This window comes from Phaeovulum sp. (assembly GCF_030684035.1).
In the GTDB taxonomy this organism is placed as follows: Bacteria; Pseudomonadota; Alphaproteobacteria; order Rhodobacterales; family Rhodobacteraceae; genus UBA6213.
On sequence record NZ_JAUXPI010000012.1, the window covers coordinates 1 to 55788 of the forward strand.

The window sequence follows — 55788 nt, forward strand, 5'->3', positions numbered from 1 at the left end:
CACAAGAATTACAAGCCAATGCTATTCCTGTTGGCGCACGACGGAATAGAGGGGGTGGCGAGCGCCAAAGAATCTTGGACGATGCGGCGAAATACATCTACGGCAAGACTCATCCGACCCTAACGTCGGAAATCTTCCGTCACCTAAGCACACTTTACAATATCCCTGGCAGCAAGCCAAAGAACAACCTCTCTGCGATGCTGTCAAACTCCGACAGGTTTGATTCGCATGGGCGTTCGGGCTGGACACTGCGGGATTCCGGAGAATCAGAGGCCTCAGAGTCGGCCAATAGTTCTTCAGGCTCTGAGGCCTCGTCACTAATGCGGGGCCGTGAAGCCGGCCCGGGAGGTGGCACATGAGGATATAGCAACACGCGTACCCGGAGCGGCGTCGGTTGCACCCGTCGCCGTTCCACCTTCATTATTCAATTTCGGGCCTATTTGCGCAAGCCAAATATGCTTGAGCCGTGGGCCGCGCGGGGCTAAGCGGGGGGCACGCCCCCAAGGAGTGCCCGCGATGAGCTTCAACACCTACGGCCAGATGTTCCGCGTCACCACCTGGGGCGAAAGCCATGGTCCGGCGCTGGGTGCCACCGTCGATGGCTGCCCGCCGGGGATCCCGCTTTCGGAAGCCGACATCCAGCCTTGGCTTGACCTGCGCCGACCGGGGTTGAACAAACTTACCACCCAGCGGCAGGAACCCGACAAGGTGCGCATTCTCTCGGGCGTGTTCGAGGGGCAGAGCACCGGCACGCCGATTCAGCTGATGATCGAAAACGCCGATCAGCAAAGCCGCGATTATGGCGCGATCGCGCAGACGTTCCGGCCCGGCCATGCCGACCTGACCTATCATCAGAAATACGGGCTGCGCGACCACCGGGGCGGCGGCCGCTCCAGCGCGCGCGAAACGGCGGCGCGGGTGGCGGCGGGGGGCGTGGCGCGGGCGGTGCTGGGGGTGCTCTGCCCCGGCCTGCGGATCACCGGCTACATGGTGCAGATGGGCACCAAGCACATTGACCGCGCCCGCTTTGACCGCGACGAGATCTTGCGCAACGATTTTTTCGTGCCAGATGCCGGGGTGGTGGCGGAATGGGAGGCCTATCTGAGGCACATCCGCAGCGACCAGCAGAATTCGGTTGGTGCGGTTGTCGAGGTGGTGGCCGAAGGCGTGCCCGCAGGCCTTGGCGCGCCGGTCTATGGCAAGCTTGATGCCGACCTTGCCGCCGCGATGATGTCGATCAACGCCGTGAAGGGCGTGGAGATCGGCGAGGGCATGGCCGCCGCCGCACTGACCGGCGTGGAAAACGCCGACGAGATGCGGATGGGGCCGGAGGGGATCGCGTTCCTCTCCAATCACGCCGGGGGCATTCTTGGCGGTATCTCGACAGGTCAGCCGGTGGTGGTGCGCTTTGCGGTCAAGCCGACCTCGTCGATCCTCACCCCGCGCCGTTCGGTGAATACCGCGGGTGAAGACGCGGATGTCATCACCAGGGGCCGCCACGACCCCTGCGTGGGCATCCGCGCCGTGCCGGTGGGCGAGGCGATGATGGCCTGCGTTCTCCTCGATCATGTGTTGCGAGACCGGGGCCAAACAGGCGGTGTGCGGGGGCTGATCGGTTAGGCGACACCTGCCGCCGCCAGCGCGGTGTCGAGAAGCGCCTTGATCTTGGTTTTCGAGGTGCCTGCCACGATCCGCCCAAGTTCCTGATCGCCCTTCAGCACCAGCAGGGTCGAGCGGCGCGGGATGTTGCGCGAGGTGGTCACCGGGTCGTTCCAGTAGGTATCCCAGTCCACCCGGATGAAGGTGATCTTTCGGGCATAGGCCGGGTTTTCGGCTTGCAGCGCGGTGATGGCGCGGTCCTGTGCGGCACAGGTGGTGCACCAGACGGCGTGATAATCGACCAGCAGCACCTCGCCCTTGGCAAGGCGCTGCTCGATCAGGCCGGGCACATAGGCGAGCATCTGCGAACTCGCGGCCCGCGCCTTTGCGGGCGCAAGCGCAAGCGGCGTGGCGAGCGAGACGGCGGCGGTAAGCGAAAGGAAATCACGGCGGTTCATGGCGGTCTCCGGGGTCAGATTGCTACGGAAAGGTCTTGCAGCCAGGATGGCAGCAGGTTCAGCACGGCACCTTCAAGGCGTTGCGCCGCGCCGCTAAGCAGCAGAAGCGCGACAAGCACGAAAACAATTCCCAGCGCGGGTTTGGCGGCTGCGGCAAAGCGGGCGGCGCGGGCGCGGTTGCGCATCAAAAGCCCGCGCGCGCCATAGGCAAGCGCCAGCAAGACCGAGGCCACGCCAAGGCTGAAGGCCGCCATGATCGCCCCGGCGCGCGCCAGGCTTTCGCCCTGACTGGCAAGCGCTATCGCACCGCCCAGCGTGGGGCCGATGCAGGGGCTCCACGCCGCACCCAAAAGCGCGCCGCCAAGCACCTGACCGGGCAGGCCAAGGCCTTCAGTTCGGTCGATGCCGGCATCGGCGCGGGCCGCCACGCCAGCGGTCGCGGTCTGAAAGCCGGAGGCAAGGCGTGGCACCAGCAGCACCAGGCCAAAGGCCAGCATCGCCACCGCGCCCGCCTGCACCAGCCGCTCTGGCCCAAGCCCCAGCGCTTGCCCGAAGGCCGTGACCGCAAGGCCGAAAGCGGTGAAGGAAACACTCATCCCCGCCGCCAGCGCCACCGGCCCCAGCGGATGCCGCCCGAGCGAGGTGGCAAGCACGATCGGCAGCACCGGCAACACGCAGGGGTTGATCAGCGTCAGCAGCCCCGCCGCATAGGCCAGAAGCAGTTCCATCATGTGATCCCGAGACTCCCGTTAGCGCCAACCATAGACGCGCCGCCTGCGCTTCGGGCAAATGACAATTTCGCGCGTCGGGCGTTACAGCGCCGCGCGAGAAAGTTGCACCGCAAGAATGCCACCCGCGATCACTGCCACGCCAAGCAGATCAAGCGGGCCGATGCGTTCATGCAGCAGCGCCGCCGCCACCGCGACGCCAAAGAACGGGTTGAGAAAATGGAAGGTCGAAGCCTTGACCGCGCCGATCCGCGCCACCAGCCAGAACCAGACCCAAGTCGCCAGCACGCCGGGCACCAGCGTGGTGTAGGCAAAGGCACCGATCAGCCGGGGCGACCAATGCACGGTGAAATCTTCAAACAAAAGCGCCGCTACGGTAAGGATCGCGGCACCAACGAACATCTGGAGGCCGACGATCATCATCACATTGCCGCCCGAAGCCGCGCCCTTGACCGAAAGCGTCGCCGCCGCCAGCGCCAGCGCCGCCACCAGGCACATTGCCACCCCCAGCGGGTCAACCCCGCCCGAAAGCCGCGCCCCCATGATCAACGCCACCCCGGCAACCCCGGCGAATAGCCCAAGCACCCCCAGCGGGCGCAGCCGCTGGCGCAGGAAAAGCCAGCCAAGCAGCGCTACCAGCAGCGGCATGGCCGAAGCGATGATCGCGGCAAGGCTGGCCTCGACCCATTGCATCGCAACGAAATTGAGCCCCAGATAGAGCGCGTTCTGGCTGATGCCGAAAATGAAGGTAGCGCGCCATTGCGCCCGGTTCAGCCGAAAGCTTTGCCCCAGTGCCAGCGCAATGCCGACACCGACCAGACCCGAGACCATGAACCGTGCCGCCAGCGCCGTCAGCGGTGGCGCATCAGCTACGATCATCCGCGCCGAGGTGAACGCCGAGGACCACATCAGCGCAAAGGCAAGCCCCATGAAAATCGCGCGAAAATCCATAGATTCCTCAGCAAAAAGGGCCACCCCCCGACGTGGAAGGGCGACCCTATCGGTTTTGCGGTGCCCCGCAAGGGGCGGCGCAAGATCAGCCGTTGACGCTGTCTTTCAGCGCCTTGGCGACCGCAACCTTGACCTGCTTGTCGGCGGCCTTGGTGATGGATTCGCCGGTGGCGGGGTTACGCACCTGGCGCTCGGGGCGAGCGCGGCACGAGATCTTGCCGACGCCCGGCAGATTCACGGCTCCGCCTGCGGCGATCTCTTTGGTGACCACGGCAGCAATCGCATCAAGCGCGGCGGCGGCGGTTTTCTTGTCCGACGCCATTTCGGTGGCCACTGCGGCCACAAGCTGCGTCTTGGTCAGTGGTTTCGACATGGATCTATCTCCTCGCTGGGCCCCGTTTGGCGGGGGTTATCAGGCCGTTTACACGGTTTGCGGGGCCTGTAACACACGTTTTTCGGAATCATGGCAAGCGAATTTCGCCATGAGACCAAGGATTCTGCGGCGTCACAGGAATGCTGTTTCCTCAAAACTGCGCAGTTTGCGGCTGTGGATGCGTTCCAGCGGCATTTCGCGCAGCTTTTCCATTGCCCGCACGCCGATTTGCAGATGGTTGGAAACCTGCGTCTTGTAGAAATCGGTGGCCATGCCGGGCAGCTTCAGCTCGCCATGCAGCGGCTTGTCGGACACACATAACAGCGTGCCGTACGGCACCCGAAAGCGAAAACCGTTTGCGGCAATGGTGGCGCTTTCCATATCAAGCGCGATGGCGCGGCTTTGGCTGAGGCGCTGCACCGGGCCGGACTGGTCGCGCAGTTCCCAGTTGCGGTTGTCGATGGTGGCGACGGTGCCGGTGCGCATGATCCGCTTCAGCTCGAACCCCTCAAGCTTGGTCACCTCGGCCACTGCCTCTTGCAAGGCGATCTGAATTTCGGCCAGCGCAGGGATCGGCACCCAGACCGGCAGGTCGTCATCAAGCACATGATCCTCGCGCAGATAGGCATGGGCGAGCACGAAATCGCCCAGCGACTGGCTGTTGCGCAACCCGGCGCAGTGGCCGACCATCAGCCAGGCATGCGGCCGCAGAACCGCGATATGGTCGGTTGCGGTTTTTGCATTCGAGGGGCCAACGCCGATATTGACCAGGGTAATGCCGTTGCCGTCAGCCCGCTTGAGATGATAGCTCGGCATCTGCGGCAGTTTCGCGGGCGATTGCAGCGGTTGATCGGGGCCGGTGATCTCGGCGTTGCCGGGGGCGACAAAGGCGGTGTAGCCGGCGGCAGGGTCGGCCAGGGCGCGGCGCGCCAGGCCCTCGAACTCGTCCACATAAAACTGGTAGTTGGTGAACAGCACAAAGTTCTGGAAATGCTCGGGCGCGGTCGCGGTATAATGCGAGAGGCGCGCCAGCGAATAATCGACCCGTTGCGCGGTAAACGGCGCGAGGTGGCCCGAGCCATCGGGGTTCGGTGCTGCGGTGCCATTGACGATGTCGTCATCCATGCTGGCAAGCGCTGGCACGTCGAACACGTCGCGCAGCGAAAAATCGAGCACACCTTCTTGCGGCACCGAGATCGTGGGCAATGCCGTGAGCGCAAAATGCACCGGCATCGGCGTATCAGAAAGCCCAACCTGCACCGCAACGCCGTGGTTGCGCATGATGAGCGCCAGTTGCTGGGTCAGATAATTGCGAAACAGGTCTGGCCGGGTGATCGTGGCGGCATAGGTGCCGGGATGCGAAACATAGCCCCAGGCGAGGCGACTGTCAGCCTTGGCGTGGCTGGGCGAGGTGATCCGCACCTCAGGGTAAAACGCGCGAAATCGCGCTTCAGGGCGCATTGCGGTCAGGGTTTCGCCGAATTTCTCCAGCAGAAAATCGGTGGCTTGCCGGTAAAGCTGCTCCAGCCGCGTTACCGCCTCGGCGGCATCGGTGAACAGCTCGGGCGGCACGGCATGGGGGCTGATGATGGGCAATTGGTCGTTCATGCGAACAGGTCCGTCAATTTGAAGGTGGTCACATCCACAAGGCCGAGGTCGGAGATTCTGAGTTCCGGGATCACCACGAGGGCCAGCAGGCTGTGCTGCATATAGGCATTGTTGAGCGTCGAGCCGCATTCGGCCATGGCCGCCACCATGCGCGACGCGGCGGCGGCAACCTCTGCCGCGGGGGCGTCGGACATCAGGCCAGCAATCGGCAGCGGCACATGGGCGATTTCTGCGCCATCCTTCCAAACCGTGATGCCGCCGCCGAGTTCGCCCAGCCGGTTCGCCGCAGCGGCCATCATTTCGCGGTCGGTGCCGACCACGATCATGTGGTGGCTGTCATGCGCGACGGTCGAGCCAAGCGCCATGCGGCCCTTGTAGCCGAAGCCCGACACAAACCCGTTGACCACGCCGCCGGTACCTCGGTGCCGCTCCACCAGGGCAATCTGCGCAACATCGCGCGAGGGGTCGGCGGGCACGATGGCATCGGCCACATCGAGTTCGGCGGTCAGCGCCTTGGTGGGGGCCTGATTTTCGACCACGCCAATGACGCGGGCGGTCACGCTGTTTGCCCCGGCGGGGGCGGCAATGGCAAAATCGGCGGCGCTGAGGCGCTTGCCAAGGTGCACAGTCTTACGCGCCGCATCGGGCCAAGGGTAGTGCGGACATTTCGCCAGCAAAACCCCATCTTTCGCCACCGTCACGCCACGCGCGATGACAAGCTCGACCGGCAGGGCGCGCAGGTCCGAGGTCAGGATCAGGTCGGCCCGCCGCCCCGGCGCGATGCTGCCCAGTTCACGTTCCAGCCCGAAATGCGTGGCGGTGTTGATCGTGCACATCTGCAAGGCCACCAGCGGCTCGGCCCCGCAGGCCACCGCGTGGCGATAGACGCGGTTCATGTGGCCCTCGTGCACCAATGTGCCTGAATGGCAATCATCGGTGCAAAGAATGAAGTTGCGCGGGTCGAGGCCCTTCTCGGTGACCGCGGTGATCTGGCTTTGCACATCATACCAGGCAGAGCCGAGCCGCATCATCGACCGCATTCCCTGCCGCACCCGCGCGATTGCATCGGCCTCGCAGGTGCCTTCGTGGTCATCCGCCGGCCCGCCCGCGGCATAGGCGGCAAAGGCGCGGCCAAGATCGGGGCTTGCATAGTGCCCGCCGACGGTCTTGCGCGCATTCTGGGTGGCGGCAATTTCGGCCAACATCTTGGCGTCGCCCGCCACAACACCGGGAAAGTTCATCATCTCGCCCAGCCCGATGATGCCAGGCCAACCCATTGCCTCGGCGACATCTTCGGGGGTGATCTCGAACCCGGTCGTTTCCAGCCCCGGTGCCGAAGGCGCGCAGGAAGGCATCTGGGTGAAAATGTTGATCGGCTGCATCAGCGCTTCGTCATGCATCATCCGCACGCCCTGAAGGCCAAGCACATTGGCAATTTCATGCGGATCGGTGAACATGCTGGTGGTGCCATGCGGGATCACCGCAGCCGCGAATTCGGCGGGAATCAGCATGCCGCTTTCGATGTGCATGTGTGCATCGCAAAGGCCGGGGATCATGTAGCGCCCGTGCGCCTCGATCACCTCTGTGTCGGGGCCTATCGCGTAGCTCAGATCGGGGCCGATGGCGGCAAAGCGACCCTCGGCAATGGCAATATCGTGGCCGGGTACTATCTCGCGGCTATGCACATTGACCCATTGGCCGCCGCGGATCACCAGATCGGCAGGCACGCGGCCCGCCGCAACCGCGATCAGGCGGGGCGCGACCTCGGGCCAGGATTTGACTGAAGCATGAATTTCCATGCCGAAATCTGCCACCGGGCGCAGCGGCTTGCAAGTGACCTTCTGATGACGGCTTGCACGAGGCCCGGGCGCGCCTGATATTCGGGCAATGAACACGCTTCTTTCCATCGGACACGGCTACACGGCGGCGGCGCTCGCGCGGGTATTGATGCCGCAGGGCTGGCACATCATCGGCACCACACAGGGGCATCAGGCAACGCTTCTTTCGGCCGGAATAGAGCCTGTTTCATGGCCCGGCAGCCCACTTGCGCCGCAGCTTGCGCGGGCCAGCCATGTGCTCGTTTCCATCGCGCCCGGCCTTTCCGGCGACCCGATACTGGCCCGCGAGGCGGAAGTGCTGGCCAAGGCCGCGCCGCATCTGGAATGGCTCGGCTACCTTTCCACAACCGGAGTTTACGGCGACCACGCGGGCGGTTGGGTGGATGAGACCACACTGCTTGCCCCAAGCACCGAGCGCGGCCACGCGCGGGTTGCCGCCGAAACCGCCTGGGCCGCGCTGGCGGCGCGCACCGGCCTGCCGCTGCATGTATTCCGGCTGGCGGGCATCTATGGTCCCGGTCGCGGGCCGTTCGAGAAGATCAGAAACGGCACTGCACGGCGGGTGGTGAAGCCCGGGCAGGTGTTTTCGCGCATCCATGTGGATGACATTGCAGCCACGCTCGCCGCTTCGATCGCGCGGCCGAACCCGGGCGCAATCTACAACGTCTGCGATAATGACCCCGCGCCGCCCGAAGATGTCATTGCCTGCGCCGCCGGACTGCTGGGCCTGCCGCCACCGCCCCTGGTGGCCTTCAGCGAAGCGGTCCTGCCGCCTATGGCGGCGAGCTTTTATGCGGAAAGCAAGCGGGTGAGGAACGACCGGATCAAGACTGAACTGGGCGTGCGGTTGCGATATCCGAGTTACCGCGAGGGGCTGGCGGCGGTGCTGGCGGCAGAGAATGCTGCGCAAGGGCGGTAGACCGGTTGCGACAGGAGAAACCTCCGCCCAGCGGCGCAGGATGGCGGTTTACCTGACCCTTCGCAGCCGCTAAGCAGCGGCACCGCCGGTTCGATTGAGGAGTGTGCCGATGCTTGCTGCCGCCCGCCGCCTTTCGATGCGCATGCGCGTTGCAATCATCATGACCGCATTGGCGCTGGTGATCGCGATTACCCCGCGCAATCCCGAGCGCTACGGCGACAATTTGCAGATCGCGCTGCCGGTGCTGGCAATCGGCTGCTCGGTGTTGAACGGCGATGTCGGCGAATATCTCGGGCGCTACGCGGTGATGTTCATTGGCCTGCATGGCACCAAACGCGCCTTGGGGGATCTCGAGATCAACCGCCGCCCGCATGGCGGGTTGCAGGGTTTTCCCTCGGGGCACACCGCCACCGCCGCCTTTGGCGCGAGCGCGCTGGTTCAAAGCTGCATAACCGGGCATCCGGTGGCCAAGACCGTGGTCATTCTCGCCGCTGCCTTCACCGGCGCGTCGCGCATTGAATCGCAGTCGCACAATATCTGGCAGGTTCTGGTCGGTGCGATCTGGGGCATCTTCTGCGACCGCTTCCTGCGCCCCGGCAGCCGTTGGCGCGCCCCGGTCGGGCGCGGGTTTGCGCGGCTCCGGCGCAAGCAGAGCAAGCCCGATCAGGCGTCGCCGCCGCTGTAATCGGTGTAATACCCGGCGTAGCGGTAGGATTTTGCGCTGCTCGGCTGGTGGTTCAGCGCCGCAATGACCTCGGCGTTGGGAGATTTGGATTCGTTCAGCATTGCCATGGCGCTGCGCACGTCGCTTTGGCTGGTAACGCCAAAACGCACCACCATCACCAGCGTATCGCCATAGCCCGCAAGGTAGCGCGCATCGACCACCGGCAACAGCGGCGGGGTATCGATGATGGTTATGTCAAAGGCACCCCGCGCCATCTGAAGCAGCGTGCCAAATGCCTCGCCGCCCAAAAGCTGGTCGGTTTCCGCATGCGCGCGGCCGGCACCAAGCGCGAGAGAAACGGTTGAAATCGAATCCTTCACGATCAGATCGCGGCCAAGCTCTTCGCTCGACGGTTCGTGCAGCCAATCGGCAAGCCCGTGCACCGCAGAAATGCCAAGGAGCTTGTGCATCGTCGGCTTGCGCAGATCCGCGTCGATCAGCAGCACACGCCGGTTGGCCTGCGCAAAGGCCCGCGCCAGCGCCAGCGCGGTGGTGCTTTTGCCTTCTGCCGGGATCGACGAGGTGACAACGATCACCCGGCCCTCATCGCCGCTGGCGGATGTGGCTTCCGCCCTGGACCCCTTGAATGAAAGGTCGATGGTTGCGCGAAGCCTGCGGATCGATTCGGAATAGGGCGAAAGCGGATCGGTTATCACCGAGTCGGCAATGCTCCGCTGCGTCTCACCTTTCAACGTAATGAGGGGAATCGCCGTTGCCACGCGCGCATGCAGCACATCACGCAACTGGTTCTCGGTAGTGATGCCGCCAATGTAATATTCGTTGAGGAACGCCAGCCCGACCCCGAGCCCCAGCCCCGCCACCAGCGCCAAAGCCAGCGCCATGCGCTTGTTTGGGTAGCTTGGCGAGTTAGGCGGCAGCGCGGGCGAAACCACGCGGCTGTCGGCAATCTGTACCGCCGCCTGGATCTCCAGCTCGCGCATCCGCGACAAGAGCAGGTTGTACTGGCTGCGGGCAATCGTCGCCTCTTGCTGAAGGCCGTAAAGCTCGGTCAGAACTTCCGACGGGATGGTGCCGCTCAGCAGTGTTTGCCGGATCTGACCGCGCAGATCCTGCGTGGACTGCGCAAGCGCCGCCGCTTCGCCTTCAACGCGCGAAATCGCCGCGGCGGCGCGCTCTTGCTGGCGGGCATCAAGCTGCGCAAGCGCGGCGCGCAGGTTCACATCGTCGGTCGAGCCGATCGGCACGCCATCAAGCTGGCGCTGAAGTGCTTCGCGCTGGCTTTGCAGCGCGGCAAGCGCGGCATCGCCCAGACCCGCTGTCAGCGTTGCCCAGTCGCCCGCCGCCAGCTTGGTCTGCAGATCCTGCACACGGACGTTTGCGGCCAGCCGCTTGTCGTCCGCGGCGGTAAGCGCCAGCCGCAATGCCTCGATATCGGATCGCCCGCTTTCGGCTTCGATCCGCGCCAGATTGGTATCAATGAAACCGTCAATCGCGCCTTCGCCTTGCGAAAGCGCGGCCTGCGCCGCCGCGATCTGGCTTTGCAACTTGTCGCGTGCCGCGAGTGTGGAGGAAATCTTGCTTTCCACCTGCGCCGAAATATAGGCCTGCGTCAGCGCGTTCGAAAGTTCCGCGGCCCTGTCTGGCGATTCGGATTTGACCGACACGGCAATCAGATAGGTAATGCCGCGGCGACGAACCTCGACCGCCTCCATGAATCGGACCAGCACCGCCTTGACCAGCGAATCGCCGCTCTGGTCTTGCGATGTCTCGAACCCGAGCGCTTGCCTGATCTTGTCGCCCAGACCGAGCTTCGGCCCGAATTCGGGGTCGGTGATAAGGCTCTGGTCGCGCACCACTGCCAGCGCCACGCTGGGCGTGCGCAGAATTTCAACTTCGCTGTCAACCCGCGCGTTTTCGCTGGCACCCGAAACGCTGGCGATTTCGGAATAGACCAGCGACTTGCTGTTGGGATCAACCAGAACCAGCGAGGTGGCGGTATAGATCGGCCGCGCCGTCACCAGATACGCAGCGGCGATTGCCAGAACCAGAAGCGTGCTCAGACCGATCAGCCAGACTTGGCGGCGCAAAAGCGCAACGATGGCCTTGACGTCGATCTCCTGCATCGGTTCCAGAGGTTGATTTGTCATTCCGCTTTGCCGCACTTTCTACAATGATATTCGCGTATAATCCGACCTTGGCATCTGCCGCAGGCCTAACAGCAGCATGCGTTCTTTTCCAGACTTTTTGCGCGGGCCAAAGCCCTCGGCGCTATTGCCCCACCGAAAGGAACACTGGCGCGAGGCCTGGTTGCAGCCGCACCGCGCTTAACCGCCCGGTCACATAGGCACCGGTATCGACATTGATGCGCCAGCCGCGCTGCGCTGCCGACTCGATCGGCAAATGACCCTGCACAACCAGTCCGGAAGGCCCAAGACCGGGGGGCGGCGCGGTTTCGGCATCAATGAACTGCCGCGACCAGAGCAAGGCGCGGCGGGTCTGCATTTCCAGCGGCAACGCTGCATCCACGCCTGCATGGCTCAGGAAATGCGGACCGGCGCGCAGGAACAGCGGCAGAGACTGAAGAAACTCGATGTGTTCCCCGGGAATATGCGCGGCGATTCGCATCGCAAGCGCCCGCCGCGAAAGCGCCCGCGCCGCTTCCACGCCGCGTGCGATCCCGTAGGATGCCAGCATTTCGGCACCGCCATGCACCAGCCACTCTGCCAGAGGATCGGGGTCGAGCAGAAATTGCAGCGCCATGTCTTCGTGGTTGCCGAGCAGGCAGATCCGACCGACACCGGCGGGCGGCGGTGCCAGCAGGTGGTCGATCATGCCCGCGCTGTCGGGCCCGCGATCGACAATATCGCCCAAGAGCACGATCAGCTTTTCGCCCGGGACCGGATCGGCGGCAATCCGCGCTTCGATCTGCCGGTAGAGGTCGATATGGCCATGCACGTCGCCGACTGCGTAAAGCGCGGCAGGCTCCGCATCAAGAACAAGGCCCGAGGCCGCTGGCTGAGGGGGGCCGGGTTGCGGTTTCCGGCGTGCCAGAATCCAGCGCAGAAGCGTGTTCATTCTGCTGCCCCGGGCGTTTCAGACGCTATCGGCGCGGTGCCATCTTCCAAATTATCGGTCATCCCGCGGCGCGCCACGCCAAGCGCGAGAACGGCGAGCAACAGGAACTGGTTGGCCTGCATTTCAAGGCTGAAATCGACCAGTGAATGAATGCCGGTGGTCAGCAGCGCCGCCAGCGCCGCCGCCACCAGAGCCACGTCGTGGTGCCTGCGCCGGAGCACTTGCACCAACCGCAGCGCCAGACCCGCCGCCGCGATCATCGGCAGGGTGCCAAATACCAGCCCAAGCTCTACCCAAAGCGCCAGATAGGTTGAATGGGTCTTGTCCCAGATCAACGCAGAGGAAACCGGCAGCCGATGATAAAGCTCAAATGCAGGTTGAAACGCATCAAGACCGAAACCGGTGAGCGGCCGGGTGGCGATCATGTCGATGACTTGCGCATAAAGCGCCGTCCGCACCGCCAAGTCACCTTCGGCACCGAAAAAGCGCGAGATGACCGCTTCGCCCTGAAAAGCCAGCAAGAACACGATCACCGCCACTGCGGCAACGCCGCCTGACCAGCGCAACATCTGCGCGCGTCGCCCCGAAGCCTGGGCGTTCGGCGAGGTCACCCATACCAACCCCAGACCGGCGACGGTGGAAACAAGGCCCATGCGCGACTGGGTGGCAACAAGTGCCACCATGACGATCAGCCAGACCACGTCAAGAAACAGCGTCGCGATGTTCTCGGCGCTTGTCAGCCGGTGGCCAGACGGGTGGCGCATCCGCGGCAGCCGTGCCCGTTCAAGCATGAGCGCCAGGCCCAGAACTGCGCCGATGCCAAGGAAGGTCGCGAAAGAGTTGCGGTTGACAAACGGGCCGGTTGCCGCGCCAAGCGAGCTTGTCTTGGTGCCCCAGAAGAAACTGTCGCCGAAAAAGCGAAGTGAAAGCAGGGACCAAAGCGCGTAAAACGCAACTCCGAAAAACAGCGTCCAGCCGATGGTTCGGGCCCGGCTGAGCCGCGCCGAAACTTCCATCATCAGAATGAAGAACAAAAGCACGGTGAACCCGCGCAAGACCGCCACGAAGGTCGCGCCCGGCGCGAGGCTGAGGCTGGCGGGGCGGGGTGCGCCGGTTTCTGGCAGTGCCGCGATCCAGCGCGGCATGAAACCCGCAACCGGCAGGTACTGCACCAGACCCCAGACGAGCGCCGCAGCCACCAGCCAGAGCCAGCGGCGCACCACCAGGGCGCGGAACGGCCGCACCGAGGGCAGCAGGGCGACAGCGGTAAAATAGAGCGCCGCGCCCATGCCAAGCACCATTGCCCAGAGCATCCAGGCAGCGCCCCGGTTCGACCCGACCGGAAGCGGCGCGATCAGCACGATCGCAACAAGACCAATCGCCAGCATCGTATTGAGGCGGCGGCGGCGTTGATTCGATTCGGTCAGGTGCAGCCGGGGCGGCGCGGCCGTGCGCTGTGCCGATACTGCGACATTTCCGCGCACCCCGCCAGCGCCCGCCTGCCGGGTCTTCGCTGCCGTCGGTGCGGGTTTCGCATTGCGGGTGTTCGGGTCCTGCATGCTCACCTGCCCGCCCCCCGCACGGCAGCAATGAACGCCTTTTGCGATTGTTCCGGGGCGCGTTCAATTGCCTCGGTCATCACCTCGCGCGCTCCCGGCAGCGCGAGGTACCTTTCCGCCACCAGAGACCGACCGGCGGGAAACTGAACCAGCAGCGTGATATCTGCGGTAAGCGCGGCAAGCGCCTCTGGCGCAAGTCGATCAATGCGGTCTGCGGCAAGCACAAACCGGCGCTGCGCCAGATCGCCTTCGAACGCGCCAGTTGCCTGCGAAACCGCCAGGGCGCGTGAGAATTCGGCGTCATTTGGGGCAGTTGAAGCAACCAGAAGTTGCGCCAGAGACGAGGTTGGGGCGCGTGCGCTGGCTGCATTGGCCAGACCTGCACAGTTGCCCCGAAGCGCCTCGCGCCGCGTTTGTGCCTGAAACAGCGCCAGAACACTGCGCATCGACGCTTCGCAGGCTTGCAGGACAATTCGCTCGGACCGAACCGAAGGCGGCAAGGAAATGCCGGTTTCCGTCAGGGCGGCGAATTGCTGGCTTTCCGTGAGCCGCGAAAACAGGACCGTCGCATACTCTTTCTGAAACTGCGGCACCGCTGCAACAGCAAGCGCCAGGCTGCCCGCCACCGCCAGAAATGTTCCCGCTTTCCGCACCATCCGCTACCCGCTGCCTCGCCAAAAGCTGATCACACCGCCCACTCAACCGGCGCGTTTGCGCCGTCACATGCAACGTCTGGCGCAACTGCGCAAGTTTCAATTGTTTTTGACCCCGCGCTTGGCCTATATTGCCCGCGTGTGCCGCATCCGGTTCGATTTGAGGTTATGAAATGAAGATTTCCAGATTTGCCCTGCTCGCGAGTATTGCAATCGGTGCCGCAGTGCCCGCGCACGCTCAGGTTCCTACGTTCGACACTGCCGCTGTAAGCGCCGGTTGTGCTGCCTCCGCGTGTTCTGCCGCCGCACATGCTGCAATTTCGCAGATTTTGGCCAGCGGATTGACCGGTAGCGCCTACAGCGCACAGATCGCGCTTCTCGCGTCGATGATCTACTCGATGGCGCAGAACGGTCAGATTTCGGGCGCCGAGGCTGCAGCGGCGCTGCGTACGGTTGCCGCAAATTCGACCGACGCGACCCAGAGCGCTGCCATTCTTGCCGGTGCCGCCAACCTCGAGAACGGCAATGCCGGCACCGGAACACCGCCTTCTTTCGAAGCTAGCCCGAACTAAACTCGGTTCCACAAGCCTTGATGAGGCCCGCTCCGAATAGGGCGGGCCTTTGGCTTGGCGCAGACTAAGCCATGCGCTATTTGCGCCGGGGTTGGTGATTTTTCTTGAAGCAGATCAATGGTGCCGCACGAGGGATTCGAACCCCCGACCCCATCATTACGAATGATGTGCTCTACCAACTGAGCTAGTGCGGCCCGGTGGCGCGCCGGATAGCATCGAACGGGGCCGATGGGTAGCCCTATTTTTTCGGTGCCATGCCGCGCGCCAGGGCAACCGCATCGGGCTCGGCCAAGGGGTCGCGGCGCAGGCGCTCGGTCAGGATTTCGGTTTCCGTCGGCATCGGCATCGGCGCGGCGGGAACGGGCACCGGAAGCGGATCAAGTGCCTCGGGCAGCGGCCGCGGCGTGCCGACGATCAGCGGCAGCATTTCGGCGCGATTGGCGAGCGGCACACCGCCGCCCGGCGGTTCGCGCCACGAAAGCGTATCGAAGCCGCCGCAGTTGTCGCAGACCGGGCCCCATTCGGCCTGAATGTTGTGGCAATTCTCGCACACCCATTGCGGGCCACGGCTTGCCCCAAGCGCGCGCGCCAGCCAGCCGCGCACCACCGCATCATCGGCCCCCTCGCCACGCTCGACCGCCGCCATCAGCGTCAGCGCCCTTGCGGTGGGGTGGGTTTCGGCAAGATCGCCCAGGGCGCGGCGGGCGGCGGGAAAATCTTCTGCCGCAATAGCCAGTTCGGCGCGCAAGAGCCGGGTTTCCTCGGCATCGGCGCGCAGCTTCAAAAGCGGCTCAAAGCGTTTGGCCCGCTCTGCCGCGGTCTCGTCGGGTGCTATTGCCGCGAAGGCCGCGGCAAGTTCAGGGTGCGGCTGCGCCTCCCATGCCTTCAAAAGCAGCCGTGTCGCGTGCTTTGTGTCACCCTTGGCGATGTAGGCCTCGGCCGCCATGACCGCTGCCGGTATCAGATCGGGCGAGGCCTTGTTGGCGGCAATCGCGGCCTCGCGCGCCTCGATGCTGGCACCCTCCGCAAGCACTCCCTTCGCCTCTTGCAAGGCCAGTAACGCATCGCGGCGGCGGTGCACATCGCGCGGCAGCAACCCTTGCTTGAGCTTGGTGCCAAGCACATCGCGGGCACCTTTCCAGTCGCCCTTTTCCGACTGCAGGCGCAAGAGCGTATCTTGCACGCCCTCATGCCGGGGTTTGAGCGCATAGGCCTTTTCGGCAAGCTTGAGCGCGGTAGCGGCGTCACCCTCGGCCAGTTTCTGCTTCATCAGCCCCTGCACGCCGACAAAGCGGGTGCGCTGGTCCGCCAGCAGGCGTCTGTAAACTTCGGTCGCCTTGCGTGTGTCGCCCGCCGCTTCGGCGGCCTGCGCAGAAAGCAGGTTGGTCAGTTCGGGCCGCCCGAGGTATTTCTCGGCCTTCGCCGCCTTGGCCAGCGCCACCCGGCCCTCGCCCGATGCAACCGCCATCATGCCTTCCGCCAGCGCCTCATAGCCCTTGCGTTCGCGGTTGCGGTCAAAATAGCGGCTGACAGCGGTTTCGTCGCCGTTGATGAAGTGCAGCACCGCCGAAAGCAGCCCCAGCACCCGCAACAGCAGCCAGACCAGCACAAACACCGAAAGCGCCGCAAGCGCCGTTTGCAGCGGGCCAAGGGTAAACTCCATTCCCGCAACCGCTATCCGGATTCCCTCACCATTTTCGACGAGGTAGGTTGCACCCAGTGTCAGCGCCGCAACCGCGACCAGAAACACCGCAATTTTCAGAAATGACCAGATCATCCCAGCCTCTTCAGTTCAGGCTCTGGGCCAGATTGGCCAGCGCACGGGTTGCGGCAAGGCGGCGCTCGGCGAGCGCCTGCCAGGTGGCCATTTCAGCTCGCGCGGCATCGGGCAGCGCCGAAACTTCTGCCAATGCGGCGGTCAGATCGCCCGCCGCCAGCGCCGCCTCGGCGCGCGAAAGCACCGCATCGGCATCTACCCCCTCGCGCGCGGTCAGCGACCGCGCACTGGTTTGGGCAAGCAACAGGGTGCCGAGCCGATCAAGCATTCCCGCGCCGGGTGCCTCTGCCCGCGCGGCGGCAAGCGCTGCCCGCGCGGCCGGCACAAAACCGTCGCGGAGCGCCGTAAGCGTTGGAACTTCGGCAGCAAGTTCGGGCGGAACATCAACGCCCGCCAGTCGAAGCTGCGCAACCGCTTCTGCAAGCGGTGCCCCGCTTTCGATGGCCGCGGCAAGTTGTGCCGCCGCCGCCCGTGCCAGCGCCCTTGACGCCGAGGCTTCGGCTTCGGCGCGCAGTGCGGCGGCATCGGCTTCGGCCCGCGCGCGCACGGCCGCAGCCTCGGTTTCCGCCGCGACAATCCTTGCCGAAGCCTCGGCGGCGGCGGCGGCGATTTCGGCCGAGGTCGTCTGCGGGCTGCCCGCGCCCGCAGCCAATTCGGCGCGCAGCGCCGCCAACTCGTCGCGCAATGCCTCAACGGCGGGTGTCGCGTCGGTCATCACTGGCGCGGGGCGTGCCTCAACTGCCGCCAGCCTTGCCTCGGCTTCGGCCAGTGCCGCTTGCAGCGGCCCGAGGTCTGGCGCTTGCGGAACGGCGGCGCGCAGCGCGGCAAGCTCTGCCCGGAGCGCGTCAAACCGCGCGGCCTGCTCAGCCGTGCTCGCGGCAAGCAACGCCGAAGCGGGTTGCCAGCGCGCCGGAAGCAAAGGCAGCAGATACATCGTCGCCCCGGCACCAAGTGCAGCCGCAACGACACCGCCCAGAAGCAGCGGCATGAACGTGCCGCGCCGCTTGCGCGCGGGCTCTGGCGCAACTTCGGTCGGCTCCGCCAAAGCGGCCATCTTCGGCTCGGGGATCAGCACCGGCTCGGCGGGCTCGTTTGTGGCCGCGGGCTCGGGGGTCTCACTTGCTTTTCTCGCCACTGCTCAATCCCCCGCAATATATTCCGTTTGCCAATCTAGGTGCGCGCGCGCGGCGTCTCAACCCGCCATAAGTCGCGCCAATGCATCTAGCATCGATTCCGCCTCTGGCTGCGCCGCAGTCTCAACCGTCGCTGGCCCAAGCTTTACGCAAACGCGCGCCGTTGCAGGCGAAATGGCGGCGATGCGCAGCGGTGCCCGGGTGTTCGCCGCCGCTTCGGCAAAAAGTCGTGCGGAACGGGGCGAGAAGAGCGGCACCAGCACCGGAGTCATTCCGGCAAGCAACGCCAGGCCTTCAGCAGAAAGCGGGCGCGCCTCTTGCGCATAGACTTGCGCCGAAAACGTCTCTATTCCTGCCGCATTGAGCTTTGCCGCAATGTCGAATGCCTGATGCGCGCCCCGCGCATGCAAAAGTGGGCCGGCGGGGCGCGCCGCGAGTATCGCCGCGGCCAATGCTGCCGCATCACCCGGCCCAGCCACGGGCGCGAACCCGGCCTCAGCCGCCGCCGCCGCCGTGCGCGCGCCCACGCACCACGCCCGCCGCCCCGCGGCAGGCGAAAGAGCTTGCAGTGGAGCCACCGCGTTCTCCGAGGTAAAGATCACCTCGCGCGCCTGCGGAACTGCGGGGGCAAGCGCCACGATCTGCTGCATCGGCGCGATCAGCACCGGCCAGTCTTCGCCGAACCGCGCCGCGAATGCCGCAGCGAAACGGCGCGATTGCGCGATCGGGCGGGTCAACAGCAGCGTCGGGCGGGAATCGGGCACGGGTCTTCCCCGGGATTGTGCGATCTCGCCCCCGGTGTTACCTGCCGGAGTGCAAACCCGCAACCGGCACACGATGACCAGAACCCTTACCTTTCTCGGCCTTGAAAGCAGTTGCGATGATACCGCAGCCGCAGTGGTGCGCCTTAGCGAAGGCCGCGCCGAGGTGCTTGCCTCGGTGGTTGCCGGGCAGACCGAGCTGCACGCGCCTTTTGGTGGTGTGGTTCCCGAGCTTGCGGCCCGCGCGCATGTCGAAAAGCTGGACCTTTGCGCCGAGGAGGCGCTGGCGCGCGCCGGGCTTGGTTTGGGTGATCTTGATGCAGTGGCCGTCACTGCCGGGCCGGGCCTCATCGGCGGCGTGATTTCGGGCGTGATGTGCGCCAAGGGTATTGCTGCGGGTGCCGGGTTGCCGCTGATCGGGGTCAACCACCTCGCCGGGCATGCACTGACGCCGCGGCTGACCCACGGGCTCGCTTTCCCCTACCTCATGCTGCTGGTTTCCGGGGGCCATTGCCAGTTTCTGATCGTGCGCGGTCCGGCAAGCTTCAGTCGCATCGGCGGCACCATTGACGATGCGCCCGGCGAAGCGTTTGACAAGACCGCCAAGCTTCTGGCGCTGCCTCAGCCTGGCGGCCCCTCGGTTGAAGCCGAGGCGGCGCGCGGTGATGCGAGACGGTTCAGCTTTCCTCGGCCGCTGCTCGACCGCCCCGGCTGCGACATGTCGTTTTCGGGCCTGAAAACCGCGCTGCTGCGGGCGCGTGATGCGGTGATGCAGGCGGGCACCCTGCGCGCTGGCGATCGCGCCGATCTCTGCGCGGGGTTTCAAGCAGCGGTCGCAGATGTGCTGGCCGAAAAATCGCGCCGCGCGCTTCTGGCCTATCTTGCCGAAAATCCGCCAACGCCTGCCTTCGCCGTCGCCGGGGGTGTCGCGGCGAACAGGGCAGTTCGGGCTGCGTTAGAGACTGTTTCGCTGGCGCATGGTGCGCTATTCGTCGCGCCGCCTCTTGCGCTCTGCACCGATAACGCGGCGATGATTGCCTGGGCGGGAATCGAACGGTTCCGCGCCGGTATAGACGACGCAACGACGCTTTCGGCACGCCCGCGCTGGCCGCTTGACGAAGCCGCCCCGGCCATGCTCGGTTCGGGCAAACGGGGGGCGAAAGCATGAGCATCGGGGTTTTGGGCGCTGGCGCTTTTGGCACCGCCCTTGCGGTGGCGCTGGCGCGAAACGGGGCTGTTACCCTTTGGGCGCGTGATGACGGCCATGTTGCGCAAATGCGCGCAACCCGCTGCAATGCACGCCGACTTGCTGGCGTGACCTTGCCGGAAAGCGTGTCTGTTACTGCGGAAATCGATGCGGCGGCGGCAAGTGACCTGTTGCTTCTGGCGCTGCCGATGCAGCAAATGGCCGGGTTTCTTGCAGCGCATTCCACCATTCTTTCAGGTCGCATTCTTGTCGCTTGCTCAAAAGGTATCGACCTTGCCAGCGGGCTTGGGCCTGTGGCGCTGATCGCGCGCGCATGCCCGGGTGCCACGCCCGCACTGCTGACCGGGCCGAGCTTTGCTGCCGACATCGCCCGCAGCCTGCCCACGGCGCTCACACTCGCCTGTGCAAATGACGAAATCGGCGAGGCATTGCAGGCGCGGCTTTCGACCTCGGTTCTGCGGCTTTACCGCACCACCGACCTGACCGGGGCGGAACTTGGCGGCGCGCTGAAAAACGTTGTTGCAATCGCGGCGGGCGTAGTGATCGGCGCGGGTTTGGGCGATTCAGCGCGCGCCGCGCTGATGACCCGCGGCTTTGCCGAAATGAGCCGCTTCGCAACGGCCTTGGGTGCCAGGCCAGAAACGCTTGCCGGGCTTTCGGGCCTTGGCGATCTGGTGCTTACCTGCACCTCGACACAGTCGCGCAATTTCCGTTTTGGCTATGCGCTTGGCGCGGGCGAAAGCTTTGATGCCAACACCACGGTTGAGGGTGCCGCGACCGCAAAAGCAGTGTCTGTTCTGGCCAAAAAGAGCAAGATACATCTGCCGATTGCAGATATGGTGGCGGCGCTGGTTGACCGAAAAATCACAGTAGCCGAGGCTGCCCGGGCGCTGCTGTCGCGCCCGTTGAAACAGGAGTGAACATGTTCTGCGCCGTCATCTGCCGCGACCGCCCCGGGGCCCTGCAAATCCGCCTGGACACCCGGGCCGCACACCTTGCCTATATCGAGGCAACCGGAATCGTTCGCATGGCTGGCCCATTCATCGAGGCAGGCCAGATGGTCGGCTCGCTTGTCATTCTGGAATGCGAGAACCTCGCTGAGGCGCAAAGCTGGGCGCAAGGCGACCCCTACAGAACGGCGGACCTGTTCGCTGCGGTCAGCGTCACCGAATGGAAAAAGGTCATCGGTTGATGGCGAAATGGCTGTTCAAATCCGAACCGAATGTCTGGGGCTGGACCGAGCAAATGGCCAAGGCACCCGCGGGCGAAGAGTGGCACGGCGTGCGCAACTACCTCGCGCGCAACAACATGCGGGCGATGCAACTGGGCGACCTCGGGTTTTTCTACCATTCCAACATCGGCAAGGAGATTGTCGGCATCGTCGAGGTTTGCGCGCTGGCGCACCACGACAGCACGACCGACGACCCGCGTTGGGATTGCGTCGATATTCGCGCGCTTCGCCCGATGGCGCGGTCGGTAAGCCTGGCGATGGTGAAGGCGGACCCCAGGCTTGCAAATATGGCTCTGGTTACCTGCGCGCGCCTGTCGGTGCAGCCGGTGACCGAGGAAGAGTGGCGGATTGTGTGCGAATTGGGCGGCGCAGGGCCTTGAAAAAGCAGGAGGGCCCCGGCACCCCTGCCCAGGACCCTCCACCACCCCACGTGCTCCCCTAGCACCACACGTGAAACTGAAAAGGTCCCGGTCCTACTGGTCCGTGCTGTGGTTCTAACCCGGGAATGCGATTCCGCGCAAGCACCGCATTTCGCAAAATATAGGCGAATCCAATGGTTAGCGGAAAGCTCGGGTTAACCGAGTTTGTGCGCTGCAAGCCGCTGGTAATAGGGCAGCGCGGCCTCGACGAGGCGCGCATAGTCGCCCGAAAGCTGTGGGGGCGGCCCTTCGGCGGTATCGAAACCGCTGGAACGGTGGGCCACACCATACCAGTGCGCCGCCCAGACCCCATCCGAGGGGTGCCCGCCCGGCGGCCAGTGCAGCATCGCGGGGGTGAATTCGAGACCTATTGCGGCGCACAGCTTTTGCAGCATTGGCGCGGGTGCGGCGCGGATATCGGTCGAGTCGATCACGATCGGGCGCGTACCCCAGCCGGCGATCTCGTCATATAGCTCTGCCTGCCGCTGAAACCCCAGATCGTCAAGCGTCGCGCCTTCGCGTTTTTTTGCATAGGAAGCAATCACCCTTGCCGGGTGGCGGATCAGGAACACGTTCACCGCTTCGCGCGCCCAACTGATCGGAAAGCTGGCGATCATGTGGTGCGTCATGTGCTTCATGTAAAAGTGGCTCTGTTCATGCGGAATTGGCCCATCGCACAACGCGGCAACTTGCAAGGGGTCGGTCGGCTGCGACACCAGAATCTCGGCTCGCATCGGGTGGTCCAGCCCGGTTGCCGCAAGGTAGGCGGCGTAAAACGGTTCGTCTGCCACCGCGCAATCACCGCGGGCCGCAAAGCTGTACATCAGCGCGGTCGAAAGGTTGCGCGGGCCAGACCACATGGCAATTTTCATGCCTGCACCAGCGCCTTGTAGAGTCCACGCAGGCGCTCGGTCATCGGCCCCATCTGCCCGCTTCCAATGACCCGGCCATCGATGCTGCCGACCGGTGTTTGCGCGCCAAAGGTGCCGGTCAGAAAGGCCTCATCGGCGGAATATGTCTCTAACAAACCGAAATTTCGCTCGAAAACCGGAATCCCGGCCTGTCGGCACAAATCCATGACCTTGCCCCGGGTGATGCCGTTCATGCAGTAATCGCCGGTCGAGGTCCAAACCTCGCCTTTGCGCACGATGAAGAAGTTGCAGGCGTTTGTGGTATTCACAAAGCCATGCACATCCAGCATCAGCGCCTCATCCGCGCCCGCCTTTTCGGCGGCGATGCAGGCGAGAATGCAGTTGAGCTTGCTGTGACTGTTCAGCTTCGGATCTTGACTCATCGGCAAGCCACGGATCTGCGGCACCGTCGCAAGCCGGATCGGGCGTGGAATTTTCGGGCGCGAATGCTCCATGATGATGACCATGGTCGGCCCCTGCCGCGACAAGGAAGGGTGCTGAAAAGGCCGGTGTTTCACCCCCCGCGTCACCATCAGCCGGGCGTGGCAATCGGTGACGAAGCCGTTGGCCCTTTGCGTTTCAGCCAGGGCAGAAATGACCTGATCGGGGGTCATTCCGATATCGAGGTCAATCGCTTTTGCGGCCTCGAACAGCCTCTCGATGTGTTCCTCCAGAAAGGCCCAGCGGCCGCCATAAAGCCGCAACCCCTCCCAAACCCCGTCACCGAGCAAAAAGCCCGAGTCATAGACCGAGACAGTGGCCTGCGCCTTGGGCACGATGCGCCCGTTCACATAAATCAGGATAGTGTCGTTGCGCGCATCTTCCTCGGCTTGGTGGGTGGTAACGTGATCGGTCATGATGCCTCCGCTTTGCATCACGCTATTCGGGCGGGCGCGCATTTGCCAGAGCCACAAAATGCCCTAGAAGTGGCAATCATGCCCGAAGCCATTCTCATCGCACATGGCGCCCCTGCCAACCCTGTCCCGCAAGAAACGCGGATGCGGGCGCTTGCGGCCGAGGTGGGCGCGCTGCTTCCGGGCTGGAAGGTGCGCGGCGCGACCCTCGCCGCCGAGGGCGCGCTGAAGTCGGCGCTGGCCGGGCTCGTATCACCGCTCGTTTACCCGTTCTTCATGGCGGACGGCTGGTTTACCCAATCCGCCTTGCCGCGCGCGCTTGCTTCGCTTGGCGCAACCCCGCGCAGGCTAGCGCCCTTCGGCGTTGACCCGGCGGTGGTCGATCTGGTGGCGCGTCATGTGCAAGAATCGGCAGTTTCAGCCGGAATAGAGCCTGAATCGGCCACATTGCTTTTGGTTGCCCACGGCTCCCAAGTTTCGCCGTCCTCGCGGTTGGGGGCTGAAAGGCAGATCGCCCGCCTGCGCCAGATCACCAGGTTTTCCGAAATCCGGCTTGGCCTGATCGAAGAGCCGCCCTTCCTCATCGATGTCGCGCGCCTGCGCGGCCCCGCACTTTGCCTGCCATTTTTCGCGCTCCGCGCCGGTCACGTTGACACGGATATTCCCGCAGCCCTGGCCGCCGCAGGTTTTCCCGGTCACCTGTTGCCACCCATCGGCGAGCACCCCGCAGTGCCGAAGCTGATTGCCGAAGCGCTCGCCAGTGCCTGACTACTCGGCCGCGCCGATCACGAGTCGTACCGGTGCCAGCCCCTCGATCTGCCCCTCAAGCACATCGCCCGCCCGCACCGCGCCCACGCCGGCAGGTGTGCCGGTATAGATCAGATCGCCCGGCCCGAGGTGGTAGAGCGTCGAGAGATGGCTGATGATGTCGGCAACGCTCCAGACCATGTCGGCCAGATGCGCCGCCTGGCGCTGCACCCCGTTCACCGCGCATGTTATCGCCTGCGGCCCGACGACACCGAAATCTTCCGCTTTGGTGATCGGTCCCAGCACCGCCGAATGCTCAAAGTCCTTGCCGGTATCCCATGGCCGCCGCTTTTCTTTCGCCGCCGCTTGCAGGTCGCGCCGGGTCATGTCGAGCCCGCTGGCGTAGCCGAACACCGCACCCGGTGCGGCTTCTTTCGTGATGCGGAAGGCGGGCGCGCCCAGCGCAACCACCAGCTCCATTTCGTGGTGAAAATCCGCAGTCCCCGGCGGGTAGGGCACCGTCGCCCCCGAGCGCGTCAGCGCCTCGGCGGATTTGGTAAAATAGAAGGGTGTTTCGCGGTCCACTTCACCGCCCATCTCGCGGGCATGCTCGGCATAGTTGCGGCCCACGCAAAAAATCCTGCGAACCGGATATTGCGCCGCCTCGCCCAATACCGCCGCCGCCCGCACAGGTTGCGGTTCGAAAAGATACTTCATCTGGCCCGCTCCGCCAAAAATGCATCGACTTCGGCGCGCGACGGAATTGCCTCCGCGGTTCCCGCGCGCGTCACCTTGAGCGCGGCTGCCGCGGCTGCCAGCCGCAAAGCCTCGCCGGGCGGCAGGCCGGAATCACGACCGGCCGCGAAATACCCCGCGAAAGTATCCCCCGCCCCTGTCGTATCAACCGCCTGAACCGGAAATGAGGGCTGCATCAGCCGCTCCCCGCCCGCCAGATCGTTCCACTCGGCTCCTTCGGAGCCTCGGGTAACGAGGATCTGCGGCACAAGAAGCCGGTCAAGACCCGTGCCGAGTGCCGCCGAAAGCTGCTCCGCCTCGACCGCGTTCAGCGCCAGAAGCGTGATATGCGGCAAGACCGCGCGCACCGCCTCGACCTCGAAAGGTGCCGCAGAATAGACCACCCGCATGCCTTTTGCCCGCGCCATCTGCGCGGCCTCGGTCTGGTGCGAGGTCTCGTTCTGCAACAGCAGGGTGTCGCCCGGCACCGCCTCTTTCAACGCTGCCGCAACCCCTTCCAGCCCAAAGCCGCGGTTCGCCCCGGCAAAAAGCACGATCGCATTTTCCCCTGCCCGATCCACATTGATGATCGCGTGTCCGGTCGCCACCTTGCAGCGCTCCACATGCGCGCAATCGACCCCATAGCCCCGCAGCCGCTCCAGCGCCCAGTCTTCAGGCCCGACTCCACCGATATGGCGCACCCGCGCGCCGGCGCGCGCCGCCGCCACCGACTGGTTGGCTCCTTTGCCGCCAAGCCCAACCGAATAGCTCTCGGCAGCCAGCGTTTCACCGGGCCGGGGCAGGTGCGGCAGCCGGTAGAAGTGGTCGATATTGATCGAACCGAGGTTCCAGATCGTCACAGGTTCCCCCCCCTCGTGTCTGCTTTAGTTCAAATATCCTCCGGGGGTCCGGGGGCGGAAAGCCCCCGGCTCCCTCAGCGGCCCTGACCGAGCTTGCAGGCAGCAATCGCCGCCATGTTCAGAATGTCGTTCACCGTCGAGACGGTCGAACAGATCTGGATAGGCTTTTCTACCCCGGTAAGGATCGGCCCGATCACCGTAGCGCCCGCCATTTCCTGCATCAGCTTTACCGAAATCGAGGCGGAGTGGCGCGCGGGAACCACCAGCACGTTTGCGGGGCCGGTAAGGCGGCAGAAGGGATAGTTGGCCATTTGCTCGACATTGAGCGCCACGTCCACCGTCATTTCGCCCTCATACTCGAAATTGACGCCGCGCTTGTCGAGCACCTTCGCGGCCTCGTACATCTTCGTCGCGCGTTCGCTGACCGGGTAGCCGAAGGTCGAAAACGAAAGGAAGGCAACCCGTGGCTCCAGCCCCAGGCCGCGCGCGACCAGCGCTCCGCGCTCGGCGATATCGGCAAGGTCGTTTTCATCAGGCCATTCGTGCACCAGCGTATCGCCGATCAGTACGATGCGGCCCCGGTGCAAGACCGCGGTAACGCCGACCGCCCCATCCGATGCCTTTGCGTCGAACACATGGTTGATCATCGCCAGCACATGCGCGCTCTTGCGGGTGACGCCGGTCACCATGCCGTCGCCATGCCCGTGCGCAAGCATAAGCGCGGCGAACACGTGGCGGTCGCGGTTGGCAAGCTTGTGCGCGTCTTCACGGTCAAAGCCTTGCCGCTGCAAGCGCCGGTAGATGAAATCGCGGTAGCTTTCGATATGGCGGCTGTTGACCGAGTTGACCACCGTCAATTCGCGCACCGCGTCGCCCAGACCGGCGGCTTCCAGCTTTGCCTTCACGTCGGATTCGCGCCCGACCACAAGCGATTTGCCCTGCCCCGAGCGTTGCCAGGCGACTGCGGCGCGCAGCACGCGCGGGTCGTCTCCTTCGGCAAAGATCATCCGGGCCTGCGCTGCGCGCGCCCGCGCGTGGATGCCTTGCAAGATTGTCGCAGTCGGGTCCATCCGCGCTTTCAGGCTCAGCACATAGGCCGCCATGTCGATGATAGGTCGGCGCGCAACGCCGGTTTCCATGCCCGCCTTGGCCACCGCCGGGGGGATCGTATAGATGAGCCGCGGGTCAAACGGCGTCGGGATGATGTAGTCGCGCCCGAAACTCAACTTGCGGCCATAGGCCAGGGCGACCTCGTCAGGCACATCTTCGCGCGCCAGCGCCGCAAGCGCACGCGCGCAGGCTAGCTTCATCTCGTCATTGATCGCACGGGCATGAATATCAAGCGCACCCCGGAAGAGGTAGGGAAAGCCCAGCACATTGTTGACCTGATTGGGGTAGTCGCTGCGCCCGGTAGCCACGATCGCGTCGTGACGAACCGCATGCGCTTCCTCGGGGGTAATTTCCGGGTCCGGGTTCGCCATGGCGAAGATCACCGGGTTTGGCCCCATGCTCGCCACCATCTCGGGCGTGACCGCGCCCTTTGCCGAGACGCCCAGAAACACGTCAGCGCCCTGCATCGCGTCCGCCAGGGTGCGGGCGTCGGTGCGGGCGGCATGGGCAGATTTCCACTGGTTCATGCCCTCGGTGCGACCCTGAAAGATCACGCCCTTGGTGTCGCACATGATGCAATTGTCATGCTGCGCCCCCATGGTCTTGATAAGCTCCAGGCAGGCGATACCCGCCGCACCCGCTCCGTTCAGTACGATCTTGCAATCTTCGATGCGCTTGCCGCTGATCTCCAGCGCGTTCATCAGCCCTGCCGCACAGATCACCGCCGTGCCGTGCTGATCATCATGGAACACCGGAATGTCCATCATCTCTTTCAGCCGCTGCTCGATGATGAAGCACTCGGGGGCCTTGATGTCTTCAAGGTTGATGCCGCCGAAGGTCGGGCCCATCAGGCTTACCGCCTTGATGATTTCCTCGGGGTCTTCGGTGGCGAGCTCGATGTCGATCGCGTTCACATCGGCAAAGCGCTTGAACAGCACCGCCTTGCCTTCCATCACCGGTTTCGAGGCAAGCGCGCCCAGATTGCCCATACCCAGAATTGCGGTACCGTTGGTGATGATCGCCACCATGTTGCCCTTGACCGTATAGTCGTAAACGGTTTCCGGGTTGTCGGCGATTGCCTGCACCGGCACCGCGACGCCGGGGCTATAGGCAAGGCTGAGGTCGCGCTGGGTGGTCATCGGCTTGGTTGCCGTGATCTCGTACTTGCCGGGGCGCGGATCCGAGTGGTAGGCGAGCGCTTCTTCCGGAGTGGTGCGGTGTTTCGTGGACATGCGCGAATCCTCATGGGGTAGAAGCTGCATACATCCGCCGCGAGCACGCCTCAACCTTGCTGCGCAAATCCCGCCGCAAGTTTGCGCCAGGATAGCCATGCAACCAGCGCCATGATCGCTGCGGCAAGCCAGAATGGCAGCAAGAGCGCTGTTTCGCGGCTGAAACCCGCCTCGCTGGCGCGAATTGTCAGGCCGGAAAGGAGCATGCCCAGCGGCATCATGCCCCAGGCCAGCATTCGGTAAAGGCTGTTGACGCGGCCACGCAGGGCATCAGGCACCGCGCGCTGGCGGTAGGAAACCGAGACGGTGTTCCACACCAGCCCCCAGAACTCCGAAGCCGCCAGCACCAGCGTCAACGTTACCGCGCCCGGCGCGAGCGCAAGGCCAAGGTAGAATGGCGCGGTCAGCGCCAGCGTCCATTGCATGGCGCGCGCCGAACCGATGCGGCGCAAAATGCGCTCTGCCGATATGCTTCCCAGTATTCCCCCGACCGCGCCGCCCGCCAGAACCAGACCATAGCCAAGCGCATTCAGGCCCAGATGTTCCTGCGCATGCAGGAGCATCGCGATCATCGTCATCTCGAAGGTCAGGTTCCAGAAGCCGGTGACCCAAGCCAGCAATCGCAAGGTTTTCGACCCGCGCAGAAACCCGAATCCTGCATCAAGCTCGGCTTTCCAATGCTCGCGCTTTCCTGCCGGGCGGGCCCGAAACTGCCCCGCGACCCCCGACAGCAGCCATAATGCCAAAGCAATAGCGGTGGCATTCACCGCAAAAGGCGCGGCGACATACCAGCCGATCAGCAGCGCCGCAACGGCCGGGCCAAGCAGCGCGTTGCCGATCATCTCGACCGCCCAGAGCCGCCCGTTTGCCCGCTCCAGCAGCACATGCGGCACCAGCGACGGCAACAGGGTCTGCGCGGCGGTATCGCGGAACACTTCGGCGACCCCCACAACCAGCGCCGCGCCCATCAGCGCCGCAAAAAGCCCAGGCTGCGCCAGACCGCGCGGTGCAGCGGGCGGCAGCGGCAATGCCTGCCACAGCACCAGGGTTACAAGCGCAAATGCCACCACGCGCACCGTATCGGCCGCAAATATCAGCCGCCGCCGGTCCACCCGATCCGTCACGATTCCGGCCGGAATGGCGAAAAGGAGCCATGGCGAACGCAGCGCGATCGGCACCAGCGCGATCCAGAGCGCGTCACGGGTAATCAGGGATGCAACCCACGCCCAGGCGAGCACGGCGATGCCATCGGCCAGGTTCGTCAGCCCGCTTGCGGCAATGAACCGAGCCAGCCTGCGGCTATCATAGGGGGTATTTTGCATGGTCGCGCGCGGATCGGTTTGCTTTCGCCTCGTGCGCCACTAGAAAGAACGGGCACGGGGAAGACAAGGCCGAAGATGAGCACCGATGCGGTCACGCCAATGATGGCGCAATACCTTGAAATCAGGGCGGCAAACCCGGGTGCCTTGCTGTTTTACCGGATGGGCGATTTCTATGAGATGTTTTTCGAGGACGCCGTGGCAGCCTCTGCCGCGCTCGACATTGCGCTGACCAAACGCGGTTTTCACCTTGGGCAGGACATTCCGATGTGCGGGGTGCCGGTGCATGCCGCCGAAGGTTACCTTCTCACGCTGATCCGAAAAGGCTTTCGCGTGGCAATTGCCGAACAGATGGAAGACCCGGCAGAGGCAAGAAAGCGCGGTTACAAGGCGGTGGTCGCGCGGCAGGTGGTGCGGCTGGTCACGCCGGGCACGCTGACAGAAGAAAGCCTGCTTGACGCGCGGCGGAACAACTTTCTCGCCGCTTGGGCCGAGGTGCGGGGCGAGGCGGCGCTGGCATGGGTTGATATCTCGACGGGCGAGTTTCATGTGACCGATTGCCCGCTGGTGCGTCTGGCACCCGAGCTTGCGCGGCTTGAGCCCCGCGAAGTGCTGGTAAGCGAGGCGCGAGAGGCGGATTTGGCCAAGATAGTGTCTGAATCGCGCGCCGCAGTGACTGCCCTTGCCCGCGCGAGTTTTGATAGCCAGGGCGCTGAAAAACGCCTCTGCGTGCTTTTTGGCGTCGGCACGCTTGAGGCATTTGGCAGCTTTTCGCGTGCAGAAATGTCGGCGATCGGCGCGGTCGCGGATTACCTTGATGTTACCCAGCGCGGCAAGCTTCCGCTGCTGCGGCCACCACAGCGCGAATCGCTTGGCGGGGCGATGCTGATAGACGCCGCCACCCGCCGCAACCTGGAATTGACCCGGGCGCTTTCCGGCGGCCGCGATGGTTCACTGCTGGCGGTGATTGACCGGAGCGTGACCGCCGCAGGCGGGCGCTTGCTGGAGCGTCGCATTTCCGCGCCCTCGCGCAACCTTGCCGAAATCGCCAGCCGCCATGCTTCGGTGCGTTTTCTGCTGGAACAGAGCCGCGTTCGGGAGGACCTCCGCTCCGAATTGCGGCGCTGCCCTGACCTTGACCGCGCGGTTTCGCGGCTTGCGCTCGACCGCGGCGGCCCGCGCGACATGGCCGCAATTCGGAGCGGTCTGCAACAGGCAGGCAGGATCGCCGGGCAGCTTCGCGCCTCGGACGCGCCGCCTCTTCTGACGGAGGCAGCGACCGCGCTTCGGGGCCACGAAGCCCTTGCGGCCCTGCTGGAAGCCGCGCTGGTGGCCGAGCCGCCGATGCTTGCACGCGATGGCGGCTTTGTGGCACCGGGATGGGACGCGGAGCTTGACCAGACCCGGCGCCTGCGCGACGAGGGCCGGGGCGTGATCGCCGGCATGCAGGCCGATTTCGTGGCTCAGACCGGGATCGCCAGCCTCAAGATCAAGCATAACAACGTGCTCGGCTACTTCATCGAAACCAGCACGACACATGGCGAGCGGATGCGCGCGCCGCCGCTGAACGAGACCTTCATTCACCGCCAGACGACCGCCGGGCAGGTTCGCTTTACGACTGTTGAACTGAGCGCGCTTGAAACCCGCATTCTGAATGCCGGAAACCAAGCGCTGGAGATCGAAAAGCGGGTCTATGCAGGCCTGAGTGAGCAGATTCTGGCCCAGTCGGCCGCGATCGGCACGGCAGCGCGGGCGTTGGCCGAAATTGATCTTGCCTGCGCCTTCGCTGATCTGGCTGCCGCCGAAGACTGGGTGCAGCCCGTGCTTGACGAGAGCCGCGCCTTCGAGGTGGAGGGGGGGCGGCATCCGGTGGTAGAGGATGCGCTTCGGCGCACGGCGGAGGCGTTCGTTGCCAACGATTGTGCGCTGACGGCGGGAGAAACGCCCGCGATCTGGCTGCTGACCGGCCCCAACATGGCTGGCAAATCGACCTTTCTGCGGCAGAACGCGCTGATTGCGCTTCTCGCGCAAGCGGGCTGCTTTGTGCCGGCGCGCCGCGCGCATCTGGGCCTGGTCAGTCAGCTGTTCAGCCGCGTCGGGGCTGCGGATGACCTTGCGCGCGGCCGCTCGACCTTCATGGTGGAAATGGTCGAGACGGCAGCGATCTTGAATCAGGCAGACGACCGGGCGCTGGTGATTCTTGACGAGATCGGGCGTGGCACTGCGACCTATGACGGGCTTTCGATCGCCTGGGCGGTGCTGGAACACCTGCACGACGTGAACCGCTGCCGCGCGCTTTTCGCCACGCATTACCATGAGTTGACCGCGCTTTCCGCAAAGCTTTCGGGAGTGGAAAACGCCAATGTCACCGCACGGGAATGGCAGGGCGATCTGGTCTTTCTGCACGAGGTGAAACGCGGTTCCGCCGACCGCAGCTACGGCGTTCAGGTGGCACGGCTGGCAGGTCTTCCGCCTGCGGTAATCGAGCGCGCCAAGGTCGTGCTGGAGGCGCTCGAATCGGGCGAACGTGAAGGCGCTGCCCGCCAGCGGGCAATGATTGATGACCTGCCGCTGTTTCGCGCGGCACCGCCCCCACCAGCGCCGAAGCGCAGCACGAAGCTGGAGGAGCGGCTGAAAGCGCTGCACCCGGACGAGCTTTCGCCACGCGAGGCGCTCGCGCTACTCTACGAGCTCAAGACGATTTCGCAGGAATAGCTCTGCGCGTTACGACCTTGGCATAGAGGAAACGCCAACCTGCGCCGGGCGCAGCAAGCGATCATGCAACAAGAAGCCCTCGGTCATCACCTGAATGATGTCGCCAGCCTTGGTGCCGGGAACAGGCGCCTCGAACATCGCCTGATGCTGCGCCGGGTCGAAGGCGTCGCCCGGCTGCGGCACGATCGGCTCCATGCCGTGTTTGCCGAATACGTTGATCAGCTCGCGCAGCGTAAGCTCGACGCCCTCGATCAGCGCAGACGCTGCGGCGCGCTGTTCATCGGTCACCACTTCGAGCGCGCGGCGCAGGGCATCGTACACCGGCAAAAGGTCGCGCGCGAGTTTGGTGCCGCCGTATTGCTCGGCCTCGCGGCGGTCACGCTCGGCGCGTTTGCGCATGTTTTCGGCATCGGCCAGCGCCCTGATGAAGCGGTCGCGCATGTCATCACGCTCGCTGCGGAGCGCCTCGATCTCGCCGAAATCATCATCAAAATCGTCAATCTGCGCCTGGTCTTCGGCAATCTCGTCTTTTTTCATGTCGCTCATGCTCTACCCCTTGCCCCGGTCAGAAAGCATCCGCCCGACCAGTTGCGCCGTATAATCCACAATCGGCACGATCCGCGCGTAGTTGAGCCGCGTCGGCCCGATCACGCCCACCGCTCCGATGATCTTTCGATCAGCGTTCATATAGGGAGACACCACCAGAGCGGAACCGGAAAGTGAAAAAAGCTTGTTCTCCGATCCGATAAAAATGCGCACCCCCGCGCCACCCTCGGCAAGCTCAAGAAAATTCGCGATGTCACGCTTGCGCTCCAGATCGTCAAACAGGCTGCGCACCCGGTCAAGGTCGGCGGCCTCGCTGTCGATCAGATTGGCGCGACCGCGCACGATCAGCCGCTCTTGCGCTTCGCCTGCGTTTTCCCAAAGCGCGAGCCCGCTTTCGACCATTTCGCGGGCGAGGCCATCAAGCTCTTGCCGCCGCGCCGCGATTTCCTGCACCATGTGGCTGCGCAGCTCCGAAAGTGTGCGGCCCTCGGCAAGCGCATTCAGAAAATTTGCCGCTTCGCGCATGGATGACGGCGTTTGCCCGCGTGGCGGGGTAAAAACACGATTTTCCACCTGCCCGTCAGCAAAAACCAGCACCACCAGCGCGCGGTCTGCGGCGAGACTGACAAATTCGATATGGCGGATTGGCGCTTCATGCTTTGGTGTCAGCACCAGGCTGGCACCGCGCGTAATGGCCGAAAGCACCGCGCCGACACGATCAAGCTGCGCGCCAACCTCGGGTCCACTTGAGCCCATCGTCGCATCGATCTTTTCGCGGTCAGAAGCCGCGACCTGCGCCACCTCCATCAACCCGTCAACGAAAATGCGCAGCCCCGCCTGGGTTGGAATCCGACCGGCCGAGACATGCGGACTGTCGAGCAGGCCCATGTATTCGAGATCCTGCATCACATTGCGCACGGTGGCCGCCGAGACCTTTTCGCTCAGGCTTCGGGTGAGGGTGCGTGAGCCGACGGGGTCGCCGGTGTCGAGATAGCCTTCGACGACGCGGCGGAACACCTCGCGGGAACGCTCGTTCATCTCGGAAAGCAGACGGGTCGCGTCGGACATCTCATTGCTCCTTGAAACCGAGGTATGTGCAGCGCGGCGGCGCGTCAATCGGGGTTGCATCAATGTGTTGCGGGCCTGTAATTGGCCGGGCAACAGGAAAGGACCCCCCATGCGCCCCTCTGGCCGGAATCTGAACGAAATGCGCCCGATCGAGATCGAGCCCGGCGTGATGCGCCACGCCGAGGGGTCGTGCCTGATCAGGGCCGGCGGCACGCATGTGCTTTGCTCGGCCACGATCGAGGACAAGGCGCCGTCGTTTCTGAAAGGATCAGGCCTTGGTTGGGTGACCGCGGAATATGGCATGCTGCCGCGCGCCACCAATACGCGCAACCGGCGTGAGGCGGCGGCGGGCAAGCAGACTGGAAGAACACAGGAAATTCAAAGGCTTATAGGGCGCGCGCTGCGCGCTGGGGTAGATCGGGCGGCGCTGGGCGAAAGGCAGATCGTGGTCGACTGCGATGTGATTCAGGCGGACGGCGGCACCCGCTGTGCTTCGATCACCGGCGGCTGGGTAGCGCTGCGGATGGCGGTGAACAAGCTTTTGAAGGCAGGTGCCATTACCTCGGACCCGCTGGTGGATCATGTTGTGGCAGTTTCCTGCGGCATTTACGCGGGGCAGCCGCTGCTTGATCTTGACTACGCGGAGGATAGCGAAGCGGGTACCGATGGCAACTTCATACTCACCGGCCGCGGGCGACTGGTCGAGGTGCAGATGTCGGCCGAGGGTGCCACCTTTTCGCGTGACGAGATGAGCAAGCTCCTGGATCTGGCCGAGGCGGGCGCAACGGAACTGGTCGCGGCGCAAAGGGCAGCGCTGGCATGAGGCAGTTTTCAGGCAAGCGGCTGCTGGTTGCCACGCATAACGCAGGCAAGCTTGACGAGATGCGCGCACTTCTCGCGCCGCTCGGCATTACCTGCGTTGGGGCGGCGGAACTGGACCTGCCCGAGCCTGAGGAAACCGAGACCACCTTTGTCGGCAATGCCCGCATCAAGGCACACGCTGCGGCGCGGGCGACCGGGCTTCCGGCGCTCGCCGATGATAGCGGCATCGAAGTGGATGGGCTTGGTGGTGCGCCGGGGGTCTACACCGCCGATTGGGCACAAACACCGTCAGGGCGCGATTTCGTGCAGGCAATGACCCGAACCTGGGACGAGTTAGAGGCAGTTTCGGCCCCGTTTCCGCGCAGGGCCAGGTTTCGCAGCACGCTTGTGCTGGCCTGGCCCGATGGGCACGATGAGGTCTTCGAGGGCAAATGCGAGGGTCAACTCGTCTGGCCCATGCGTGGTGCGCAGGGCCATGGCTATGACCCCATGTTCCTGCCCGAAGGGCACGGGGCCACCTTTGCGGAAATGGACCGGGTGCTGAAGAACCAAATCAGCCATCGCGCGGATGCCTTTGCCAAACTGATGCAATCTCTGGGGGACTGAATGAAGCGCATTTCGACCGGATCACCGTTCGAGGCCACGATGGGCTACAGCCGTGCGGTGGTGAAAGGGCCTTGGTGCTTTGTATCGGGGGTTACTGGTTACGACTATGCCACCATGACGATGCCAGAAGACATCGCCACGCAGGCGCGCAACTGCTTTGCAACGATTCGCTGGGCACTTGGCGAGGGCGGCTTCGAGATGGCTGACATCGTGCGGGTGCAATACACGGTGACCGATGCGGCGCTGGTTGAGGCGCTGGTGCCGACGCTCGGCGAGGCGCTGGGCGATATCCGCCCGGCTGCGACCATGGTCATTGCCGGGTTGATCCGCCCCGAGATGAAAGTGGAGATCGAAGTGACCGCGTTCAAAGGCTGACAGATGGAAGATTGGCAGCACGGCGGCTTTGGGCTTTACATTCACTGGCCGTTTTGCGCATCGAAGTGCCCCTACTGCGATTTCAATAGCCATGTGGCGGCAAACATAGACCAGAACCGCTGGCTAAGAGCCTATTTGTCCGAGATTGACCGGGTTGGTGCCGAGACCCGGGGGCGCATTTTGAACACGGTTTTCTTCGGTGGTGGCACGCCCTCGCTGATGGACCCCGATCTGGTCGCCGCGGTGCTGGAGCAGATCGGCAAGACCTGGGTGCTGGCGAACGATCTGGAGGTGACGCTGGAGGCAAATCCCGGTAGCGTCGAGGCGGGACGTTTTCGCGGATATGCTGAAGCGGGCGTGAACCGTCTTTCGATGGGGGTGCAGGCGCTGAATGACGCTGACCTGCGCAGGCTTGGCCGACTACATTCCTTGGCCGAGGCGCGAGCGGCGTTTGATGTGGCGCGAAGCCGCTTTGAGCGGGTCAGTTTCGATCTGATCTATGCGCGCCAGGACCAGACCATTGCCGATTGGCGCGCAGAGTTGCGTGAGGCGATGGCAATGGCGGTGGACCACTTTTCGCTCTACCAGCTTACGGTTGAAGCAGGCACGGCCTTTGGTGATCGCCACGCCGCCGGCAAATTGCGCGGCTTGCCCCCGGACGACGCGGCGGCGGATATGTATCTGGCAACCCAAGATATTTGCGAGGCGGCAGGGCTTCCCGCCTACGAGATATCAAACCACGCGCGAGCGTGGCAAGAGAGCCGCCACAACCTCATTTACTGGCGATACGGCGATTATGCGGGCATCGGGCCCGGCGCGCATGGCCGCCTGACGTTCGGCGGAATGCGCCATGCAACCGAAGCCCTGCGCGCGCCCGCCGCCTGGCTTGAACGGGTGGAAGCAGGGCTTTCGGCCGAACTGCCGCGCGAGACCCTGACCCGCGCCGAGCAGGGCACGGAGTTGTTGCTGATGGGGCTGCGGCTTGGTGAAGGCGTTGACGTGGAGCGATACGCGGCCGTTTCTGGAGCGCCGCTGCCGAGTGCCGCGCTGGCGCAACTTGCCGATCTCGGCATGGTCGAGATTTCGGCGGGTCGGCTGCGGGCCTCGAAAGCCGGAAGGCCGCTGCTTAACGCAATATTGCGCCAGCTTCTGGCTTAGTTCTGCGCGATCTAGCGCATGGTGCTGAGAATCTGGCAAAGCTCGTCAAGCTGGTCGAGATTGCGGTAGGTGATGACCATCTGGCCGCCGTCAAAGCCCTTGTGCTCGATCACCACGCGCATGCGCAGATGCGCCGAAAGGTCTTGTTCGAGCGCGCGGGTGTCAGCGTCCTTTTCAGACCGCGGCAGATGCGGCTTTGCGGGTTTGGTGGTCACCGGAGCTTTTGCCAGACGCTCGGTTTCGCGCACCGAAAGGCCTTTGGCGATCACTTGCGCCGCAAGCGCGACGGGGTCTGGCGTGGGTATCAGCGCGCGCGCGTGCCCTGCGGTCAGCTTGCCTTCACGCAGCCAAGCCTGAACTTCTGCGGGAAGTTGCAGCAATCGCAGCAGGTTGGCGATATGGCTGCGGCTTTTCGAAAGCGCTTCGGCCATTTTTTCCTGGGTGTGGCCAAAGCGGTCCATAAGCTGGCGATAGCCCATCGCCTCTTCGATCGGGTTGAGGTCGGCGCGCTGGATGTTTTCGATGATCGCGACTTCCAGCACTTCGGTGTCGGAAAGCTCGCGCAGCAGCACCGGCACCTCGTGCAGCTCCGCCATTTGCGCGGCGCGCCAGCGGCGCTCTCCCGCGACAATTTCGTAAAGCGATGTATCTGTCGGATGCGCGCGGACCAGAAGCGGTTGGATTATGCCTTTGGCGCGAATGGATCCAGCAAGCTCGGCGAGTGCGTCGGCATCGAAATCTCGCCGCGGCTGATCGGGATTTGGCACCAGTTTTTCCACAGGCAGCCGGATCTCGCCGCGCCGCGGGGCTGGCGCGCCGCGTTCGTGCGCAAGGTTCACATCGGCCATCAGCGCCGAAAGACCGCGCCCCAGGCCGCGTTTCTCTGGTTTCTTGTCGCTCATCTCGGGGCCCTTTCCGCCTGCACAGGCGCGTGCCGCGCCAATAGTTCGCCCGCAAGCGCCCGGTAGGCGGCGCTGCCTTTCGATGCCGAGTCATAGGCGAGAACCGGCAGCGCGTGCGACGGCGCTTCGGAAATACGGACATTTCGCGGGATCATCGTGCGAAACACCAATTCCCCCAGCGTTGCGCGCGCATCGGCCTCGACTTGCTGCGAAAGGTTGTTGCGCGTGTCATACATGGTGAGCACCACACCTTCGATTCGCAGCAACGTGTTGGCGGTCTGGCGCACCTCGCGGATCGTCAGCATGAGCTGCGTGAGCCCTTCAAGGGCAAAGAATTCGGCCTGAAGCGGCACCAGCACAGCATTTGCCGCGACCAGCGCGTTTACTGTCAGCAAACTGAGGGACGGAGGACAGTCGATCAGGATGAAGTCGAAGAACCAGGCATCGAGGGCGGGCTGGTGCAGCGCATCGTAGAGCAAGAAGCTGCGCTTTTCATTTGCCACAAGCTCCATATCCGCCGATGAGAGGTCGGTCGTCGCGGGAGACAGCCAGACCCCGGAAACGGTGGTGGCGACAATAACATCGGCAACCGGAATATCGTCGAGCAAGAGATCATAGGTCGTTGCCCGGCGCGCGTGCGGTTCCACCCCAAGCCCGGTTGAAGCATTGCCTTGTGGATCGAGGTCAACCAGGAGAATCTTCTTGCCGCGCTCTGCAAGCGCCGCGGCGAGGTTGATTGCCGTCGTGGTCTTGCCAACGCCGCCCTTCTGGTTTGCCACGGCAATGATATGCGGGCCGCGCGGGCGCGTCGGGTCAAGCACGGGCAACTCCTTTGACTTCCAGTATGGCCGAATTTGCCCCCGTCATACTCGGGTGCGCCGTGGCCTCAAAGCGCCAAATCCGCTCCGCTGCCGAGATTTCGTCTCTCCAGCTATCGCCCTTGTTGAAAAACGCGGTTCCGTTCGGCAAGAGATGGCGCTCGGCATACTCCAGAAGCTTCGGCAATGGTGCCAGCGCTCGGGCGCTCAGGAAGCGCGCCCGCAACGGCGCGGCCGATTCGATGCGATCGGTCAGAATTCTGGGCGAAACGCCGGTTTCCCGCGCGACAGTTGCCAGGAAGGCGGCCTTGCGGGCGTCACTTTCAAGCAAGACCACCGCCAACCTTGGCGCTTTCTCTGCCGCCAGAATAGCGATCACGAGGCCGGGAAAGCCGCCGCCGCTGCCGAGGTCTGCCCAGATCCCGGTTTGCGGTGCGGCGAGGTGAAAAACCTGCGCAGAATCGCGAAAATGTCGTGCCCAAACTGCGTCGAGCGTGGATTTTGCCACCAGGTTTATTGCCGGATTCCACTTTTGCAACAGTGCCTCGAATATCTCGAGCCGCGCCATTGTTTCACGTGAAACACCCGTTTCGCGGGCAAACTTTCCCTGTTCGCCGGTCTCGGTCATGCGCTTTTCGCGCGCCGTTGTTGCCGCAACCGCGCAAGGAGAAGTGCGAGTGCCGCTGGGGTTACCCCTTCTACTCGCGCCGCCTGCCCGATTGTCATCGGCCGGGCCTGCGAAAGCTTGCCTTTGATTTCGGTTGAAAGGCCGGAGAGCGCCCGATAGTCGAAATCGACCGGAATTTCCCAGGCCTCATCGCGACGGATCGCCTCTACCTCTGCATCCTGACGGCCAATGTAATTCGCATAGAGTGCGTCACGCGCGAGTTGCGCGGCGATGTCTGAAGAAATCTCCGCCAGCTTCGGGGCCACAGCCGCCAGATCGGTAAATGCGACCCCGGGCATGGAGAGCAGATCAAATGCGGTCCGCCGATTTCCATCCTGGTTCACGGCAATACCATGCGCTTTGGCCTCGGTCGGTGTAACCGAGACAGAATCCAGCGCCAACCGGCCCTGCGCCAGCGCCTCCATCTTGGCAGCAAACGCCCGCATCCGCACATCGCTCACGCAACCAAGGCTGCGGCCTTTGCCGGTAAGCCGCTGATCGGCATTGTCGGCCCGAAGCGAAAGCCTGAATTCGGCGCGCGAGGTGAACATCCGGTATGGCTCTGCTACGCCGCGGGTCACCAGATCGTCGATCATCACGCCGATGTAGCTTTCAGCGCGGCTGAAGCTCCACCCGGTTTCGCCGCGCGATTGAAGCGCCGCGTTGAGACCTGCGGCAAGTCCTTGTGCGGCAGCTTCCTCATACCCCGTTGTGCCGTTGATCTGCCCGGCCAGATACAGCCCCGGCACGTCTTTCAGTTCCAGAGTCGGCCGCAGCGCGCGGGGGTCGATGTAGTCATATTCGATGGCGTAGCCGGGTTGCAGGATCACCGCCGCCTCAAGACCCTTGATCGAGCGGATATAGGCCTCCTGCACGTCAAAAGGCAGCGAGGTCGAAACCCCGTTGGGATAGACCGTGTGGTCGTCAAGCCCTTCTGGTTCAAGAAATATCTGGTGCGATTCCTTATCGGAAAAACGCACCACCTTGTCTTCGATCGAAGGGCAATAGCGCGGCCCAATCCCCTCGATATGGCCACCATACATGGCAGAACGCGAAAGGTTGGCGCGAATGATCTCATGCGTGCGCGTGTTGGTATGCGTTATGCCGCAAAAGACCTGCCGAACGGCTGGGGCGCGGTTCAGGAACGAAAGCATCACCGGTTCGTCATCGCCGGGCTGGGTTTCAAGGCTCGACCAGTCGATACTCCGACCGTCGAGCCGCGGCGGGGTGCCGGTCTTGAGCCGCCCCAGCGGCAAGTCACGGGTCCGCAGCCACGCGGCAAGACGGTTCGACGGCGCGTCGCCAACGCGCCCGCCGGGTCGGCTCTGCGCGCCGATATGAATCACCCCACGCAAGAAGGTTCCGGTGGTCAGCACCACCGCTTGTGCCTCGATTTCTGCGCCATCAACAAGGGCGACTCCACAAACACGCCCCTGCCGTGTCACGAGGTCGGCAACCTCCGCTTCAATGACATCGAGCCCGGGCTGCTCGGCAATCAGCGCTTGCACCGCCTCGCGGTAGAGCTTCCGGTCAGCCTGGGCGCGTGGCCCTTGCACCGCCGGCCCCTTGCGGCGGTTGAGAAGCCGAAACTGTATTCCCGCGCGGTCTGCCGCCCTTCCCATGATGCCGTCAAGCGCGTCAACCTCGCGCACCAGGTGGCCCTTGCCCAGACCGCCAATGGCAGGGTTGCACGACATGACCCCGATCGTCTCGCGCCGTTGCGTGATCAGCGCTGTGCGTGCACCGGCGCGCGCCGCAGCATGCGCCGCTTCCGCCCCGGCATGGCCGCCGCCCACAACGATCACGTCAAAATGTTTCACGTGAAACACCCCTCATTTGCCAATGCAGAAGCTGGCGAAGATTTCATCCAGCAAATGCTCCACATCGACGCTCCCGACAAGCGATGAAAGCGCCCGCAGCGCCCGCCCGATTTCTTCCGACGCGAATTCGGCGCGTTCCGGCCCAAGCCGCAATTCGCGCTGGGCCGCTACGAGCGATTGCGCCGCGCGCGCCATCGCCTCCCGATGCCGCGCCCGCGTCATGACCCCGGCCGTCATTGCCCGCCCGGCAAGTTCCGAAGTCACCGCCTTGATGAGCCGTTCAACCCCCTCACCGGTAACGCCAGAAACCGCAAGCCCCACCGCACCGGGCACAAGATCGGCCTTTGCCTGCACCACAAGGTCTCCCGGCTCGGGCACAAGCAAGGGCACCTCGCCCCTGCCCGTCAGGAACACCCGCAAATCGGCAGCGCGCGCGCGATCCAGCGCCCGCGAAACCCCGATCGCCTCAACCGGGTCCAACGCCTCGCGCAATCCCGCGGTATCGAGCAGCGTCACCGGCAACCCGCCGAGGTCCATCCGCACCTCAATCACGTCGCGCGTAGTGCCGGCATGCTCCGAGGTGATCGCCGCATCGCGCCCCGCAAGCCTATTGAGAAGCGTCGATTTTCCGGCATTCGGCGGACCCACGATTGCAACCTCGAAACCATCGCGAATACGCTCCGACGCGCCCACCCCGGCCATCTCGCGCGCCAAAGCCTGCGCAACCCCTGCGAGCAGCGCCAGCGCCTCTGGCGCAACGTCAAGCGGGATGTCTTCATCGGCAAAATCGATCGATGCTGCCAAAAGGGCCGCGGCGCGCACCAGGTCCGCGCGCCAGCCCGCCACCAACACCCCCACCGCGCCCGATACCACCCGGAGCGCTTGCTTGCGCTGCGCCTCCGTCTCGGCATCGATCAGATCAGCGAGACCTTCGACCTGCGCAAGGTCAAGCCGCCCATTCTCCAGCGCCCTGCGGGTGAACTCGCCGGGCTCCGCCATGCGCAGTCCGGGTTGCGCGGCCAACGCCCTCTCTACCGCCGCAACGCTCGCCACCGCGCCATGCAGGTGCAACTCCGCAACCTGCTCGCCGGTAAAGCTCGCACCTTCATCAAAGCACAGGACAAGCGCGGAATCGAGCGCTTCGCCGCCCGCCCGCAGCACCCGCAGCCCGGCAACGCGCGGCGCAGGCAACGCACCGGCAAGCGCTGCAGCCGCAGCCCATGCCGACGGCCCCGAAATACGCACCACCGCAACGCCCGCCTTGCCGCGGGCAGAGGCCTGCGCGAAAATCGTTTCCATCATCCAACCCCTTGCCGTGCGCCAGGCAGGTCAGGCGTTCATCGAATCGAAGAATTCGCTGTTGGTCTTGGTCTGCTTCAGTTTCGAAATCAGGAATTCGATTGCGTCGGTGGTGCCCATCGGATTCAGAATACGCCGCAGCAGATAGGTTTTCTGCAGGTCCTTCGCATCAACCAGCAGCTCTTCCTTGCGGGTGCCGGATTTCAGGATATCCATCGCCGGGAACACCCGCTTGTCCGCCACCTTGCGGTCAAGCACGATCTCGGCGTTGCCGGTGCCCTTGAATTCCTCGAAAATCACTTCGTCCATCCGGCTTCCAGTATCGATGAGCGCGGTGGCAATGATCGTCAGGCTACCGCCCTCCTCGATGTTCCGCGCCGCACCAAAGAACCGCTTCGGCCGCTGCAAGGCGTTCGCATCAACACCGCCGGTAAGCACCTTGCCACTCGACGGCACCACCGTGTTGAAAGCCCGTCCGAGCCGGGTGATCGAGTCGAGCAAGATCACCACATCGCGCTTGTGCTCCACCAGCCGCTTGGCCTTTTCGATCACCATTTCAGCAACCGCCACATGCCGCGTTGCTGGCTCATCAAAGGTCGAGGATATGACCTCGCCCTTCACGCTGCGCTGCATGTCGGTCACCTCTTCCGGGCGCTCGTCGATCAGCAGAACGATCAGGTACACCTCTGGGTGGTTCTTTTCGATCGAATTGGCGATATTCTGCAAAAGCACGGTCTTGCCGGTTCGCGGCGGTGCCACGATCAGCCCGCGCTGGCCTTTGCCGATAGGTGCCACCAGATCGATGATCCGGGCAGATCGGTCCTTGATCGTCGGGTCTTCCACTTCCATCTTCAGCCGCTCGGTCGGATATAGCGGTGTCAGGTTTTCAAACGCCACCTTGTGCCGCGCCCTTTCGGGGTCCTGAAAGTTTATCCGTTCCACTGTCGACAGTGCAAAATAGCGCTCGCTCTCGCCCGGGGCGCGCATCACCCCCTCAACCGTGTCGCCGGTGCGCAACGAATGCTGCCGGATCATTTCGGGGCTTACATAAATATCATCCGGACCCGGCAGATAGTTTGCCGACGGGCTGCGCAGGAAGCCAAAGCCGTCCTGCACCACCTCCAGCACACCGTCGCCGCCGATGTCGATCCCGTCCTCGGCATGCTCTTTCAAGATCGAGAACATCATCTCGCCCTTGCGCATCGTCGAGGCGTTCTCGATTTCCCACTCCTCGGCCATCGCCAGAAGATCTGCCGGCGTTTTCGCCTTCAGATCGGCGAGGTTCAAACGCTCTTCGCTCATCGAAATACCATCGGGTTCGGGCACCCTTTTGGGCGCGGCGGTCAGTAGCTGTCGGGTGTACCTTTGCGGCCGGACGGCCAGGCTCGCGACCCCTACCGCGCAACGCGCCGGAAGTCAACGCAGCCTCAGAATCGCACGATCACCGCCAGGACAATCACGATCATCAGCAGTGTCGGCACCTCATTGGCCATCCGGTACTGCCGCCCGGTCAACCGGTTTCGTCCCTCAGCGAGCGCTACCCTCTGCGCGCCCAGCCAATAGTGATACCCGGTCATGGCAATTACCGCAGCAGCCTTGGCCCAGGGCCAGATCACCGTCCAGCCAACAATTCCCGGGGTGAACACCAGCATCAGCCCGAAAATCCATGTTGCATACATCGCCGGTGTCATGATCGCATTCAAAAGCAACCGCTCTTGATGCCGAAACAACAGGTCCATATCCGACCCACGCTCTACCCCGGCCTTTTTCAGCCCCTCAACGTGATAGACGAACAGGCGCGGCAAGTAGAACAAGCCTGCCATCCAGGCAATCACCGCCATCACATGAAAAGACTTCACCCAGACATAGCTGGAACTCAGCATATCGAGCATTCTTCGCGTCCTTCTCCGACTCTGCCCTTCTTAAATCAAGTATATGAAAAGAAAAGATGATGTATCAGTAGACATGGTGGAAAACTGGATACTCTCTGGCACCCACACGTTTGTGCACGGCGTCCAGAGCGACTCAAAAGTCTGTGGAAAACTCTCAGAAACCAACTTTACTCTTTAATTATCAATGCGTTGAAATATATCTCTTGGGGCAGCCGGGGTGCTGGCAAGCACCCCCGCGACCAGCTTTCCCACAGCTTGGCGATATCGCCCTGCACAGGGGTAAAACCCGAGCCAGCCGAACCTTGCACCCGCCCGAGCCTCGCCACATCGCCCTGATCGCCGTCTTGCCCTCAGCTCCCGCCGCCTGTTATCCACACACCAATGCACAGTCAGCTTATCCTTGCTTCCGCATCTCTTATCCGCGCGCAGATGCTGCGAGGTGCCGGGCTTGATCTGCGGGTCATTCCGGCGCGCATCGATGAAGCGGCGTTCCGCATCACGCCGGGCAGCGCCGCCCTGGCACCGCGCGACATTGCCAGCGCCCTCGCCGAACGGAAGGCCCGCCACATAAGCGAACAGAATCCCGATGCGCTGGTGCTTGGTGCCGATCAGGTGCTCGATCTGGGCGGCATCATTCTTTCCAAGCCCGAAAGTCCCGCGGATGCGATTGCCCAGCTGACCGGGCTTTCCGGGCGCTCGCACCGCCTGCTTTCTGCTGTCGCAGTCTGTCAGGCCGGTCGCCTGCTCTGGCACCACGTTGGCGAGGCCCGCCTGACCATGCACCCGCTTGCCGCCACGGAAATCGAAGCCTACGTTGCTACGCATTGGGCCTCGATCCGCCACGCCGTTGGCTGCTACAAGCTTGAAGAGCACGGCGCGCGGTTTTTTTCGGCGGTCGAAGGCGACTACTTTACTGTGCTGGGCCTGCCGCTTATCGAGTTCCTCACTTGGCTGCGCGCCCGAGGAGAATTCGCGTCATGACCGATCACCCCCGCATCCCGCTTGCCGGAGTCATCGGCTCGCCCATCGCCCATTCGCGCTCGCCGCTGCTGCACGGCCACTGGCTCAGAACCTATGGCATCAAGGGGCACTACATCCCGATGGATGTCGCGACCGAAGATTTGCAGCAGGTGCTTGCCGCCCTGCCACGCGCGGGGTTCGTGGGGTGCAACGTCACCATTCCGCACAAGGTCTCGGTACTTGCGCTCGCCGACATGGTCACCGATCGCGCCGCGCTGATCGGTGCCGCGAACACTCTGGTGTTTCGCGCCGATGGCAAGATCCACGCCGACAACACCGATGGTTACGGCTTCATCGCAAACCTCAATCAATATGCCCCGAACTGGAGCGCCAGCACCGCGCCGGCGGCGGTGATCGGTGCAGGCGGTGCTGCCCGTGCGGTGATCGCGTCGCTGCTCGAGGCGGGCGCGCCTGAAATCCGGGTTTCCAACCGCACCCGCGCCCGTGCCGATACGCTGCGCGCCGAGTTTGGTGCCCGTGTGCAGATCTATGATTGGGTGCAGGCCGGAAACATGCTCGAAGATGCGCGCACGGTCGTCAACACCTCGGCACTCGGCATGCAGGGCAAGCCGGATCTCCGGATCCCGCTCGATGCGCTGTCGCGCCACGCCACGGTGGTCGATCTCGTCTATACGCCGCTCAAGACCCACTTCCTTGCCGAAGCCGAGGCGGCGGGTTGCACGGTCGTCGATGGCCTCGGCATGCTGATCCATCAGGCCGCGCCCGGGTTCGAGCGCTGGTTCGGCCTGCGCCCCGAAGTTGACGAAGCTGCCCGGGCAGCGGTTCTGGGCGTATGAGCCGCAGTTTCATCCTTGGCCTTACCGGCTCGATCGGCATGGGCAAATCGACCACGGCGGCTATGTTCGCCGAGGCCGGGGTGCCGGTCTGGGATGCCGATGCAGTTGTGCACGCGCTTTACTCCAAGGGCGGCGCGGCCGTGGCACCGATCGCCGCGGCCTTTCCGGCCGCGGTGCGCGACGGCTCGGTTGACCGGTCTGCGCTGAAATCCCTTCTCGCCGCCGATAAACAGGCGCTTTCCCGGCTCGAATCGCTTGTGCACCCGCTTGTTGCCGCAGATCGGGCCGCTTTCATTCGTGCCCACGCATCCGCGCCGCTTGTCGTGCTCGACATCCCGCTCTTGTTTGAAACCGGTGCCGATGCGCTTTGCGATGCGACCCTCGTGGTTACCGCAGCGCCCGAGGTGCAGCGCGCCCGCGTGCTTTCCCGCCCCGGCATCACCGAGCGCCAGCTCGACCTGATTCTTGCCCGCCAGCTGCCCGACGCCGAAAAACGCGCCCGCGCCACCCATGTCATCGAAACCCGGAGCCTTGAGCAAACCCGGGCTGCCGTGCAAGACTTGATCGCCAAGCTGCGGAGCACCTGATGCGGGCGATCGTCCTCGATACTGAAACCACCGGCTTTGAGCCCGCCGAAGGGCACCGAATCGTCGAAATCGGCGCGATCGAATTGTTCAACCATCTACCCACCGGGCAAAGCTTTCATCAATACCTCAACCCCGAACGCGCGATGCCAAAAGAGGCATTCGAGGTGCACGGGCTTGGCGACGATTTCTTGCGCAACCAACCGCGCTTTGCCGAAATCGCCACGGCGTTCCTTGAGTTCATCGGCTCAGAAGCCCCGCTCATCATTCATAACGCCGCTTTCGACATGAAGTTTCTCAATGCGGAACTGGTCTGGGCCGGTCTGCCGCAGCTTGCGCCCGAACGCGCGCTTGATACGCTTCTCATCGCGCGCCGCCGCTTTCCCGGCTCGCCCGCGTCGCTCGATGCGCTTTGCCGTCGTTTCGGCATCGACAATTCCAGCCGCGAAAAGCACGGTGCCTTGCTCGACAGCGAAATTCTGGCCGAGGTCTATCTGGAACTGATCGGAGGCCGCCAGCCCGACTTCGGGCTTGCCCCGGCCGCGACCCCGCAAAACGGCGCTCCAGCCCAGACCGATTGGCACCCACGACCGCGCCCCGCCCCCTTGCCCCCACTGCTGACGGCAGAGGAGCTTTCGGCGCACGAAGCCTTTGTCGAGAAGCTTGGTAAGGCCGCGCTCTGGCGCTATTCCTCCTGACGCAGCACCGCGCACTCCGCGCCAAGCCAGGCCTGAAATGCAACCCGGGGCGGATGCCCAGCGTCATCTTTTGGCCAGACCAGATAATAGGCCCCCAAACCGCGCACTGCCCGACCCGCGATCTGTTGAAGCCGACCGTCGGCAATCTCTGATCGCGCCAGAAACTCCGGCAGCAACGCAACCCCGACGCTGCCTATAGCCGCCTGAATCATCGTGGCGAACTGGTCAAACAGCATTCCCCGCGCCGCTGGGGCGACAACGCCGTGCACCTCGAACCACCGCGCCCATGCCGTGGGCCGCGACTCAAGCTGAAGTAGTGGCAACATCGCCAGTTTGCCCGGATCGGCCACCGTATGCGCCGCGCAGAATTCGGGCGCCGCGCAGGCAAGCATGCTTTCGTCAAATAGCTTCATATGCTCCGCGTCTGGCCAGTCCGGCGCGCCAAAATGGATCGCCGCATCGAAACCCTCGCGGGCAAAATCAAACCGTTGCAACCTTGTGCCGATGTTGATCGTAACCCCCGGATGCGCCGCCAGAAACCCCGGCAGCCTGGGTGCCAGCCAGCGCGTGCCGAAGGTCGGCAGTATCGCCAGCGAAAGCGTGCCGCCGCCGGGGTTGGCGCGCAGCCCAAGCGACGCCCGCGCAATCAGGTCCAGCGCCTTGCGTATGTCGCGCGCATAGGCGGTGGCGGCCGTGGTCGGGATCAGCCGTCGCCGCTCGCGGCGGAACAGTTGCATCTCCAGCCGCCCTTCCAGTTGCTGCACCAGTCGGCTTACCGCGCCTTGCGTCAACGAAAGTTCGCGCGCCGCGGCCGCAGTGCTGCCGGTTCGGCACACCGCCTCAAAGGCAGATAGCAGCGCGGTTGAAGGCAGAAAGCGCCTGGGCCGCGAAAGTTCATGCGCTTTATACATATCAAATCGCCAAAAACGGGTTATCGGTAGATCTAAGCGCGTGCGATACACATTGACAACAGCGATTCAGCCCCAAGGCCTCAAATGTCCGCATCGCCTCTGCGCCCGGCTCGCCGCATGGCCAGCATCGGCCTTTCCGAAATCGTTCAGGTCTCCGAGGCCGCCGCCGCGCTCAAGGCTGCGGGGCGCGATGTGATCAGCCTCGGCACCGGCGAGCCTGATTTTCCCACACCGCCGCATGTGATCGCGGCAGCCCACGCCGCAGCCCTAGCGGGTGAGACGAAATATACCGCCACCCAAGGAACGCTGGCGCTGCGCCGTGCCATTGCCACCGCCTGCGCGCGCGATAACGGCTACACCGCCGCGCCCGCCGAAATCATCGTCTCGACCGGCGCGAAGCAGGTCATTTTCAACGCCTTTTTCGCCACTCTGGATGCGGGCGACGAAGTCATCATCGCCGCGCCCTACTGGACCAGCTATTCCGACATGGTCACCATTTGCGGTGGGGTCGCAAAAATCCTTCCCACCACGGCTGCCGATGGCTTTCGCCTGCGCCCCGAGGCGCTGGCAGCGGCGATCACGCCGCGCAGTCGGTGGCTTTTGCTTAATTCACCCGGCAATCCCTCGGGTGCCGTGCTTACAGCCGCCGACCAGGCAGCACTTGCCGAAGTGCTGCGCGCCCATCCGCATGTGGCGGTGCTGAGCGACGAGATCTATCAGCACATCTGCTACACGCCCTTCACCTCGTTTCGCAACGTTGCCCCCGACCTCGCCGACCGCACTTTGGTCGTGAACGGTGTTTCAAAATTCGCCTCGATGACCGGCTGGCGGCTTGGCTGGGGTATCGGGCCCGCGCCGCTGATCAAGACCATGGCCGAGGTGCAGGGGCAGGTGACCTCGGGTGCCTCGTCAATCTCGCAGGCTGCGGCAATTGCCGCCCTGCTTGGCCCGCAAGATTACATCGCCCCACGCCGCGAGGCGTTTCGCAAGCGCCGCGATCAGGTGGTGGCTGCGCTGAATGCCACAGGCCGCCTGCATTGCCCGCTGCCCGATGGCGCTTTCTATGTCTATGCTGATTGCACGCCCTGTTTTGGCCTGACCACAGCCGCAGGCGTTACACTGGCAGATGACGCTGCGTTTTGCGCGCAGCTTTTGGCGCAGGAGGGGGTCGCGGTGGTGCCCGGCCGCGCTTTCGGATTGCCGGGGCACTTCCGCCTGTCCTATGCCTATGATGAAGCCTCGCTCACCCGCGCCTGCACCGCCATCGCGCGCTTTTGCGCCTCGCTCACCTGAGGATCCCATGACACTCAAAGCCAAAGATGCCCCCGATCTTGCCCGCTTCGACTGGGCCGATGCGCTCCGCCTCGATGCGCAACTGACCGAAGAAGAGCGGATGCTGCGCGATGCCGCCCATGCCTACGCGCAGGAAAAGCTCGCACCGCGGGTGACGCAGGCCTACCGCGACGAGGCAACCGACCCGGAGATTTTCCGCGAAATGGGGGAAATGGGGTTGCTGGGCGTCACCGTGCCCGAAGAATACGGCGGCATCGGCGCAGGCTATGTTGCCTACGGGCTGGTCGCGCGCGAGGTTGAGCGGGTGGATTCCGGCTACCGCAGCATGATGTCGGTGCAGTCCTCGCTCGTCATGTATCCGATCTACGCCTACGGTTCTGAAGCGCAGCGCCGCAAATACCTGCCCAAACTCGCCACCGGCGAATTCATCGGCTGCTTTGGCCTGACCGAGCCTGATGCCGGCTCCGACCCCGGCGGCATGAAAACCACGGCAAGGAAGACCGCCAGCGGCTATGTGCTGAACGGCACCAAGATGTGGATCTCGAACAGCCCGATTGCCGACGTGTTCGTGGTCTGGGCGAAATCCGATGCGCATGGCGGCAAGATCCGCGGCTTCGTGCTGGAAAAGGGCCTCAACGGACTGAGCGCGCCAAAGATCCAGGGCAAGCTCTCCCTGCGTGCCTCTGTCACCGGCGAGATCGTCATGCAGAACGTCGAGGTGGGCGAAGACGCGCTACTACCCGGCGTCGAGGGGCTGAAGGGCCCCTTCGGCTGCCTCAACCGCGCCCGCTACGGCATTGCCTGGGGTGTCATGGGTGCGGCAGAAACCTGCTTTCACGCTGCCCGCCAGTACGGGCTCGACCGCAAGCAATTCGGCCGCCCACTTGCCAACACCCAGATTTACCAGCTGAAACTGGCGAACATGCTGAGCGAAATCAACCTCGGCCTGCAAGCCGCGCTGCGCGTCGGCCGCCTTATGGATGAGGCCAATGCTGCGCCCGAGATGATTTCGCTCATCAAGCGCAACAACTGCGGCAAGGCACTCGATATCGCCCGCGCCGCGCGCGACATGCACGGCGGTAACGGTATTTCCGACGCCTTCCCGGTCATGCGCCACATGGTCAACCTTGAAACAGTGAACACCTACGAAGGCACGCATGATGTGCACGCGTTGATCCTCGGCCGCGCCATCACCGGGCTGCAAGCGTTTTTCTGAACAATGCTTCAGATAAAATATCCCCGCCGGAGGCGATCTGCCAAGGGTGCCTCCGGCGGGGATATTTGGACTGAAGCAATCGCATGAACACGAGATACCGATGCCGCGTTCCCAAATCGTCCATGAAAACTTCCTGCGCCGGGTGGCGGCGGGTGATTTGCCGCCGGGCAAGATGCCGACGCCGGGCCTGAGTGCCGCCGAGGCCGTGGCGCTTTTTCATGCGCAATGCACCAGCCGCGCGCTCGACCGCACCAGCCGCGCGATGCAAAAGGCGGGGCAGGGGTTCTATACCATCGGCTCTTCGGGGCACGAGGGAATGGCGGCAGTGGCGGCGGCCCTGCGCCCGACCGACATGGCCTTTTTGCATTACCGCGACGCGGCTTTTCAAATTGCCCGCGCGGAGCAGGTGCCGGGGCAGACGATGACCTGGGATATGCTCCTGTCCTTTGCCTCGTCCTCGGAAGATCCGATTTCGGGCGGTAGGCACAAGGTGCTCGGCTCGAAAGCGCTTTCCATTCCGCCGCAGACTTCGACCATCGCCAGCCATCTGCCGAAAGCGGTGGGCGCGGCCTACAGCATCGGCCTTGCGCGCCGCCGCCCGCCCGAGCACCGCGCGCTTGCCGATGATTCGATCGTGATGTGCAGCTTTGGCGATGCCTCGGCCAACCATTCGACCGCGCAGGGGGCGTTCAACGCCGCCGCCTGGACCTCCTATCAATCGGTGCCGCTGCCGCTGCTGTTTGTCTGCGAGGATAACGGCATCGGCATTTCGACCAAGACCCCAAAGGGCTGGATCGCCGCGAGCCAAGCGGCGCGCCCCGGCGTGAAATACTTCAGCGCCGACGGGCTCGATCTTTATGAGGCATTCGCGGTGGCGCGCGAGGCTGCCGAATATGTCCGTAGCCGCCGCAAGCCGGCCTTCCTGCACTTGCGGATGCTGCGGCTTTACGGCCACGCCGGTGCCGACATGCCCACCACCTACATGCCGCGCGAAGAGGTCGAAGCCGAGGAGGCAAATGACCCGCTCCTGCATTCGGTGCGGTTGCTCGATGCGGCAGGTGCGCTTTCGCCCGAGGCGGCGTTGGGTGTTTACACTGAAACCCTCGCCCGGGTGAACCGCGTGGCTGCCGAGGCCATCACCCGGCCCCGGCTCAAGACCGCCTCGGAGGTGACGGCAAGCATCGTGCCGCCTGCCCGCAGCTCGGCACCGTCAAATGGCCCCGGCGCGCTGGTGCGCGAGGCCGCCTTCGGGCCAGACCTGAAGGCGATGGCCGAGCCGCAGATCATGTCGCGGTTGATCAACTGGGCGTTGACCGACCTCATGCTCGACCATGGCGAGATCGTGCTGATGGGCGAGGATGTGGGGCGCAAGGGCGGCGTCTATGGCGTGACGCAAAAGTTGCAGGCGCGGTTTGGCCCCGACCGGGTGATCGACACGCTGCTGGATGAACAAAGCATTCTTGGCCTCGGTATTGGCCTTGCACATAACGGCTTTCTGCCGATGCCCGAGATCCAGTTCCTCGCCTATCTGCATAACGCCGAAGACCAGATCCGCGGCGAGGCGGCGACGCTGCCGTTCTTCTCGAACGGCCAATACACCAACCCGATGGTGCTTCGGGTTGCGGGGCTTGGGTATCAAAAGGGCTTTGGCGGGCATTTCCACAACGACAACTCGCTTGCGGTGCTGCGCGACATTCCGGGCCTGATTCTCGCTGTGCCCTCAAGTGGGGCCGACGCGGCGCGGATGCTGCGCGAATCTGTGCGGCTGGCGCGCGAGGAACAGCGGCTTGTGGTGTTCGTCGAGCCTATCGCACTTTACCCGATACGCGACCTTGAGAGCGAGAAGGATGGCGGCTGGATGTGTCTCTATCCCGGCCCGGATGAGCGTATTCCGCTCGGCGAGGTAGGCGTGCACGGCGGCGGGCGCGACCTAGCGATTGTCAGCTATGGCAACGGCTATTACCTTTCGCGGCAGGCCGAGGCAGGCTTGCGCGCAAGCGGGGTTGACCTGCGCATCATCGACACCCGCTGGCTTTCGCCGCTGCCGCGCGAAGCTTTGCTTGAGGCGACGCGGGATTGCGCGCAGGTGCTGGTGGTCGATGAATGCCGCCGATCCGGCAATGTCTCCGAGGAATTGATGGCACTCTTTGCCGAGGCCGGTCGCCGCGCCGCACGGATCACCGCCGAAGACAGCTTCATTGCCACCGGCCCCGCCTATGCCGCGACGCTGCCTTCGGCCGCGGGCATCGCGCGGGCGGCGCGCGACCTTCTGGGGGTGAAATGACAACCGCCGTCGTCATCTGCCCCGGCAGGGGCACCTACACCAAGGCCGAGCTTGGCTATCTGGCGCGACATCACGGTGAAAAAGCGGCTCTGTTCGAGCGGTTTGACGCGCGGCGGCGTGCGCTCGGGCAGGAAACACTGGCCGCGCTTGATGGTGCTGCAAGCTATTCTGTCGCTCGCCACACGCGGGGCGACAATGCCAGCGCGCTGATCTATGCCTGCTCGCTGGCCGATTTTCAGGACATTTCCGGGCTTGATATCGTTGCGGTCACCGGAAATTCGATGGGCTGGTATTCAGCGCTTGCCTGTAGCGGCGCTTTGAGCGCCGATGCGGGGTTCGAGGTGGTCAACACCATGGGCACGCTGATGCAGCAGCACCTGATCGGCGGCCAGACGCTCTACCCTTTCACCGATGAAAACTGGAGACCCATTGCGGGCCGCAAGGCAGAGCTTCTGGCGCTGGCCGAAACCACCGCTGCGCGCCCAGGCCATGACCTTGCGCTTTCGATCGACCTTGGCGGCATGCTGGTGCTGGCGGGAAACGAGGCGGGGCTTGCTGCCTTCGAGGCCGCCATTCCGCCGGCACAGGGCCGGTTTCCGATGCGGCTTGCGAACCACGCGGCGTTTCACACCGCGCTTCAGGCCCCGGTCGCCGCAGCCGGGCGCGCGGCGTTACCCGAGGCGCTTTTCCGCCAGCCGACGCTGCCGCTGATCGACGGGCGCGGTGCCATCTGGTGGCCGGGCGCGACCGAGCCCGCCGCCTTGCGCCTCTATACGCTTGGGCATCAGGTCGTCGCGCCTTATGACTTTACGCGCGCCATAACCACTGCCGCGCGCGAATTCGCGCCCGATCTCTTTATCATCACCGGCCCCGGCACAACGCTGGGCGGGGCCGTGGCCCAGTCGCTGATACTCGCCGATTGGGCCGGAATAGACACGAAATCCGCGTTTCAGGCGCGGCAGTCCGCCAGCCCCATCATTGCTTCGATGGGGCTGGCGGACCAGCGCAGCCTTGTCACTCAAAGGGAAAAATGACCATGACCGCCACCCTGTTTGCCAAACTCGAACTGACCGCAGCCGACATCACCGGTGGCACGCTTTTGGTGCAGAGCCCGATCGACGGAGCCGAACTTGCCCGCGTGCACGAAACCGGTGCAGCCGAAATGCCCGCCGTGATCGCCCGCGCCGAAGCCGCCTTTCGCATCTGGCGCGAAGTTCCCGCACCCCGCCGGGGCGAATTGGTGCGGCTTCTGGGCGAGGAACTGCGCGCGGCAAAATCGGAGCTTGGCGCTTTGGTCACCCTTGAGGCGGGCAAGATCACCTCGGAAGGCCTGGGCGAAGTGCAGGAGATGATCGACATCTGCGATTTTGCCGTGGGCCTGTCGCGCCAGCTTTACGGCCTGACCATTGCCTCTGAACGCCCCGGCCACCGGATGATGGAAACCTGGCACCCGATCGGCCCGGTGGCGGTCATTTCCGCCTTCAACTTTCCCGTGGCGGTCTGGTCGTGGAACGCCGCGCTGGCGCTCGTGTGCGGCGACCCGGTGATCTGGAAGCCGTCCGAAAAAACCCCGCTGACCGCGATGGCCTGCATGAAAGTGATGGCGCGCGCGCTCGCCCGCTTTGGCGACGCGCCTGAAGGCCTTGTGCAACTGGTCGTCGGCGGCCCGGCGGTTGGCGAGGCGCTGGTTACCTCGCCCGCCATCGCCGTTGTATCGGCCACCGGTTCCACCCGAATGGGCCGGATTGTCGGGCCGAAGGTGGCGGCGCGCTTCGGCCGCGCCATCCTGGAGCTTGGCGGAAACAACGCGATGATCGTGGCACCTTCGGCGGACCTCGACATGGCGGTGCGTGCCATTGTCTTTTCCGCTGTCGGCACCGCCGGGCAACGCTGCACCAGCCTGCGCCGCCTGATCGCACATAATTCCATTCGCGCTGATCTGGTGGCTCGGCTGACCAAGGCCTACGCCAGCCTGCCCATCGGCGACCCGCGCGCTGCAACAACGCTTATCGGGCCGTTGATCGACCATGGCGCGCGCGACCGGATGCTGAAGGTGCTGGAACAGGCCAAGGCCGAGGGCGGCAAGGTGCATGGCGGTCGCGCGGTCGCCAAAGGCGCGCCGCAGGGGGGTGCCTATGTCGAACCCGCGGTGGTTGAAATGCCGGGGCAAACCGCCGCAGTGCGCGAGGAAACCTTCGCGCCAATCCTTTACGTTCTGGGTTACGACACGCTTGATGAGGCCATTCGACTGCAAAATGACGTGCCGCAGGGGCTTTCCTCGTGCATCTTCACGCTCAACCTGCGCGAAGCCGAGGCCTTTCTTGCCGCGGCCGGGTCTGACTGCGGCATCGCCAACGTCAATATCGGGCCTTCCGGGGCGGAAATCGGTGGCGCATTCGGCGGCGAGAAGGAAACCGGCGGCGGGCGCGAAAGCGGATCAGACGCCTGGAAGGCCTATATGCGCCGCCAGACCAACACCATCAACTATTCCGCGAACTTGCCGCTGGCGCAGGGCGTGAAGTTTGACATCTAGGGAGGATGCGATGAGTTTCAGCAAGATCGCGGTGCTTGGTCTCGGCAAGGTCGGGCACCTTGCCGCCGAACTTCTGGCCGAGGCCGGATTCGACGTGACAGGCATTGACGCGCGCCCCCACGCCGGTCGCTTTCCAAGCCGCCAGGCCGACCTTGGCGACCTGAACGGCATGGAGGCGCTGCTGAAACCCTATCAGGCGGTGCTTTCCTGCCTGCCTTACGCGCTCAACAAAGGCGTTTCGGGCGCGGCGCATGCGCTGGGCATGCATTACTTCGACCTTACCGAAGACGTGCCCACCACCCGACATATCCGCGAACTGGCCAAGACCTCGCGCGGGCTGATGGCCCCGCAATGCGGACTTGCCCCGGGGCTGGTGGGCATCATCGGTGCCGATCTGGCCGCGCAATTCGAGCGCGTGCGCTCGATCCGGCTGCGGGTGGGGGCGCTGCC

At 64.1% G+C, this 55788-nt stretch carries 53 protein-coding genes and 1 tRNA gene (1 of these 54 only partly in view); 24 read left to right on the forward strand and 30 right to left on the reverse strand.

Going from position 1 to position 55788, the window contains the following annotated elements; all coding sequences use genetic code 11:
* Nucleotides 1-516: 516 nt before the first annotated feature.
* Nucleotides 517-1620: a chorismate synthase gene (gene aroC, locus Q8J98_RS03165; RefSeq protein WP_305293111.1), complete on the forward strand. Its 1104-nt coding sequence runs from the start codon at nt 517-519 to the stop codon at nt 1618-1620.
* Here the strand turns inward: aroC and Q8J98_RS03170 are convergent.
* The 6 genes from Q8J98_RS03170 to ade form a co-directional block, all read right to left on the reverse strand.
* Nucleotides 1617-2057, reverse strand: a complete 441-nt coding sequence (locus Q8J98_RS03170; protein WP_305293112.1) for a thioredoxin family protein — start codon at nt 2055-2057, stop codon at nt 1617-1619. The genes aroC and Q8J98_RS03170 overlap by 4 nt on opposite strands.
* A gap of 14 nt (nt 2058-2071) precedes the next feature.
* Nucleotides 2072-2785: a cytochrome c biogenesis CcdA family protein gene (locus Q8J98_RS03175; protein WP_305293113.1), complete on the reverse strand. Its 714-nt coding sequence runs from the start codon at nt 2783-2785 to the stop codon at nt 2072-2074.
* 84 nt (nt 2786-2869) lie between these two features.
* Nucleotides 2870-3736: a DMT family transporter gene (locus Q8J98_RS03180; protein WP_305293114.1), complete on the reverse strand. Its 867-nt coding sequence runs from the start codon at nt 3734-3736 to the stop codon at nt 2870-2872.
* An 85-nt stretch (nt 3737-3821) separates the two neighbouring features.
* Nucleotides 3822-4109, reverse strand: coding sequence for an HU family DNA-binding protein (locus tag Q8J98_RS03185; protein ID WP_305184605.1), 288 nt, complete (start codon nt 4107-4109; stop codon nt 3822-3824).
* A 132-nt stretch (nt 4110-4241) separates the two neighbouring features.
* On the reverse strand, nt 4242-5717 hold the full coding sequence (locus Q8J98_RS03190) for an AMP nucleosidase (protein WP_305293115.1): 1476 nt from the start codon (nt 5715-5717) through the stop codon (nt 4242-4244).
* The gene (gene ade / locus Q8J98_RS03195; protein ID WP_305293116.1) at nt 5714-7516 is read right to left on the reverse strand and encodes an adenine deaminase; all 1803 of its coding nucleotides are present in this window, start codon (nt 7514-7516) and stop codon (nt 5714-5716) included. The genes Q8J98_RS03190 and ade overlap by 4 nt, the downstream gene beginning before the upstream one ends.
* A gap of 88 nt (nt 7517-7604) precedes the next feature.
* Between ade and Q8J98_RS03200 the strand changes: the two genes are divergently transcribed.
* Nucleotides 7605-8474 (forward strand): SDR family oxidoreductase, encoded by an 870-nt coding sequence (locus tag Q8J98_RS03200; RefSeq protein WP_305184608.1) that lies wholly within the window; start codon nt 7605-7607, stop codon nt 8472-8474.
* A gap of 109 nt (nt 8475-8583) precedes the next feature.
* Nucleotides 8584-9159, forward strand: coding sequence for a phosphatase PAP2 family protein (locus tag Q8J98_RS03205; protein ID WP_305184609.1), 576 nt, complete (start codon nt 8584-8586; stop codon nt 9157-9159).
* Here the strand turns inward: Q8J98_RS03205 and Q8J98_RS03210 are convergent.
* The 4 genes from Q8J98_RS03210 to Q8J98_RS03225 all read right to left on the reverse strand — a co-directional run bounded on the left by Q8J98_RS03210 (nt 9138) and on the right by Q8J98_RS03225 (nt 14449).
* Nucleotides 9138-11306 (reverse strand): Wzz/FepE/Etk N-terminal domain-containing protein, encoded by a 2169-nt coding sequence (locus Q8J98_RS03210; protein WP_305184610.1) that lies wholly within the window; start codon nt 11304-11306, stop codon nt 9138-9140. The genes Q8J98_RS03205 and Q8J98_RS03210 overlap by 22 nt on opposite strands.
* A 121-nt stretch (nt 11307-11427) precedes the next feature.
* A complete protein-coding gene (locus Q8J98_RS03215) occupies nt 11428-12234 on the reverse strand; it encodes a metallophosphoesterase (RefSeq protein ID WP_305293117.1) in 807 nt (268 codons plus the stop codon).
* Nucleotides 12231-13793 carry an O-antigen ligase family protein gene (locus Q8J98_RS03220; protein WP_305293118.1) on the reverse strand — a complete coding sequence of 521 codons (1563 nt, stop codon included), beginning with the start codon at nt 13791-13793 and terminating at the stop codon, nt 12231-12233. The genes Q8J98_RS03215 and Q8J98_RS03220 overlap by 4 nt, the downstream gene beginning before the upstream one ends.
* Before the next feature lie 2 nt (nt 13794-13795).
* Nucleotides 13796-14449 carry a hypothetical protein gene (locus tag Q8J98_RS03225; RefSeq protein WP_305184613.1) on the reverse strand — a complete coding sequence of 218 codons (654 nt, stop codon included), beginning with the start codon at nt 14447-14449 and terminating at the stop codon, nt 13796-13798.
* Nucleotides 14450-14619: 170 nt separating this feature from the next.
* On the opposite strand from Q8J98_RS03225, the gene Q8J98_RS03230 reads away from it, so the two are divergent.
* A complete protein-coding gene (locus Q8J98_RS03230; protein WP_305184614.1) occupies nt 14620-15018 on the forward strand; it encodes a hypothetical protein in 399 nt (132 codons plus the stop codon).
* 118 nt (nt 15019-15136) lie between these two features.
* Here Q8J98_RS03230 and Q8J98_RS03235 read toward each other — a convergent pair.
* The 4 genes from Q8J98_RS03235 to Q8J98_RS03250 form a co-directional block, all read right to left on the reverse strand.
* Nucleotides 15137-15212: transfer RNA gene (locus Q8J98_RS03235), tRNA-Thr, on the reverse strand.
* Nucleotides 15213-15256: 44 nt separating this feature from the next.
* The gene (locus tag Q8J98_RS03240; RefSeq protein ID WP_305293119.1) at nt 15257-16795 is read right to left on the reverse strand and encodes a heme biosynthesis protein HemY; all 1539 of its coding nucleotides are present in this window, start codon (nt 16793-16795) and stop codon (nt 15257-15259) included.
* Nucleotides 16796-16805: 10 nt separating this feature from the next.
* Entirely contained in the window at nt 16806-17930 is a 1125-nt protein-coding gene (locus Q8J98_RS03245) for a COG4223 family protein (protein ID WP_305293120.1), read from the reverse strand.
* A 57-nt stretch (nt 17931-17987) separates the two neighbouring features.
* A complete protein-coding gene (locus Q8J98_RS03250) occupies nt 17988-18692 on the reverse strand; it encodes a uroporphyrinogen-III synthase (protein ID WP_305293121.1) in 705 nt (234 codons plus the stop codon).
* 73 nt (nt 18693-18765) lie between these two features.
* Between Q8J98_RS03250 and tsaD the strand changes: the two genes are divergently transcribed.
* Genes tsaD through Q8J98_RS03270 form a run of 4 tightly spaced genes read left to right on the forward strand, consistent with a single transcriptional unit; the run spans nt 18766 to nt 21507 of the window.
* Complete coding sequence (tsaD, locus tag Q8J98_RS03255) at nt 18766-19857, forward strand: tRNA (adenosine(37)-N6)-threonylcarbamoyltransferase complex transferase subunit TsaD (protein ID WP_305293122.1); 1092 nt, start codon at nt 18766-18768, stop codon at nt 19855-19857.
* A complete protein-coding gene (locus Q8J98_RS03260; protein ID WP_305293123.1) occupies nt 19854-20816 on the forward strand; it encodes an NAD(P)H-dependent glycerol-3-phosphate dehydrogenase in 963 nt (320 codons plus the stop codon). The genes tsaD and Q8J98_RS03260 overlap by 4 nt, the downstream gene beginning before the upstream one ends.
* Before the next feature lie 2 nt (nt 20817-20818).
* Nucleotides 20819-21088 (forward strand): YciI family protein, encoded by a 270-nt coding sequence (locus Q8J98_RS03265; RefSeq protein WP_305293124.1) that lies wholly within the window; start codon nt 20819-20821, stop codon nt 21086-21088.
* The gene (locus Q8J98_RS03270) at nt 21088-21507 is read left to right on the forward strand and encodes an EVE domain-containing protein (protein WP_305293257.1); all 420 of its coding nucleotides are present in this window, start codon (nt 21088-21090) and stop codon (nt 21505-21507) included. Before Q8J98_RS03265 ends, Q8J98_RS03270 begins: the two co-directional genes overlap by 1 nt.
* A gap of 194 nt (nt 21508-21701) precedes the next feature.
* Here Q8J98_RS03270 and Q8J98_RS03275 read toward each other — a convergent pair whose 3' ends face one another.
* Together Q8J98_RS03275 and Q8J98_RS03280 are read right to left on the reverse strand one after the other, a co-directional pair.
* Complete coding sequence (locus Q8J98_RS03275; protein WP_305293125.1) at nt 21702-22418, reverse strand: HAD family hydrolase; 717 nt, start codon at nt 22416-22418, stop codon at nt 21702-21704.
* Nucleotides 22415-23314, reverse strand: a complete 900-nt coding sequence (locus tag Q8J98_RS03280; protein WP_305293126.1) for a D-amino acid aminotransferase — start codon at nt 23312-23314, stop codon at nt 22415-22417. Before Q8J98_RS03280 ends, Q8J98_RS03275 begins: the two co-directional genes overlap by 4 nt.
* A 141-nt stretch (nt 23315-23455) precedes the next feature.
* Between Q8J98_RS03280 and Q8J98_RS03285 the strand changes: the two genes are divergently transcribed.
* The gene (locus tag Q8J98_RS03285) at nt 23456-24079 is read left to right on the forward strand and encodes a CbiX/SirB N-terminal domain-containing protein (protein ID WP_305293127.1); all 624 of its coding nucleotides are present in this window, start codon (nt 23456-23458) and stop codon (nt 24077-24079) included.
* Here the strand turns inward: Q8J98_RS03285 and Q8J98_RS03290 are convergent, their stop codons facing one another.
* The 4 genes from Q8J98_RS03290 to Q8J98_RS03305 all read right to left on the reverse strand — a co-directional run bounded on the left by Q8J98_RS03290 (nt 24080) and on the right by Q8J98_RS03305 (nt 29317).
* On the reverse strand, nt 24080-24775 hold the full coding sequence (locus Q8J98_RS03290) for a fumarylacetoacetate hydrolase family protein (RefSeq protein WP_305293128.1): 696 nt from the start codon (nt 24773-24775) through the stop codon (nt 24080-24082).
* Nucleotides 24772-25653 (reverse strand): ribokinase, encoded by an 882-nt coding sequence (locus Q8J98_RS03295; protein ID WP_305293129.1) that lies wholly within the window; start codon nt 25651-25653, stop codon nt 24772-24774. Before Q8J98_RS03295 ends, Q8J98_RS03290 begins: the two co-directional genes overlap by 4 nt.
* Nucleotides 25654-25727: 74 nt before the next feature.
* Nucleotides 25728-27995, reverse strand: coding sequence for an NADP-dependent malic enzyme (locus Q8J98_RS03300; RefSeq protein ID WP_305293130.1), 2268 nt, complete (start codon nt 27993-27995; stop codon nt 25728-25730).
* 50 nt (nt 27996-28045) lie between these two features.
* Complete coding sequence (locus tag Q8J98_RS03305; protein WP_305293131.1) at nt 28046-29317, reverse strand: MFS transporter; 1272 nt, start codon at nt 29315-29317, stop codon at nt 28046-28048.
* A 75-nt stretch (nt 29318-29392) separates the two neighbouring features.
* Here Q8J98_RS03305 and mutS point away from each other — a divergent pair, with 75 nt between their 5' ends.
* The gene (mutS, locus tag Q8J98_RS03310; RefSeq protein ID WP_305293132.1) at nt 29393-32029 is read left to right on the forward strand and encodes a DNA mismatch repair protein MutS; all 2637 of its coding nucleotides are present in this window, start codon (nt 29393-29395) and stop codon (nt 32027-32029) included.
* 9 nt (nt 32030-32038) lie between these two features.
* Here the strand turns inward: mutS and Q8J98_RS03315 are convergent, their stop codons facing one another.
* Together Q8J98_RS03315 and hrcA are read right to left on the reverse strand one after the other, a co-directional pair.
* Nucleotides 32039-32575, reverse strand: coding sequence for a nucleotide exchange factor GrpE (locus Q8J98_RS03315; protein WP_305184630.1), 537 nt, complete (start codon nt 32573-32575; stop codon nt 32039-32041).
* A gap of 3 nt (nt 32576-32578) precedes the next feature.
* Nucleotides 32579-33643 carry a heat-inducible transcriptional repressor HrcA gene (gene hrcA / locus Q8J98_RS03320; protein WP_305293133.1) on the reverse strand — a complete coding sequence of 355 codons (1065 nt, stop codon included), beginning with the start codon at nt 33641-33643 and terminating at the stop codon, nt 32579-32581.
* Between the two features lie 109 nt (nt 33644-33752).
* On the opposite strand from hrcA, the gene rph reads away from it, so the two are divergent.
* From rph to hemW, 4 genes are read left to right on the forward strand one after another with little or no spacing between them, the layout of a single operon-like run.
* Nucleotides 33753-34466 (forward strand): ribonuclease PH, encoded by a 714-nt coding sequence (gene rph, locus Q8J98_RS03325; protein WP_305293134.1) that lies wholly within the window; start codon nt 33753-33755, stop codon nt 34464-34466.
* Nucleotides 34463-35071: an RdgB/HAM1 family non-canonical purine NTP pyrophosphatase gene (gene rdgB / locus Q8J98_RS03330; RefSeq protein WP_305293135.1), complete on the forward strand. Its 609-nt coding sequence runs from the start codon at nt 34463-34465 to the stop codon at nt 35069-35071. Before rph ends, rdgB begins: the two co-directional genes overlap by 4 nt.
* The gene (locus tag Q8J98_RS03335) at nt 35072-35446 is read left to right on the forward strand and encodes a RidA family protein (RefSeq protein WP_305293136.1); all 375 of its coding nucleotides are present in this window, start codon (nt 35072-35074) and stop codon (nt 35444-35446) included. It begins immediately after the preceding gene.
* Nucleotides 35447-35449: 3 nt separating this feature from the next.
* A complete protein-coding gene (gene hemW, locus Q8J98_RS03340; protein WP_305293137.1) occupies nt 35450-36604 on the forward strand; it encodes a radical SAM family heme chaperone HemW in 1155 nt (384 codons plus the stop codon).
* 11 nt (nt 36605-36615) lie between these two features.
* On the opposite strand, the gene Q8J98_RS03345 is transcribed toward hemW, so the two are convergent.
* From Q8J98_RS03345 to Q8J98_RS03375, 7 genes are all read right to left on the reverse strand, one after another.
* The gene (locus Q8J98_RS03345) at nt 36616-37506 is read right to left on the reverse strand and encodes a ParB/RepB/Spo0J family partition protein (RefSeq protein ID WP_305293138.1); all 891 of its coding nucleotides are present in this window, start codon (nt 37504-37506) and stop codon (nt 36616-36618) included.
* Nucleotides 37503-38327 (reverse strand): ParA family protein, encoded by an 825-nt coding sequence (locus Q8J98_RS03350; protein ID WP_305293139.1) that lies wholly within the window; start codon nt 38325-38327, stop codon nt 37503-37505. The genes Q8J98_RS03345 and Q8J98_RS03350 overlap by 4 nt, the downstream gene beginning before the upstream one ends.
* Nucleotides 38320-38952 (reverse strand): 16S rRNA (guanine(527)-N(7))-methyltransferase RsmG, encoded by a 633-nt coding sequence (gene rsmG / locus Q8J98_RS03355; protein ID WP_305293140.1) that lies wholly within the window; start codon nt 38950-38952, stop codon nt 38320-38322. Before rsmG ends, Q8J98_RS03350 begins: the two co-directional genes overlap by 8 nt.
* A complete protein-coding gene (gene mnmG / locus Q8J98_RS03360) occupies nt 38949-40811 on the reverse strand; it encodes a tRNA uridine-5-carboxymethylaminomethyl(34) synthesis enzyme MnmG (RefSeq protein WP_305293141.1) in 1863 nt (620 codons plus the stop codon). Before mnmG ends, rsmG begins: the two co-directional genes overlap by 4 nt.
* A 12-nt stretch (nt 40812-40823) precedes the next feature.
* Entirely contained in the window at nt 40824-42110 is a 1287-nt protein-coding gene (mnmE, locus tag Q8J98_RS03365) for a tRNA uridine-5-carboxymethylaminomethyl(34) synthesis GTPase MnmE (protein ID WP_305293142.1), read from the reverse strand.
* A 30-nt stretch (nt 42111-42140) separates the two neighbouring features.
* The gene (gene rho, locus Q8J98_RS03370; RefSeq protein WP_305293143.1) at nt 42141-43412 is read right to left on the reverse strand and encodes a transcription termination factor Rho; all 1272 of its coding nucleotides are present in this window, start codon (nt 43410-43412) and stop codon (nt 42141-42143) included.
* 125 nt (nt 43413-43537) lie between these two features.
* A complete protein-coding gene (locus tag Q8J98_RS03375) occupies nt 43538-44002 on the reverse strand; it encodes a CopD family protein (RefSeq protein ID WP_305293144.1) in 465 nt (154 codons plus the stop codon).
* 381 nt (nt 44003-44383) lie between these two features.
* Here Q8J98_RS03375 and Q8J98_RS03380 point away from each other — a divergent pair, with 381 nt between their 5' ends.
* Genes Q8J98_RS03380 through dnaQ form a run of 4 tightly spaced genes read left to right on the forward strand, consistent with a single transcriptional unit; the run spans nt 44384 to nt 47101 of the window.
* On the forward strand, nt 44384-44983 hold the full coding sequence (locus Q8J98_RS03380) for a nucleoside triphosphate pyrophosphatase (RefSeq protein ID WP_305293145.1): 600 nt from the start codon (nt 44384-44386) through the stop codon (nt 44981-44983).
* Nucleotides 44980-45819 (forward strand): shikimate dehydrogenase, encoded by an 840-nt coding sequence (locus tag Q8J98_RS03385; protein WP_305293146.1) that lies wholly within the window; start codon nt 44980-44982, stop codon nt 45817-45819. The genes Q8J98_RS03380 and Q8J98_RS03385 overlap by 4 nt, the downstream gene beginning before the upstream one ends.
* On the forward strand, nt 45816-46406 hold the full coding sequence (gene coaE, locus Q8J98_RS03390; protein WP_305293147.1) for a dephospho-CoA kinase: 591 nt from the start codon (nt 45816-45818) through the stop codon (nt 46404-46406). Before Q8J98_RS03385 ends, coaE begins: the two co-directional genes overlap by 4 nt.
* Nucleotides 46406-47101, forward strand: coding sequence for a DNA polymerase III subunit epsilon (dnaQ, locus tag Q8J98_RS03395; protein ID WP_305293148.1), 696 nt, complete (start codon nt 46406-46408; stop codon nt 47099-47101). Before coaE ends, dnaQ begins: the two co-directional genes overlap by 1 nt.
* On the opposite strand, the gene Q8J98_RS03400 is transcribed toward dnaQ, so the two are convergent.
* The gene (locus Q8J98_RS03400; protein ID WP_305293149.1) at nt 47089-48012 is read right to left on the reverse strand and encodes a LysR family transcriptional regulator; all 924 of its coding nucleotides are present in this window, start codon (nt 48010-48012) and stop codon (nt 47089-47091) included. The two genes, dnaQ and Q8J98_RS03400, sit on opposite strands and share 13 nt — an antisense overlap.
* Before the next feature lie 117 nt (nt 48013-48129).
* Here Q8J98_RS03400 and Q8J98_RS03405 point away from each other — a divergent pair, with 117 nt between their 5' ends.
* The 6 genes from Q8J98_RS03405 to Q8J98_RS03430 all read left to right on the forward strand — a co-directional run.
* The gene (locus tag Q8J98_RS03405) at nt 48130-49305 is read left to right on the forward strand and encodes a pyridoxal phosphate-dependent aminotransferase (RefSeq protein WP_305293150.1); all 1176 of its coding nucleotides are present in this window, start codon (nt 48130-48132) and stop codon (nt 49303-49305) included.
* A gap of 7 nt (nt 49306-49312) precedes the next feature.
* Nucleotides 49313-50521: an acyl-CoA dehydrogenase gene (locus Q8J98_RS03410; protein ID WP_305293151.1), complete on the forward strand. Its 1209-nt coding sequence runs from the start codon at nt 49313-49315 to the stop codon at nt 50519-50521.
* A gap of 100 nt (nt 50522-50621) precedes the next feature.
* On the forward strand, nt 50622-52805 hold the full coding sequence (locus Q8J98_RS03415) for an alpha-ketoacid dehydrogenase subunit alpha/beta (RefSeq protein WP_305293152.1): 2184 nt from the start codon (nt 50622-50624) through the stop codon (nt 52803-52805).
* The gene (locus tag Q8J98_RS03420) at nt 52802-53839 is read left to right on the forward strand and encodes an ACP S-malonyltransferase (RefSeq protein WP_305293153.1); all 1038 of its coding nucleotides are present in this window, start codon (nt 52802-52804) and stop codon (nt 53837-53839) included. Before Q8J98_RS03415 ends, Q8J98_RS03420 begins: the two co-directional genes overlap by 4 nt.
* The gene (locus tag Q8J98_RS03425) at nt 53836-55338 is read left to right on the forward strand and encodes an aldehyde dehydrogenase family protein (RefSeq protein WP_305293154.1); all 1503 of its coding nucleotides are present in this window, start codon (nt 53836-53838) and stop codon (nt 55336-55338) included. The genes Q8J98_RS03420 and Q8J98_RS03425 overlap by 4 nt, the downstream gene beginning before the upstream one ends.
* 10 nt (nt 55339-55348) lie before the next feature.
* Nucleotides 55349-55788 carry the start of a saccharopine dehydrogenase family protein gene (locus tag Q8J98_RS03430; protein WP_305184653.1) on the forward strand. The gene runs 616 nt beyond the window's last position, so only the first 440 of its 1056 coding nucleotides appear in the window; its start codon is at nt 55349-55351; the stop codon falls past the right edge of the window.

Coding starts and splice junctions, on each gene's coding strand:
- rdgB (WP_305293135.1), top strand. CDS start 34,463: ATGAGGCAGTTTTCAGGCAAGCGGCTGCTGGTTGCCACGCATAACGCA.
- Q8J98_RS03305 (WP_305293131.1), bottom strand. CDS start 29,317: ATGCAAAATACCCCCTATGATAGCCGCAGGCTGGCTCGGTTCATTGCC.
- Q8J98_RS03275 (WP_305293125.1), bottom strand. CDS start 22,418: ATGAAAATTGCCATGTGGTCTGGCCCGCGCAACCTTTCGACCGCGCTG.
- Q8J98_RS03415 (WP_305293152.1), top strand. CDS start 50,622: ATGCCGCGTTCCCAAATCGTCCATGAAAACTTCCTGCGCCGGGTGGCG.
- Q8J98_RS03345 (WP_305293138.1), bottom strand. CDS start 37,506: ATGAGCGACAAGAAACCAGAGAAACGCGGCCTGGGGCGCGGTCTTTCG.
- Q8J98_RS03215 (WP_305293117.1), bottom strand. CDS start 12,234: ATGAACACGCTTCTGCGCTGGATTCTGGCACGCCGGAAACCGCAACCC.
- Q8J98_RS03220 (WP_305293118.1), bottom strand. CDS start 13,793: ATGCAGGACCCGAACACCCGCAATGCGAAACCCGCACCGACGGCAGCG.
- mutS (WP_305293132.1), top strand. CDS start 29,393: ATGAGCACCGATGCGGTCACGCCAATGATGGCGCAATACCTTGAAATC.
- Q8J98_RS03315 (WP_305184630.1), bottom strand. CDS start 32,575: ATGAGCGACATGAAAAAAGACGAGATTGCCGAAGACCAGGCGCAGATT.
- Q8J98_RS03410 (WP_305293151.1), top strand. CDS start 49,313: ATGACACTCAAAGCCAAAGATGCCCCCGATCTTGCCCGCTTCGACTGG.
- Q8J98_RS03170 (WP_305293112.1), bottom strand. CDS start 2,057: ATGAACCGCCGTGATTTCCTTTCGCTTACCGCCGCCGTCTCGCTCGCC.
- tsaD (WP_305293122.1), top strand. CDS start 18,766: ATGACCAGAACCCTTACCTTTCTCGGCCTTGAAAGCAGTTGCGATGAT.
- Q8J98_RS03380 (WP_305293145.1), top strand. CDS start 44,384: ATGCACAGTCAGCTTATCCTTGCTTCCGCATCTCTTATCCGCGCGCAG.
- rho (WP_305293143.1), bottom strand. CDS start 43,412: ATGAGCGAAGAGCGTTTGAACCTCGCCGATCTGAAGGCGAAAACGCCG.
- coaE (WP_305293147.1), top strand. CDS start 45,816: ATGAGCCGCAGTTTCATCCTTGGCCTTACCGGCTCGATCGGCATGGGC.
- Q8J98_RS03405 (WP_305293150.1), top strand. CDS start 48,130: ATGGCCAGCATCGGCCTTTCCGAAATCGTTCAGGTCTCCGAGGCCGCC.
- ade (WP_305293116.1), bottom strand. CDS start 7,516: ATGGAAATTCATGCTTCAGTCAAATCCTGGCCCGAGGTCGCGCCCCGC.
- Q8J98_RS03285 (WP_305293127.1), top strand. CDS start 23,456: ATGCGGGCGCTTGCGGCCGAGGTGGGCGCGCTGCTTCCGGGCTGGAAG.
- Q8J98_RS03205 (WP_305184609.1), top strand. CDS start 8,584: ATGCTTGCTGCCGCCCGCCGCCTTTCGATGCGCATGCGCGTTGCAATC.
- Q8J98_RS03225 (WP_305184613.1), bottom strand. CDS start 14,449: ATGGTGCGGAAAGCGGGAACATTTCTGGCGGTGGCGGGCAGCCTGGCG.
- Q8J98_RS03190 (WP_305293115.1), bottom strand. CDS start 5,717: ATGAACGACCAATTGCCCATCATCAGCCCCCATGCCGTGCCGCCCGAG.
- rph (WP_305293134.1), top strand. CDS start 33,753: ATGCGCCCCTCTGGCCGGAATCTGAACGAAATGCGCCCGATCGAGATC.
- dnaQ (WP_305293148.1), top strand. CDS start 46,406: ATGCGGGCGATCGTCCTCGATACTGAAACCACCGGCTTTGAGCCCGCC.
- aroC (WP_305293111.1), top strand. CDS start 517: ATGAGCTTCAACACCTACGGCCAGATGTTCCGCGTCACCACCTGGGGC.
- Q8J98_RS03335 (WP_305293136.1), top strand. CDS start 35,072: ATGAAGCGCATTTCGACCGGATCACCGTTCGAGGCCACGATGGGCTAC.
- Q8J98_RS03290 (WP_305293128.1), bottom strand. CDS start 24,775: ATGAAGTATCTTTTCGAACCGCAACCTGTGCGGGCGGCGGCGGTATTG.
- Q8J98_RS03420 (WP_305293153.1), top strand. CDS start 52,802: ATGACAACCGCCGTCGTCATCTGCCCCGGCAGGGGCACCTACACCAAG.
- Q8J98_RS03300 (WP_305293130.1), bottom strand. CDS start 27,995: ATGTCCACGAAACACCGCACCACTCCGGAAGAAGCGCTCGCCTACCAC.
- Q8J98_RS03210 (WP_305184610.1), bottom strand. CDS start 11,306: ATGACAAATCAACCTCTGGAACCGATGCAGGAGATCGACGTCAAGGCC.
- Q8J98_RS03175 (WP_305293113.1), bottom strand. CDS start 2,785: ATGGAACTGCTTCTGGCCTATGCGGCGGGGCTGCTGACGCTGATCAAC.
- rsmG (WP_305293140.1), bottom strand. CDS start 38,952: ATGACCGAGACCGGCGAACAGGGAAAGTTTGCCCGCGAAACGGGTGTT.
- Q8J98_RS03180 (WP_305293114.1), bottom strand. CDS start 3,736: ATGGATTTTCGCGCGATTTTCATGGGGCTTGCCTTTGCGCTGATGTGG.
- hrcA (WP_305293133.1), bottom strand. CDS start 33,643: ATGTCCGACGCGACCCGTCTGCTTTCCGAGATGAACGAGCGTTCCCGC.
- hemW (WP_305293137.1), top strand. CDS start 35,450: ATGGAAGATTGGCAGCACGGCGGCTTTGGGCTTTACATTCACTGGCCG.
- Q8J98_RS03280 (WP_305293126.1), bottom strand. CDS start 23,314: ATGACCGATCACGTTACCACCCACCAAGCCGAGGAAGATGCGCGCAAC.
- Q8J98_RS03230 (WP_305184614.1), top strand. CDS start 14,620: ATGAAGATTTCCAGATTTGCCCTGCTCGCGAGTATTGCAATCGGTGCC.
- Q8J98_RS03385 (WP_305293146.1), top strand. CDS start 44,980: ATGACCGATCACCCCCGCATCCCGCTTGCCGGAGTCATCGGCTCGCCC.
- Q8J98_RS03260 (WP_305293123.1), top strand. CDS start 19,854: ATGAGCATCGGGGTTTTGGGCGCTGGCGCTTTTGGCACCGCCCTTGCG.
- Q8J98_RS03240 (WP_305293119.1), bottom strand. CDS start 16,795: ATGATCTGGTCATTTCTGAAAATTGCGGTGTTTCTGGTCGCGGTTGCG.
- mnmE (WP_305293142.1), bottom strand. CDS start 42,110: ATGGAAACGATTTTCGCGCAGGCCTCTGCCCGCGGCAAGGCGGGCGTT.
- Q8J98_RS03185 (WP_305184605.1), bottom strand. CDS start 4,109: ATGTCGAAACCACTGACCAAGACGCAGCTTGTGGCCGCAGTGGCCACC.
- Q8J98_RS03270 (WP_305293257.1), top strand. CDS start 21,088: ATGGCGAAATGGCTGTTCAAATCCGAACCGAATGTCTGGGGCTGGACC.
- Q8J98_RS03400 (WP_305293149.1), bottom strand. CDS start 48,012: ATGTATAAAGCGCATGAACTTTCGCGGCCCAGGCGCTTTCTGCCTTCA.
- Q8J98_RS03265 (WP_305293124.1), top strand. CDS start 20,819: ATGTTCTGCGCCGTCATCTGCCGCGACCGCCCCGGGGCCCTGCAAATC.
- Q8J98_RS03200 (WP_305184608.1), top strand. CDS start 7,605: ATGAACACGCTTCTTTCCATCGGACACGGCTACACGGCGGCGGCGCTC.
- Q8J98_RS03375 (WP_305293144.1), bottom strand. CDS start 44,002: ATGCTCGATATGCTGAGTTCCAGCTATGTCTGGGTGAAGTCTTTTCAT.
- Q8J98_RS03425 (WP_305293154.1), top strand. CDS start 53,836: ATGACCATGACCGCCACCCTGTTTGCCAAACTCGAACTGACCGCAGCC.